Genomic DNA, 54,345 nt, shown 5'->3' on the forward strand with positions numbered 1-54,345 from the left:
GATGTTTGCGCAGGCCAACTCCGAGCACTGCCGCCACAAGATTTTCAACGCCAAATTCATCATCGACGGCGAAGAGCAGGAAAAGTCGCTGTTCCGCATGATCCGGGACACCCACGACGCCAATCCGCAAGGCACGCTGGTGGCGTACAAGGACAACGCCTCGGTGATTGAAGGCGCTTTCATCGAGCGCTTCTACCCGCAGCCGGAAGGCCACGGCTACGCTTACCACAGCGAACCCACCGATATTCTGATGAAGGTGGAGACGCACAACCACCCGACGGCAATTTCGCCGTTCGCCGGCGCCTCCACCGGCAACGGCGGCGAGATCCGCGACGAGGGCGCCACCGGCCGCGGCTCGCGCCCCAAGGCCGGCATGACCGGCTTCACCGTGTCCAACCTGAACATTCCGGGCTTTGTGCAGCCGTGGGAGCGTTACAGCGACACGGCGGCGCAGTACGGCAAGCCGGAGCGCATCGCTTCCGCCTTGCAGATCATGCTGGAAGGCCCGATCGGCGGCGCGGCGTTCAATAATGAATTCGGCCGCCCCAATCTGACCGGCTATTTCCGCACCTTCGAAGAAGCGGTGGAAGGCGAGATGCGCGGCTATCACAAGCCGATCATGATCGCCGGCGGCCTGGGCAATATCCAGCAGCAGCAAATCCACAAGAACGAGATTCCCGAAGGCGCGCTGCTGATTCAGCTGGGCGGCCCCAGCCTGTTGATCGGCTTGGGCGGCGGCGCGGCATCGTCGATGGACACCGGCGCCAACAGCGCGGACCTGGACTTTGACTCCGTGCAGCGCGGCAACCCGGAAATCGAACGCCGCTGTCAGGAAGTGATCGACCGCTGCTGGCAGATGGGCGACGCCAACCCCATCGTGTCGATTCACGATGTGGGCGCCGGCGGCCTGTCCAACGCCTTCCCGGAGCTGGTGAACGACGCCGGCCGCGGCGCCGTCTTCCATTTGCGCAAAGTGCATTTGGAAGAAAAGGGCATGACGCCGATGCAGATCTGGTCCAACGAGTCGCAGGAACGCTATGTGATGGCGGTGCTGCCGCAGGACCTGGAGCGCTTCAGCGCGCTGTGCGAACGCGAGCGTTGCCCGTTCGCGGTGCTGGGCGTGGCCACCGACGACGGCCATCTGCAAGTGCGCGACGATCACTTCGACAACAATCCGGTGGATATGCCGCTGGAGGTGTTGCTGGGCAAGCCGCCGCGGATGACGCGCGACGTGACCACCCGCGAGCGCGAACTGAACATTTTCGACGCTTCGCGTTTTGAACTGAAGGAAACCGCGCTGCGCGTGCTGCGCAACCCGACGGTGGCGGACAAATCCTTCCTGATCACCATCGGCGACCGCACCGTGGGCGGCATGACCGCGCGAGATCAAATGGTGGGCCGCTGGCAGGTGCCGGTGGCGGACGTAGCCGTCACCACCATGGGTTTCAACACTTATCGCGGCGAGGCGATGGCGATGGGCGAACGCACGCCCACCGCGCTATTCGATGCGCCGGCCTCCGGCCGCATGGCGATAGGCGAGGCGTTGACCAATATCGCCGCGTCCTTCGTCGGCCACCTGGGCAACGTCAAACTGTCCGCCAACTGGATGGCCGCCGCCGGCCACCCGGGAGAGGAGGCGCGCCTGTACCGCACAGTGGACGCGGTGTCCAAGCTGAGCCAGGACCTGGGCATCAGCATCCCGGTGGGCAAGGATTCCTTGTCGATGAAGACGGTGTGGGAAGAGGCCGGCGAGAAGAAAGCCGTGACCGCGCCGCTGTCGCTGATCATTTCCGCTTTCTCCCCGGTGGAAGACGTGCGCAAAACCGCCACGCCGGAGCTGAAAGAGGACAAGGACACCGATCTGATCCTGATCGACCTGGGCTACGGCCGCTGCCGTTTGGGCGGCTCCATCTACGGCCAGGTGTGGAAGGCGATGGACGGCAAGGCGCCGGACGTGGAGAGCCCGCATCAGCTGGCGGCCTTCTTCAACACCGTGCAGACGCTGTTGCGCGACGATATCTTGCTGGCCTATCACGACCGCTCCGACGGCGGCCTGTTCGTGACCTTGTCGGAAATGATGTTCGCTGGCCATATCGGCGTCACCATCGATCTGCAGGAACTGGTGATCGAGCGTAAGAACACCCAACGCATCATCGACGATTTCGTCCAGCCCACTCAGGAAGCCGCCACCCATGGCCGCCTGATGCGGGTGCTGTTCAATGAGGAGCTGGGCGCGGTGTTGCAGGTGAAGAAATCCGACACGCCCGAGGTGATCTCGCGCTTCATGAAGGCCGGCATCGGCCGCGAGCTGTTCGTGATCGGCCGCGTCAACAACAAGGACCGCCTGGTGATCAAGCACCGCGGCGTGGAGTTGTTCAACGAGAGTCGTTCCGACCTGCACCGCGAATGGTCCGAGACCAGCGCCCGCATGCAGCGCCTGCGCGACAATCCGGCCTGCGCCGACAGCGAGCACCTGCTGCGCTCCAGTCCGAAAGCGCCGGGCCTGAGCGCCAAGCTGAGCTTCGACGTGCACGCCGATCCGGCGGCGCCTTTCATCGCCAGCGGCGCGCGTCCGCGCCTGGCGGTGCTGCGCGAGCAGGGCGTCAATGGCCAGCTGGAGATGGCGGCGGCTTTCGACCGCGCCGGTTTCGACACCGTGGACGTGCATATGAGCGACGTCATCAGCGGCCGCGTGTCGCTGGCGGACTTCAAGGGCCTGGCCGCCTGCGGCGGCTTCAGCTACGGCGACGTGCTGGGCGCCGGCGAGGGTTGGGCCAAGAGCATTCTGTTCAACCCGCGCGCTCGCGAGCAGTTCGAGGCCTTCTTCGGCCGCGGCGACACTTTCGCGCTGGGCGTGTGCAACGGCTGCCAGATGATGTCCAATCTGTCGTCCATCATTCCGGGCGCGGAGCACTGGCCCAAGTTCCATCGCAACGCTTCCGAGCAGTTCGAGGCGCGCTTCGCCATGGTGGAAGTGACGGCCTCGCCGTCCATCTTCTTGTCCGACATGGTGGGTAGCCAGCTGCCGGTGGTGGTTAGCCACGGCGAAGGCCGCGCGGTGTTCGCGCCGGGCGCGCAGGAGCAGGTGCTGACGGCCTTGCGTTACGTCGATTTTGACGGCCGCGCCACTCAAACCTATCCGCTGAACCCCAACGGTTCGCCGGCCGGCATCACCGGGGTGACCACGGCCGACGGCCGCTTCACCATCATGATGCCGCATCCGGAGCGGGTGTTCCGCACGGTGCAGAACAGCTGGCATCCGGCGGAGTGGGGCGAGAACGGCGGCTGGTATCGGATGTTCGCCTCCGCTCGCCGCTGGGTGGGCTGAGCGGCAAGCTCACGGCGGGCCGCTTGTCCGGCCCCGCCTGGCGTTATATGCGAACGGAAGCTTTGGCTTCCGTTTTTTTATGGCTTCAGCGCGCCTTAAGCCCGTAGCCGGCGTCGCGGGCGGCCGCACGCACCGCCTCCAGCAACAGCCGGGCTTTGCGCGGAATGCGGCGGTTGGCGAAGACGGCGTGCATTTGCGGATTGTCGCCGTGGCTGGAGACGATGCGGTAGTCCGGGCACAGCCGCAGCAGCTGGCCTGAGCGCACCAGCGGCTCGGCCAGCCAGTCTCCCAGGCGGGCGACGCCCAGGCCGGCCAGCACGGCGTGGAGCACGGCGCTGCCGGAGCTGACGCGGTGCCAGGGCGTGAGATTGAGGCTGAGTTGGTGGCCGGCGGAAACGAAGTTCCAGGCTTTCAGCACGCGCGGCGCGGAGTGGATCACCACTCGGTGTTCCGGCAGTTGTTCCGGCGTTTGCGGCGCGCCGTGGCGGGCGACGTAGTCCGGGCTGGCGTAGAGGTGGCGCTGGTAATCCCATAGCGGGTAGCCGATCAGCTCGCTGGAGGCGGGGAAGGCGCCGCGGATGCTGAAGTCCAGCTTTTCGCGTATCGGGTCCAATATGGTGTCGCTGTACAGCACGTCGAAGCGCAGCTCCGGGTTGGCGTCTGCCATGCGCGCCAGCACCGGCGGCAGCAGCGTGTGGCTCATCGTTTCCGGGGCGGAAAAACGCAGCAGGCCGCGCGGCGCCTCGCTCAAGGCGGCCAGCTCGTCTTCGGCTTCTTCCTGCAGGTCCAGCATCTTGCGTGCGGAGACGTAATAGCTTTCGCCGGCCAGGGTCAGGTTGACCTGCTTTTGCGAGCGCGCCAGCAAGCTGCCGCCCAGCGCTTCTTCCAGCGCCTGCACTGCGCGGGTGGCGCTGCTGGGCGAGGTGCCCAGCTGGCGCGCGGCGGCGACAAAGCTTTTTCTTTCCACCACCGCGCAGAACACGCGCAATTCCCACAGCGATTTCATCTCGGCCTCGGTCATCTTGATTGCGATTTTCGCAATACGGTATTGCAAGCATGGGCGGCTGGCAAGGCATAGAATCTTGTCCTAACTGTAAGCGGCGCGAAGCCGGGAGAAATGAATGCTGTTGACCTTGAGTTTTCTGTGCGTGATTTCCTTCGCCGCCGGCTTGGTGGACGCGGCGGTGGGCGGCGGCGGGCTGATTCAGATTCCGGCCTTGTTCAGCGCCTTGCCCAATCTGGCGCCGGCCACGGTGTTCGGCACCAATAAGCTGGCCGCGGCCATGGGCACGCTGTCCGCCGCGCGCTCTTATCTGAAGCGGGTCCGGGTGCCATGGCGCTTGGTGCTGCCGGCGGCGGTGGCGGCTTTCTTCATGTCCATCGCCGGCGCGGCCACGGTCAGCTTGATCGACAAAGCGGTGTTGCGGCCCATGGTGCTGGCGCTCTTGGTGGTGATGGCGGTGTACACCTTGTGGAAGAAGGATTTCGGCTCCCTGCACAAGCCGGTGGCGATAGGCCGGCGCGAGATGGCGATAGGCATGGCCATCGGCGGCGCTATCGGTTTTTACGACGGCCTGTTCGGCCCCGGCACCGGCAGCTTCCTGATGTTCCTGTTTATCCGCTTTTTCGCCTTCGACTTTCTGCACGCTTCGGCATCGGCCAAGGTGGTGAACCTGACCACCAACTGCGCGGCCTTGCTGTTCTTCATTCCCGCCGGCCATGTGCTGTTCCAGTACGCGCTGCCGATGGCGGCCTGCAATATGGCCGGCGCGATGGTGGGCAGCTGGGTGGCGATGAAGAAAGGCACCGGCTTTGTGCGGGTGTTGTTCCTGTTGCTGACCAGTACGCTGATCCTCAAGCTGGGCTGGGACATCTTCCACGGTTGATCCGCTGTGCAAGGCTGGCGGTGCTTCGGCGGTACGGCTAGAGAAGGGCGTTAAACGCCGCTTTCTCGGCCGTCTTGCTCTTGTTCGCGAGGCTTTGAGCGGGCTTCGAGGCCAAGCCGGCTTTTGAACTCTGGCGCGGCGTCCTTTATGATGCGGGATGTCCTGACCCTCGCCGAGAGTTTATGCATCCATCACGTTGTCCGCCCGCCGCGCGGGCGCGGCATTTGCGCGAGCTGCCCAATATCGGCTCCAGCCTGGCCGACGACCTGCGCTTGCTCGGCATTGAGCAGCCGTCGCAGTTGCGCGGCGCCGAGCCTTTGCGGCTTTACCACCGTTTGTGCGAACTGACCGGAACCCGGCAGGACCCGTGCGTGCTGGATACCTTGATGTCGGTGGTGCACTACATGGACACCGGCGAGGCGCGGCTATGGTGGAGCTTTACCGCCGAGCGCAAGGCGAGGGGCGGCTACTGATGTCGCGGCCGGATCCTGATTCCAAACTGACGGCCTGCCACGATTGCGACTTGCTGATGCGGGTGCCCTTGATGGGCGAGGGGCGGGCCTGCTGCCCGCGCTGCGGCGCGCTGGTGCGCCGCTACGGCGCGCAGGGGCAGGACGTCGAACTGGCCTTGCTGCTGACCGGGGTGATCACTTTTCTACTGGCCAACGTCTATCCGGTGGTGACGCTGGAGGCCGCCGGCGCGCGCAGCGCGGCCACCTTGTGGCAGACGGTGGTGGCGCTGGAGCGCCAGGGCATGCTGTCGGTGGCGATGCTGGTGATGTTCACCGGCATCGTGATGCCGTCGCTGGAGCTGGGCAGCATGCTGTATGTGCGGCTGCCGCTGGCCTTCGGCCATGTGCCGCGCGGCTTTCCCTGGCTGATGCGGCTGAAGATATTGACCCGTCCGTGGTGCATGGTGGAGGTGTTTCTGTTGGGCATCCTGGTGTCCTTGGTCAAACTGGTCAGCCTGGCCACCGTGCACGTGGGCGTGGGCCTGATGGCCTTGTTCGCCTTGATCGTGCTGATGGCGGCCACCGCCAGTCGTTTCAATCCGGAAGATTTGTGGGAGCGTTATCAACAATGCCGGGCTACCGTGTGAAAACCGCCGCGCAGTCCGGTCTGTGGCTGTGCCACGGCTGTGGGCTGTTGTGCCGCGCCGGCGAAGGCGCTCAATCCTGCCCGCGCTGCCACGCCGCCTTGCACTCGCGCAAGCCGCACAGCCTGCAGCGCAGCTGGGCTCTGCTATTGGCGGCGATGGTGGCCTATCTGCCCGCCAATCTGCTGCCTATCATGGAAACCTCCACCATTATGGGCATGCAGAACGACACCATCATGAGCGGGGTGGTGTATTTATGGAAATCCGGCTCCTGGCCGCTGGCGCTGGTGGTGTTCACCGCCAGCGTGCTGGTGCCTTTGTTGAAGATTCTGGCCTTGCTCTTATTGCTGGTGACGGTGCAGCTGGGTTCCGGCTGGGCGCCGCGGCAGCGCACGCGGCTGTATCGGGTGGTGGAGGTGATAGGCCCGTGGTCGATGTTGGATATTTACGTGGTGGCTCTGATGGTGGCGCTGGTGCAATGGCAATCGCTGGCGTCGATCAAGGCCGGACCGGGGGCAGTCGCCTTCGGCACGGTGGTGGTGCTGACCATGGTGGCGGCGATGAGTTTCGATCCCAGACTGATCTGGGATCAGGTAAAGGAAGACGATGAGCAGTGATCAACCCGAAAACCCGGCCGCAGCCGGCGAGGACTTGCCGGCGGCGGTGCCGGTGAAGCGGCGGCGCTGGTCGCCGTCGCTGGTGTGGCTGATACCCGTGGTGGCGGCGGTGATTGGCGGCTGGCTGGCGGTGAACGCGGTCTTGTCGCGCGGGCCCACCATCACCATCGCCTTCCAGAATGCGGAAGGCTTGGAGGCGGGCAAAACCCGGATCAAGTACAAGGACGTGGAGATCGGCGAGGTGAAGGCGGTGTCGGTGAGTCCGGATCGTCAATCCATCCTGGTGACCGCGGAGCTGAGCAAGAAGGTGGACGATTACCTGGTGGCGGATAGCCGCTTTTGGGTGGTTCGGCCGCGTATTTCCGGCGGCAGCGTGTCCGGCCTGGGCACGGTGCTGGGCGGCTCCTATATCGGCATGGACGTGGGCAAGAGCAAGGAGCGCCGCACCGAGTTCAAGGGCCTGGAAGTGCCGCCCATCATCAACGCGGACCTGCCGGGCAAGATGTTCGTGTTGCGTTCGGACAATCTGGGTTCGCTCAACGCCGGCTCGCCGGTGTATTTCCGCCGCGTGCCGGTGGGGCAGGTGGTGGGCTATGAACTGGACCCGGCCGGCAGCGCGGTGAAGTTGTCGGTCTTCGTCAACGCGCCCTACGATCACTTCGTTACCGTCAACAGCCGCTTCTGGCACGCCAGCGGCATCGACGTGGCCATCGGCGCCAACGGCCTGAGCGTCAATACCCAGTCATTGGCGGCGATCGCCTTGGGCGGCATCGCCTTCGAAACCCCGCTTAGCGACGGGCCGGACAAGGCGCCGGACGCCAAATACCTATTCCTGCTCAACGAAACCCGAGAGAAGGCGCTGCAAAACCGCGACCGGGAAACCCAGTCCTTCCGCTTGAAGTTCCGCCAGTCGGTGCGGGGCTTGACCGTGGGCGCGCCGGTGGATTTCCGCGGGATCACCTTTGGCGAGGTCACCGCCATCGGCATCGAATACGCGCCGGCGCGCAAGGACTTCGACATGACGGTGGACATCCGCACCTATCCCAGCCGGCTCAACACTCTGTCCGGCGACCACAGCCTGTCGGCCAAGATTTCCGTGGAATCGCTGGTGCGCAACGGCCTGCGCGCCCAACTACGTTCCGGCAGCCTGATCACCGGCCAGCTTTACGTGGCGCTGGACTTCTTCCCCGAGGCCAAGCCGGCCAAGGTGTTGGTGCGCAACGGCATGACCGAGCTGCCGACGCTGCCGGGCGATCTGGAAGAGCTTCAGCGGGTGCTGCAGCGCATTGCGCGCCGTCTGGACAAGGTGCCGTTCGACAGCATAGGCGAGGAGTTGAACCAGTCGTTGAAATCGCTGCACCAGACGCTGGACGGCATGCGCAAGCTGTCCGAGAACATGGACGGCAAGGTGCTGCCGCAGGCGGTGAAAACGCTGGAGGATCTGCAAAAGACGTTGGAAAGCACGCGTCAGGCGATGCAGGCGGATTCGCCGCTGCAGCAGGACGTGCGCGCCGCCGCGCAAGAGGTGTCGGAAACCGCGCGCAGCTTCCGCGCGCTGGCCGATTACCTGGACCGCCATCCGGAAGCGTTGATACGCGGCAAGGGAGAGAAAAAATGAAGTCCATTGCGCTGAGCTTGATCATGCTGGCGCTGTTGAGCGCCTGCGCCTCGCCGCCCACCACCTTCCATCAATTGCGGCCGGCGCTGTCGACGGCGGCCGCGACCCCCGTGCTGGGCGTCAGCGTGATGGTGGGTCCGGCCTCGCTGCCCGCCGGGCTGGAGCGGCCCCAACTGGTGGTGGAAGACGCCGCCGGCAATGTCGAATTGCTGGATCTGCAACGCTGGGCGGGTCCGCTGGACCGCATGCTGACGCAAGCCGTGGCGGCGGATCTGTCCCGCTCTCTGGGTCTGTCCAGTATCTACGCCTATCCGCAACCGGGCATGGGCGGCGGGGACATCCGCTTATTGCTGGACGTGCGTCAGCTGCGCCTGCGTCCGGGGCGCGACGCCTCGCTGGAAGTGGCTTGGCAGGCGCTGCCGACGCAGGGGGACAAACGGCCGCTGGCCAGCGGTTATTTCCTGCAGAGCCAGCCTTTGGCGACGCAGGACGCCGCGGCGGCCGCGGCCGGCCTGCAGACGCTGGTGACCGAGCTGGGCCGCCGGCTGGCCGGCGAGCTGGGGCCCGCCCTGGCTGGGTTCAAGCGCTAGGCGGCGCCGGCGGGCGCCGTTGCGCCCACGGTCTGGCCTGTTCCAACTGGCGGGCCAGCCGCAGCAGGGTCAGGTCGTCGCCGCAGCGCGCGACGAATTGCACGCCTATCGGCAGCCCGGCCTGGCTCCAGTGCAGCGGCACGCTCATTGCTGGCTGTCCGCTCATATTGAAGGGTATGGTCCAGCCCAGGTACTCCATCAGGCGGCGCGAGGTGGCCGGGATCAACTGGCCGAAGCGCAAGGTCCAGTCCCAGCCCAGCTTGCCCAGCATCCAGCGCGAGATCGCGGTTTCGGCCGCGCTGGGCCCCAGGCCGCCGACTAGGGCGGGCGGCTGATTCAGCGCAGGGGTCGCCAGCACGTCGTAGCGTTGATGGAAGGTTTCCATGATCCGGGCTTGCTCCCAGGCGAAACCGCGCGCCCAGGCCAGCTCGCCGGCGCTGAGGCGTTCTCCGTAGCGCGCCAGCGCCCAGCTGGCCGCCTCCAGTTGCTCGTGGCGCGCCGGCTTGCCGGTCTGGCGCTCAATGTCGCGCAGCAGTCCCGCCATCTCTCCGCAGATGATGGCCAGCATCGCGCGGTTGTACTCCTCAGGCGATGCCAGCGGCGGCGACGCTTCCTCCACCTCGTGACCCAGATCGGCCAGCAAGGCCAGCGCGCCGTCCAGCGCGGCGGAGCAGTCCGGGTGCAGCGAGCCGCCCAGAATGGGACGCTTGCTCCAGGCGATGCGCAGCTTGCCGGGCTCGCGTTGGTGCGCGGCGAAGAAGCTTTGCTCCGGCGCAGGCCAGTAATAAGCCTCGCCGCCACGCGGGCCGCCGGCCAGCAGGTCCAGCATCGCCGCGCTGTCTCGCACGCTGCGCGTCAGCGCGTGCTGGCAGACCAGGCCTTGCCAGCCCTCGCTGTAGTCCGGGCCGGCCGGGCCGCGGCCGCGGGTGGGCTTGAGGCCGAACACGCCGCAGTTGGAGGCGGGGATGCGGATGGAGCCGCCGCCGTCGCCGCCGTGGGCGATGGGCACGATGCCGGCTGCCACCGCGGCCGCCGAGCCGCCGCTGGAGCCGCCCGGCGTGCGGGTCAGGTCCCAGGGGTTGCGACTGAGGCCGTAGACTTCGGATTCGGTGTAGGGGCTTAGGCCCAGTTCCGGGGTGGCGGTTTTGCCGATGAAGATCAGGCCGCCCTGGCGGTAACGCTGGATGATGTCGGCGTCGCGCGGAGCGATGTAGCCGTCGAACAGGCGGCTGCCGTTGCGGGTGGGCACGCCGGCGATGTCGGCCAGCAGGTCCTTGACCAATATCGGGCAGCCGGCAAGCGGGCCGGCGCCTTGCGCTTGATTCAACTGCGCTTGGGCTTGCTCAGGCAGCGGCAGGCAGACCGCATTCAGCACCGGATTCCATCGCTCCAGCCGGTCCTGGGCGGCGGCTACGGCTTCGCCGGCGCTGATCTGGCCGCCGGCGATGAGTTGGGTCAAGCCAATGCCGTCGTATTGTTCGTAGTCCTTGAAAATGCTCATGCGTGCCTCGGTGGCGGTCGGGAGTTTCGTCATATGCTAACGGTATCGTTGGCGGGATGCCAGGCGCGCGGCGTTTTTGGAGTGCGTCGCGGGCAAAGGCCGCATCCATGCATGGTCAGTCGAGGCGCTATCCCCTACAATACGGCCAAATGCAACAGCGGACTTGCCGGTGGTTGCGGGTTGCCCGGTTGCCTGTCTTGGATTGAAGAGGCGGGGCGGGCGCCGCAGCGGGCGCAAGCCGCTTTTTTTATTACGGAACGAAATGATGGAACCAGTGCGCCTGTCGAAACGCATGGCCGAGTTGGGTTTGTGCTCGCGCCGCGAGGCCGATAGTTATATCGAACAAGGGTGGGTGAAAGTGGACGGCGAGGTGGCCGTTCTCGGACAGAAAGTGCAGCCGCATAATCTGATCGAAGTGGATAAGAAGGCCCAGGACGCGCAGGCCTCGCGCGTCACCATCCTGTTGAACAAGCCCATGGGCTATGTGTCAGCCCAGGCTGAAGACGGCTACGAGCCGGCGGTGGTGCTGGTCAAGCCGGAGAACCAGTGGTCCGAGGACAAGAGCCGTCGCCGGTTTTCCCCGCAGCATCTGAAAGGGCTGGCGCCGGCCGGCCGCCTGGACATCGACTCGGTGGGGCTGCTGATCCTGACCCAAGACGGCCGAGTGGCGAAGCAGCTCATCGGCGAGAACTCCAGCGTGGATAAGGAGTACTTGGTGCGCGTGGAGGGAGAACTTTCCGACGAAGGTTTGCGTCTGCTCAATCATGGTTTGGAACTGGATGGTAAAAAATTGCTGCCTGCCACGGTGGCCTGGCAGAACGAGGACCAGTTGCGCTTTGTGCTGCGCGAAGGCAAGAAACGCCAGATTCGCCGCATGTGCGAGCTGGTGGGCTTGCGCGTGGTGGGTCTGAAGCGGATTCGCATCGGCAAGGTCAAGCTGGGCAATCTGCCCACTGGCCAATGGCGCTATCTGCGCGACGACGAATCATTTTAATCCGGCTGGACGGATGGCCGGCTGTTAGAACGTGTTGACGATCTCGCGAGCAAGGGCGAGACGGCGTGCTCGCCGCCTCGCGAAGCGGATCGTGAACAGGTTCCTAGAGGGGAACGCATGTTAGGGCGCTTGTTGCAAAGATGGGGGCTGGATGCCGAAAGCCGGCAGCAGCAGCGGGAGTTGACGCAGGCGATAGAGTGCCTGGTCAACGGCACGGACAAGCGCTTGCGCCTGGCTCCCGGCTATCTGGAAGCGCTGGCGCCGGGCATGCGCGTCACCCAGGCTTATTTGTCCGAGTTGCCAAACCGAATGCCGGAGCCGCTGGAACTATCCTTGCGCGGCTTTGCGCGGGACCCGCGGCTGGGTTTGCTGTTTTCCGGGCCGGCCAGCTTGCTGTCCTGTCTGAGGCAGAGCGAGCCCCTGCGCAACTTTTTCTTGTCCGCCAGCCAGGGCGACGAGGCTTGGGCTTTGCTGTCGATGGCGCGCAGCGAAACCGGCCGCCTGGGCGTGGCGATGGAAGGCGGGGAGGTGCGGCGCGAGGTGCCGCAGCAGGTGGTGAGCTTTGACGGCCATCGGCTGGCGATGCCTTGCGCGTCGCGCGAGCTGCTGCGTGAAAGCAGCGCGCGGCGCAGCGAGGAGATGCTGACCACCGTGATTGCGCGGCGCTTGAGCCTGCTGGAGCAGCTGCGCCAGACGCTGGACAACGAGATGTCGCGGCTGCAGTTGCGTATGAGCGTGCTGCGTTGCGAGGCCGGCACCGTGGTGGATGGGTCCTCGGACGGCTCGCCTTTGCCCGACACCTGCGAAGGAGTGCAACGACGCATGGACGAGATCGAGCCGCAGTTGCGCGAGGCGCGCGGCGCGCTGAGTCTTGAGGGCCTGTTGGAAACCGTGCGCCACGTGTTGGAGCATCCTGCCGATTATTTCCGGCTGGAATGGCGGACCTTGTACTTGAATCGCATGGGGGTGAAGCAGGATGCGCCCGGCGAGGACGCCACCGAGCTGGAGTTCGAGGAGCTGGTGTTGGGGCAGGCCCAGCCTTTGCGTCGGGCCTTGATGCCGGTGCGGGTGACGCGTCAGGCCTTGGCGGAACTGGAGCGGGAATTCGGCAGCGACTGAAACGGGTTCCTGCTCCGTGAAAGCGGGCTGTGCAAAGCCGAAACAAGGGCTATGCTGGAACTGTAGAGTCGCTTTCGATCAGCCTTCAGGGCGGCTGATTGAGTCTGCCCCGGCACCAGGCCGGGGTTTTTTTGTGCCGGCCGCATCGCGTTGGGATATTTTGCGGCTGGAGCGCGCGAAACGCCCGTCAGGGCTTGCTTTGTGCTATCCTTGCGCCCCTCTTCAGCAACGACCGTGACCCGTCACTCAAGCCATGAAAGATCCTTGCGATCACTACACCTTCGATCTGATTGGCGGCGTCCGCAAAAAGCCGGGGCGCAAGCCCTTGGGCGAGCGCGCGATGACGGTGGCCGAGCGCAAGCGCCGCAGCCGCGAATTGCGCCGCAGTCGTCTGCAGGAGTTGTCGGTGACGGTGGAACTGAGCCGCGACGCGCAGAAGTCCCTGGACAAGATGATAGAGTGGTGGGGCGTCAGCAAGAAGGAGGCGATCAATCGCGCGCTGATGATAGCCTGTCAATCGCAAACCGGGCGCACCGCGCAACTGTTCGAATTCGAGCTGCCGCCGGAGTCGCGGCGCAGGGGTAAGAAAGCGGCGGGCGGCAAGCCCGAGGCTTGAGACGGAACGGACAGGCGAAAGGCCGGGCAATTTGCCCGGCCTTTTTCTATTGAGGGGTGAGTGTTGGCGTCTGTTTACGATTTTGCCCTTGCGCGCGAGATCGTAAACAGATTCTTAGCCGTAGCGTTTGGCCGCCTCGATCGCCAGGCCGCTGCCGATGCTGCCGAACAGGTCGCCTTCTATGTGACGGGCTTGGGGCAGCAGGTGCTTGATGCTGTCGCGCAGCGCCGGCACGCCGCTGGAGCCGCCGGTGAAGAAGACCGTGTCGATGTCGCCGGCCTGGGTGCAGGCGTCCGCCATTAATTGCCGCACGGTGGCGCCGATCTGGCCCAGCATTGTGTTGATACTGTGGTTGAACTGGTCGCGACTCAACTCGCAGCGCAGACCTGCTTCTATGTGGCCGAGGTCCAACTGGTGCAAGGCCTCGTCCGACAGCGCGATCTTGGCGGTTTCCACCTGCATCGCCAGCCGGTGGCCGGCTCGGTCCTGGATCAGGCGGAACAGTCGGTCCAGAACCTGAGGTTGCGCCGCGTCGCGATGCACGTCTTGCAGGTCCATCCAGGCCTTGCGGGTGTAGGCGAAATTGATGGTGTGCCAGGTGGCCAGGTTGAAATATTGGCTGGACGGCATCTCCGCGTTGTTGCGCAACCGGCTTTTGAAGCCGAACAGGGGCATCACGCCGTGCAGGCTTAATTGTTTGTCGAAGTCCGTGCCGCCGATATGTACGCCGCCGGTGGCGAGGATGTCGTCGCGGCGCTCGTCCAGGCGGTGGCGCTCGGGCGCCAGCCGGATCAGGGTGAAGTCCGAGGTGCCGCCGCCGATGTCGACGATCAGCACCAGCTCTTCGCGGTCCAGCCGGGCTTCGTAGTCGAAGGCGGCTGCGATGGGTTCGAACTGGAAGGACACGTCTTTGAAACCGACCTGGCGCGCAATTTCGCCCAGCGTGGACTCCGCTTCGGCGTCGGCCTTGGGGTTGTCGTCGACAAAGTGCACCGGTCGGCCCAGCACCACTTGTTCGAACGGGCGGTCGGCGGCGCGGTCGGCGCGCAGCTTTAGTTCCTGGATGAACAGGCTGAGCAGGTGGCGGAAGGGTAGGGCCTTGCCTTGCACTTCGGTCTGGCTGTCGATCAGCTTGGAGCCTAGCAGGCTTTTCAGCGAGCGCATCAGCCGGCCTTCGTAGCCTTCCATGTATTCCTGCAGCGCCAGCCGGCCGAACACGGAATGATCCTCCTCGTAGTTGAAGAAAACCACCGAGGGCAAGGTAATCTTGCCGTCCTCCAGCGTCAGTAGAGTGGCTTGGTTCGGGCGCAGCCACCCCACGGTGGAGTTGGATGTGCCAAAGTCAATGCCGCAGGCGCGGGCCGTAGTCTGCGTGTTCATATTCCCTCCCGTAAAGCGAGGCGCGATGGTACGCGGATTGACGCGGCAAGGGAAGGCTTTAGCTGTCGAATCAAGCGTTTTGTCTCGCGGGCGTGGCCAATTGCGCCTGTCTTTTGGCCGGGTGGCGCAGTGGCCGCGACGCAACGGGTATATGCTGAAAGCGGGTCCCGCAGGAGCTGGGGCGGGTAATGGACTGAATGGAAAGGATCCAGGCATGAATAAACTGATCGCGATGTTTGTTGCATTGGCGCTGGGGAGCGGCGGCCTGTCCGGCTGCGCGAACATGTCCGAAACACAGAAAGACACCGGTACGGGCGCGGCGATTGGGGCTGTGGCCGGCGCGGTGCTGGGCGGCCTGACTGCGGGCGGCAATCCGGGCCGCAGCGCGGCCACCGGCGCCGCCTTGGGGGCGGCGCTGGGCGCCGGCGGCGGATATTTGTGGTCCAAGCACATGCAGGATCAGAAGGCCGCGATGGAGCAGGCGACCAAGGGTTCCGGCGTTAGCGTTAGCCAGACCGCAGACAATCAGCTGAAGCTGGACATTCCCAGCGATGTGTCTTTCGACCTGGGCCGTTACGATATCAAGCCCAATTTGCGGCCGATTCTCGATCGTTTCGCGGCCACCTTGAATCAGAATCCGGTGACCACGGTGAAGATTGTTGGCCATACCGACAATACCGGCTCCAACGCGGTCAACGATCCGCTGTCGTTGAACCGCGCCCGCGCAACGCGCGACTATCTGACCGCGCGCGGGGTGGCCGAGGGGCGGATCAGCATCGCCGGCCGCGGGTCGCATGAGCCGGTGGCCAGCAACGCCAGCGCCGCGGGACGAGCGAAGAACCGGCGTGTGGAAATCTTCGTGGGCGAAGCCGCACGCGGCTAAGAACCTGTTTACGATCTCGCGAGCTAAAGCGAGACAAGGCGTTGCGGCTGAGAAAGCGGAGTGTGCACAGGGTGCATGAGTATTTCGAAGCGGTGCTCGCCGTGTCACGTTTCACGATGCGCAGCAGATCGTAAACAGGTTCTAAGGCGGGAGAGTTGGCAGAAGGGGCGGGCGTTGCAGGTGACGCGCCGCCCTTTTCTTTCGCCGGTTCTTGCGGCGCAGGGCGCCTGAGCTAGGTTTGTTAAATTTTAAATGTAATACGTAATATATTTTAAAGCGTCACTTTGATAAAATGTCGGTCACGACAAAATGAGCATTTTCAGGCATGGCGACAGACATTTATTCGCGTATCCGGCAAGCGGCGTTCGAACTGGTGGGCGAAGGCGTATGGCCGACGGTGCTGGAGGTTCGGGCCAGAATCGGCGCGGGCTCCAACACGACGATCAATAACACCTTGAAGGAATGGCGACAGGAATTTTTGTCGCGGGTGGCGATCTCGTCGCGGCGGCCAGATTGGCCGGCCGGCCTGGCCGAAGCTTTCGAGCAAGTATGGCAGCGGGCCTGCGACGAAGCGGACGGGCGGCTGGAGTCTTTGCGTCAGGACGCGGAAACCGCGGTGGCGCAGGCCGCGGCGGAGACTCGAGACCTAAAGGACAGCTTGGCTGCGCGTCAGGCCGAACTGCAGTCCGCCTTGCGCGAGCTAGAGTTGCGCGCCGCGCGGCTGGCGGATTTGGATGGGCGCTTGCAGGGGGAGGAAACCCGGCGTCAGATGTTGGAGCGGGCGGGGCTGGAGCAGGAGGCGAGGCTGGAGCAGCTCCGGAAGGAAATGGCGGAGGTCCGGCGTCAGGCTGAGCAGCGCCAGCAGGAGCTGGAGGAGCGCGCGGAGCTGAAGGTGCAGGAAGCGCGCGAAGAAGCCGCCAGGCGCGAGTCCCTGGCTTATGAGCGTCTGGAAGGCTTGCGGCTGCGGCTTTATGAGCAAATGGAAGAAGAACGCCGGGCCATGCAGCAGGCGCAAGCGCGCCAGGAGGAGGCTTTGCAACAAAGCCGACGCGAGCGGACGCGGCTGGAGGGAGAGTGGCGCGACCGCCTGGCTGAGCGTGAACGAGACCACGGCAGGCTGGAGGCGAGACTGGAGTGGTTGGAAGGGCGCAACGCGGCTTTGGAGCAGGACGCGTTGCGGCAGGCAGTGCAATTGGAGCAGACTTCGGCGCGCCTGCTGGACATGGCCAGCGAGAACAGCCGGCTGGCCGGAGAGATGAATCTGGGCGCCGAGCGGCAACTGGCGCGACTGGTGGAGCTTCTGGCCGTCTCGCGTCAGGAGCTGTTGACGCTGGACGAAGCCGGCTTGCGCGAGTGGCTGGGGCGGCAACTGCAACTGCCCTTATTGGGCTAAGCGCGCTCCGGGCGCGTGTTTCTACTAAGTGCTTGCCACGATGTCGCTTGCCGCGAGCTTTGTTAGTTTGTCGAGATAGGATTGTCTTTATTGGAGGCAATATGACTTTCGGCGAATACTACCGCGCCCCGGCGCTGATCTCCTTGCTGGCCTTGTTCGTGTGGTGTGGTTTGTGCTGGGCGGACGGCGGTTCTTTCTGGCAGGGCTTGCTGGTCATGGTTGCGGGCAAGAATCTGTCCATTCTGTCCGGCCTGGCCGTGTTCTGGATTTTGGAGCTGGCGGGGCGAGTTTGGTCGCGCTCTCGAGAGGGGCGCGATTCAATGCGTTTGCAGCTGTAGCCGGCTGAGCCGGCCTGGTCATGAAAACAGCGCGCCGGTAGGCGCGCTTTTTCATGGTCGCGAAGAGTTTCAGCGCCGTAACGCTGAAGCGCGGCAGGTATTGAACAGGCGCTTAAAACAGATGGACGAGCCCCTCCGCAACGCGTTCCAGGTATTCGGCGTCCACCGCGTCGAAGCTGGCTAGTTCGCTGGAGTCCACGTCCAGCACCGCGACCACCTCGCCGTCGGCGTTGCGGACCGGCACTACGATTTCCGAGCGCGCGCTGGACGAGCAGGCGATATGGCCGGGGAAGGCGTCGACATCTTCCACCACCAGTGTTTTGCCGGCCTGCCAGGCGCTGCCGCACACGCCTTTGCCGAAGGGGATGCGGGTGCAGGCGATTGGTCCCTGAAAGGGGCCTAGCACCAATTGCTTGTCCTTGACCAGATAAAAGCCGGTCCACAGCCAATCAAAGCTGCTGTGCAAGGCGGCGCAGAGATTGGCCAGCGCGGCGATTTGGTCCGTCTCGGATTCAATCAGCGCCAGCGCCTGCGGCAATAGGGTTTGGTAGCGCTCTTGTTTGTCGGCGCCGTGGATGATCAGATGTTCTGCCATGGGGTATGGTCGGGGTGTGGCTTGGGAAGGCGATAGCATACACAGCGGACGGACAAAAAGAAAACGCCGCCCTGCGGGGTGGCGTCGCGTAGCGGGCAGAGGCCCGGTTACATCATGTGCTGACCGCCGTTCATCGCCACGTTGGCGCCGGTGATGAAGCCCGCCTGCTCAGAGGCGAGGTAGGTCACCAAGGCGGCGATTTCCTCGGGCTTGCCCAGGCGGCCCACCGGAATCTGGGCGATGATCTTGTTGCGGACGTCTTCCGCCACCGCCATCACCATGTCGGTGGCGATGTAGCCGGGAGAAATGGTGTTGACGGTCACGCCCTTGCGCGCCACTTCCTGCGCCAGGGCCATGGTGAAGCCGTGCATGCCGGCTTTGGCCGCGGAGTAGTTGGTCTGGCCGAACTGCCCCTTCTGGCCGTTGATCGACGAAATGTTGATGATGCGGCCGAAGCCGCGGTCGCCCATGCCGTCCACCACCGGCTTGGTCATATTGAACAGCGAATCCAGATTGGTGCGCAGCACCGCGTCCCAGTCTTCCTTGGTCTGCTTCTTGAAGCTGCAGTCGCGGGTGATGCCGGCGTTGTTGACCAGCACGTCGATCGGCCCCAGGTCTTTGGTCACCTTTTCGGCCAGTTCCTTGCAGGCTGCGGTGTCGGTGACATCGCACTGATAGGCGTGGATATCCTTTAGTCCCAGACCCTTCATGTCGGCGAGCCAGGCTTGCTCGCGGCCGGGCTTGCTGTAGGTGGTGACTACGATGTGACCGCTTTCAACCAGGGCTTTGCAGATGGCAGTGCCAATACCGCCCATGCCGCCGGTTACGAGTGCGATTCGCTTAGTCATAGTGCTGGCTCCTTATTAGCTGTCTGTCTGGATATGCTTATGCGATACGACTTTCAGTTTTTTAGGATAAGTGAATTACCCGTGTATGTGAATGGAAAGTACGCACTCCTTTCGTTACGGCCTGGACGGTGAAAGTTCATCCGTTAGACGTTGCAGCAAACCTAGCCGAAACTTAGTGATGGCGCCGGATTCACATGCGGTCATGATGGCACAGTTCGGTTCCACGCGGTGCGAACAATTGTGGAAGCGGCATTGGCCAATCAGCGGGCGCATTTCCGGGAAGTAACGGGTCAGTTCCGCAGCCTTCAAATGCTTGAGGCCAAACTCTTGCAAGCCGGGGGAGTCGATCAGGTGGCTGTCCGGGTTCAGGTGGTAGAGCGTGGCGTGGGTGGTGGTGTGGCGGCCAGAGTCCAAGGCGGTGGAGATGTCGCCGATGCGGGCGTTGGCGTCCGGCAGCAGTGCATTGGTCAGCGTGGATTTGCCCATGCCGGACTGGCCGACGAAGACGCTGGTCTGGCCTTGCAGCAGCGGCAGCAATGGCGCGACGTCCTGCTTGGCGGACAGGGTGATCACCTGGTAGCCCAGGCGCCGGTACAAGTCCAGTTTGAGCAGCAAGCCCGCGGTTTCCGGCAAGTCCGCCTTGTTGACCACGATGACGGGGTCGATGTCGCCTGCTTCCGCCGCGATCAGGCAGCGGCCCAGCAATTCCTCGTTGGGGCTGGGCACGGCGGCGATTACGAACAGAATGCGGGTCACATTGGCGGCAATGACCTTGGTTTTCCAGTCGTCCTGGCGGTAGAGCAGGCTGCGGCGCTCCTGCGTGCGCTCGATGACGGCCTGTTCCTTGTTTTGCACCAGGATGTCCACCCAGTCGCCGCAGGCGAAGTCGACGCGCTTGCCGCGGGTGGTGCAATCGTAAACCTGGCCGTCGGATTCGACGATGAAGCGGCGGCCGTGACTGCGGATGATTTGTCCGGTCTGACCTGTCATGGGCGAGCCAGCAGCGCTTCGGTCTTGGCCGCGCAGATGAAGTCGTTCAGCGTCAGGCCGCCGGCGTCGTGGGTGCTGAAGTTGACGACGGCGCGGTTGTAATGCACGGACAGGTCCGGGTGGTGGTCTTCGCGGTGGGCGATCCAGGCCAGCGCGTTGACGAAGGCCATGGTGTCGTGGAAGTCGGCGAAGGGGAAGGTCTTGGTCAGTTCGATGCCGCGGATGCTCCAGCCGGGCAGCGAGCCCATCAATTGATTGACGGTGCTGGCGGCCAGCGGGCTGGCGCCGTGTTGGGCTTCGCAAGACAGTTCGAGCAGGTTCATGTCAGCGGTTTCCTTGTAGATGGTTGATGCGCAGCGCCGCGGGCGGGTGCGAGTCGTAAAAAGCGGAGTGAAGCGGATCCGGCGTCAGCGTGGACGCGTTGTCGCGATAGAGCTTGACTAGGGCCGACACCAGTTTGCCGGCGTCGGTCTCGCTGGCGGCGAACTCGTCGGCCTCATATTCATGGCGGCGCGACAGGCTGCTGGACAGTGGCGTGAACGGGAAGGTGAAGGCCGGCACCGCGGTGAAGAACAGGATTAGCGCCATCGCGGTGCTGGGCGTGTCAACGCCCAGGCCGGCGTAGAACCACGGCGCATCCAGCAACTGGCCCAAGAGGAACAGGAAGCCCAAAGACAGCGCGAAGGCCAGCGCGATGCGTTTGGCGATGTGGCGGCGTTTGAAGTGGCCTAGCTCATGCGCCAGCACCGCCTCGATCTCGGCGTGGTCCAGCTGTCCCAGCAGGGTGTCGAAAAACACGATGCGTTTGCCAGCGCCAAAGCCGGTGAAATAGGCGTTGCCGTGGCTGGAACGGCGGGAGCCGTCCATCACGAACACGCCCTGGCTTTTGAAGCCGGCGCGTTGCAGCAGCGCTTCGATGCGGGCCTTGAGATCCAAGTCTTCCAGCGCGACGAATTTATTGAACAGCGGGGCGATCAGCGTTGGGTAGAGCGCCACCATCAGTAGTTGGAAGCCGGTCCAGACCAGCCACACCCACAGCCACCACAGCGGACCGGAGATGTCCATCAACCACAGAACCAGCGCCACCAGCGGCAAGCCGATGACGGCGCCTAGCAGCAGACCCTTGATCTGGTCGATGATGAACAGCCTGGGCGTGGTTTTGTTGAAGCCGAAGCGGGCCTCGATGCCGAAAGTGGAGTACAGGCTGAGCGGAAAGCTGACGCAGCCGGTTAGCGCCGCCACGCCCACGATCAGCAGCAGGCCGGACAGCAGCGGCGAGGCGCTGGCGCCGGCGGCGATGCCGGCCAGCCATTGCAGCGCGCCGCCAAAGGTCAGCGCCAGGATCACCAGGCTGTCCAATAAGGCGGAAAACAGACCGAAGCGAGTTTTGGCGATGCAATAATCGGCGGCCAACTGATGTTGTTGCACGGTGATGGCGTCGCGGAAAGCCGCGGGCACTTCCGCGCGGTGGCGGGCGATGTGGCGGGCATGACGCCAGCCTAGCCAGAGTTTTAGCGCGAGGGTGGCCGCCAGCGCGGCCAGGAAGAGAGAGCTGAATGCCTCGGTCATCGGAGTCCGTTATCTGCTGTCAGGTTTGCCGCCAGCGCGGCAATGAAGGAAAATGGCAGGGTTTTGCAAAGATTGGCAAGTATGACACAAGATCAAATGAACCTCATCTGGCTCGACATGGAAATGACGGGCCTGAATCCTGAGACCGACCGCATCATCGAAGTGGCGATGATCGTTACCGACAGCCAACTGAACGTGGTGGCGGAATCCCCTGTGCTGGTGATCCACCAGCCCGACGAGGTGTTGGACGGCATGGACGACTGGAACAAGAACACCCACGGCAAAAGCGGCCTGATCGAGAAGGTCAAGGCCTCCACCTTGGGCGAAGCCGAGGCCGAGCAGATGCTGCTGGACTTCATGGCTCAGTACGTGCCGCCGCGGATTACGCCGATGTGCGGCAACACCATTCATCAGGACCGGCGCTTCATGGTGCGCTGGATGCCCAAGCTGGAGGAGTATTTCCACTATCGCAACCTGGACGTGTCTACGCTGAAAGAGTTGTGCAAGCGCTGGAAGCCGGAAGTGGCGCGCGGCGTGGTCAAACGCGGCAAACACGAGGCGCTGGCGGACATCCTGGAGTCCATCGAGGAGTTGCGTTACTACCGCGAGCATTTCCTCAAGCTGTAAGAACTTGTTTACGATCTGCTGCGCGTCGTGGAGCGTTACACGGTGAGTACGCCTTCGAAATGCTCATGTACCACGTGTACATTTCGCTTTCTCAGCCGCAACGCCTTGTCTCGCCTTGGCTCGCGAGATCGTAAACAGGCTCTAAGAGTAAGTAGCGGCTCAAGCGGTAATCGGGGGGCGGCTCCATGACGGGGCTTGCTCCTTTACTTTTAGCGAACTTTATTCCAGTGGCAATCCATATGGCTTCGCAACGCACTTCCGACATCAATTCCACCCGGGTCTGGGCCCGTTTGCATCAGCACCAGCGCGCCACCCGGCACATGCATATGCGCGAGTTGTTCGACGCCGATCCGCAGCGCTTTCAGCGTTTTTCGCTGGAGCTGGACGGCCTGTTGCTGGATTACTCCAAGAACCGCATCACCGAACGCACGCTTGAGTTGCTGTTCGAGCTGGCGCGGGAGGCCGATTTGGCCGGTTGGATGGAGAAAATGCGGAGCGGCGAGCGCATCAATGTCAGCGAAGAGCGCGCGGTGCTGCACACGGCTTTGCGCCTGCCTGCCGGCGAGACGCTGGTGCTGGACGGTTGCGAGCTAGTGGCCGAGGTGCACGCGGTGCTCGCGCGGATGCGCGCGTTCAGTGAGCAGGTACGCGGCGGCGAGTGGAAAGGCTTCAGCGGCCGGCGCATTCGTCACGTGGTCAACCTGGGCATAGGCGGGTCCGATCTGGGGCCGCTGATGGTGAAGGAAGCGCTGGCCGCGTACGCGACGCCGGAGCTGGACGTGCATTTCGTCTCCAATGTGGACGGCGCGCACGTCGCGCGCACGCTGGAACGGCTGGACCCCGCTGAAACCTTGTTCATCATCGCCTCCAAGTCCTTCACCACGCCGGAGACCTTGCTGAACGCGCAGGCGGCGCGACAATGGTTTTTACAAGCCGGAAGCGAGGCCGACATCGCGCGCCATTTCGTCGCGGTGTCCACCAATCAACCGGCGGTGGAGGCTTTCGGCATCGATCCCGCTCACATGTTCGGTTTTTGGGATTGGGTGGGCGGCCGCTATTCCACCTGGTCTGCGATCGGCTTGCCGGTGATGCTGGCGATAGGCTTCGATCATTTTCAGAACTTCCTGGCCGGCGGCCACGCGATGGACCGTCATTTCTTTTCCGCGCCGTTCGCCGCCAATATGCCGGTGCTGCTGGCCTTGATAGGCGTTTGGTACAACACCTTTTACCGCGCTCATACCCATGCCGTCATGCCTTACGACCACGGCTTGCGGCGCTTGCCGGCCCATGTCCAGCAATTGGACATGGAGTCCAACGGCAAGCGCGTCGGCCGTTACGGCGAGGCGCTGGATTTCGACACCGGTCCGGTGATCTGGGGCGAGGAGGGCGCCAATAGCCAGCACGCCTTTTTCCAGTTGTTGCATCAGGGAACGCGGCTGGTGCCCTGCGACTTCATCATCCCGATGCGCAGCCATTACCCTGTGGCCGATCAGCACCAAGTGCTGGTGGCCAACTGCCTGGCCCAGACCGAGGCGCTGATGCGCGGCAAGGGCGAGGCCGAGGCGATGCGCGAGCTGGCGCATTTGCCGGGCGAGCAATTGGACATGCTGCTGCCGCAGAAGCTGTTCCCGGGCAACCAGCCGTCGAACACCCTGGCGCTGGACGAGGTGAGTCCGTACAGCGTGGGCATGCTGCTGGCCCTGTATGAGCACAAGGTGTTCGTGCAGGGGGTGATCTGGGGGATCAACTCCTTCGATCAATGGGGGGTGGAGTATGGTAAGCAGCTGGCGCGCCGCATTCTGCCCGAGTTGACGGCCAGTGACGACGCGCTGGCGCACGATAGCTCCACCAACGGCTTGATTCGCCATTTCAAATCGCGGCAATCTTAAGAGAAAGCACCATGCAAGAAAGCCTGGAGTTGGCCCGCCGTTTAGGCGAGCGTTTGCTGGCGGCGGGCGAGAGCGTCGCCGCCGCCGAGTCTTGCACCGGCGGCATGATTGCCGCGGCGCTGACCGACATCGCCGGTAGCTCGGCCTGGTTCGGTTACGGCGTGGTCACTTACAGCAATGAGGCCAAGCAACGTCTGCTGAAGGTGGAAGACGGCGCTTTGCGCGAGCATGGCGCGGTCAGCGAGGCGGTGGTGCGTCAGATGGCTGCCGGTGCGCAGAGCCTGTCCGGCGCGGACTGGAGCGTGGCGGTGTCCGGCGTGGCCGGCCCCGGCGGCGGGACTGCAGCCAAGCCGGTGGGGCTGGTCTGGTTCGGCATTGCCGGTCCCGATGGCTGGGGAGAGGCGTTCAGTTGCCGCTTTGACGGCGATCGCGCGCAGGTGCGCGCGCAAACCGTGATCCGCGCCTTGCAGCGTCTGGACGAGCTGTTGGCCGCGCGCAGCCGCGCCGCTTAGAGTCCCCCCGCTGAAGCGCGGCGGGCTTTGAGCAGGCTCTTAGTCTTTGTTGTCCGGTTTTTTGCGCGCACGCGGATGCGCGCCGTCGTAGACCTTGGCCAGGTGCTGGAAGTCCAGCGCGGTGTAGATCTGGGTGCTGGACAGATTGGCGTGCCCCAAAAGCTCCTGCACTGCGCGCAAGTCGCCGGATGATTGCAGCAGGTGTGAGGCGAAGGAGTGACGCAGCATGTGCGGGTGCACGTGTTGCTGCGCGCCGGTCTTGATCGCCCAGTCGCGCAAGCGTTTTTCCACCTGGCGGCCGCCCAGTCGCCCGCCGTGACGGGCGATGAAAACCGCGCGCTCGTCCGGCGCGGCCTGGCGCTGCGCCAGCCAGCGTTGCAGGCAGACGCGCGCCTCGGCGCCCAGCGGCGCGATGCGCTCCTTGCCGCCTTTGCCGCGGATGCGCAGCAGGTCGTCGGAAAAGTCCAGGTCTTCCAGGTTCATCCCCACCGCTTCGGATAATCGCAGCCCGCAGGAGTAAATCAGCTCGAACAAGGCGCGGTCGCGTATGGAGAGCGCGTCGTCGTCGTCGATGCGGTCCAGCAGGGCCGCGGTGCTGTCCACCGGCAAAGCCTTGGGCAGCGGCTTGTCCTGTTTGGGCGCGCGCAGGCCCTGGCTGGGATCGTCCGCGCGCTGTCCGCTGTCCAGCAGCCATTGGTAGAAACGGCGCCAGGCGGAGAGCTTGCGCGCCAGACTGCGGCTATGCAGGCCCTGAGCGTGCAATTTGGCCAGGGTTTTGCGCAGCTGGGCGTGCTCGGCTCGCTCCAGAGGGGCGGGGTGAAGCAGGGTCGCCAGCTGTTCCAGGTCGCGCAAGTAGGCGGCGGAAGTGTGGCTGCTGCGGCCGGCCAGCGCCAGCGAGGCGGCAAAGCGCTCCAGGGATTCCATCTTAGCGGCGCAGTTTGGCCATCTGCATCAGGCGATCGAACAATTGCAGGTCCTGCTCGCTTTTCAACAGCGCGCCAGCCAGCGGCGGCGGGGCGCTGTCCTGATGGCGCTGCTTCAGCGCCGAGGCGTCCATGCCTTCCGCCGACAACAATTTCAACCAGTCCAGCAGTTCCGAGGTGCTGGGTTTTTTCTTCAAGCCCGGCAGCTCGCGGATGGAGAAAAACACCTCCAGCGCTTCGCTGACCAGTTGTTGACGCAGCGAGGGGAAGTGAGCGTCGATAATCGCCTGCATGGTGTCCCGGTCCGGGAAGCGGATGTAATGAAAGAAGCAGCGGCGCAGGAAGGCGTCCGGCAGTTCTTTTTCATTATTGGAGGTAATGATAATGATGGGGCGCTGTCGCGCGCGCACGAACTCTTGGGTTTCGTGCACGAAAAACTCCATCTGGTCCAATTCCCGCAGCAGATCGTTGGGGAATTCGATATCGGCCTTGTCGATCTCGTCAATCAGCAGCACCGGCGCGGAGGCGGCGTCGAAAGCCTGCCACAGCTTGCCCTTGACGATGTAGTTGCGGATGTCGTGCACGCGGGCGTCGCCCAGCTGCGAGTCGCGCAGCCGCGACACCGCATCGTATTCGTACAGGCCGTGCTGGGCCTTGGTGGTGGATTTTATCGGCCAGACAATCAGTTCTCGGCCCAGGCTGCGGGCCACTTCCTCGGCCAGCATGGTTTTGCCGGTGCCGGGCTCGCCCTTGATCAGGAGCGGGCGTTCCAGCGTGATGGCGGCGTTCACCGCCATCATCAGGTCTTCTGTGGCGATGTAGTTGTCGGTGCCGGAAAATCGGGTATTGCTCGTCATGGGTGGGGATGGCTTCGAAATGGCCAAAGCAGCCGCGCGAACGGCTGCTTTGGCGGGGAAAGAGGTCAACGGGCGAATTCGCGTTCCAGGTCGTCCAGCGAAATGCCCCAGCTTTTCATCATATGGCTTAGCAGCGCCATTTCCGGCTCGCTGATGGTGCCGTCGGACTTGCTGATGTCCATGGCCAGCACGCAGGCCAGAATGCGTTTTCGGTGGTCGCTCACCTCGGCCAGCAGGCCGTTGATGCGTTCCGCGTCCAGCAAGTGGATGGTGCCGTCGTCGTTGGCTTCGTCGGAGACGTCGTCGCAGTAATCCACCAACACCTTGGTGAACTGCTTGCGCGGCAGGCCGATCAAGTCGTAGACGTGGAGTCTCTCCAGCAGCTCCAGCTCGCGCGGGTCCATATTGCCATCCGTGATCATAAACATGGCCAGCAGGCGCGCCAGTGCTTCCGGGCTATTGAGTGCGTATTTTCTCATGACGCCTTTCCTTTATTCTGATGTGACGCCTAGCCGCTCCAGAAACGCTGGGGGCATGGCGGCAGGCTTGCGGCTGGCGTAGTCGAAAAAGACTAGGCCTGTCTTCAATCTTGCCACTTCTTTCCCGGTTTTGTCATTGCTTGCCTGATAGAGCAGATCGAAACCGCGCGCGCCGACGTCGTCCACGGCCAGCGCGAAGCGCAGCACCTCGCCGTGAAAGGCCTCCGCGCGATAGAGGATGGCGGTGTCCGCCACCACGACGCCCAGACCCTCGATGCTGAGTTCGTGCGGATAGCCTAGACTTTGTAAAAAGCGCAGCCGCGCTTCCTGAGCCAGTCTTAGCACGGCGTCGTTGCCTAGGTGGCCGGCATAGTTGATGTCTCCGATGCGGATATCGACGCGGGTTTCGAATGCGAAGCGCTCAGGCAGGACAATCTGGATTCTGGGCATGATGTGGGCTTTGGGCGAGTGGTTTGGCTGAGTTGTTTGTCTTAACCTGAGTCAACAGGGCAGCGGCTTGGTTTGATAGACTGCAAGTGTAAGGCAAATACAACAAGGAGCAGAGTCATGTATCAGCGCATATTCGTACCCGTGGATGATAGCGAGACCTCCAATCTGGCGTTGCACGAAGCTTGCCACCTGGCCAAGGAGGTGGGCGCCAGTCTGAAGTTGGTGCATGTGGTGGATTTGGCCCAGTTCGGCTGGGGTGGGACTGAGTTTCTGGACGCGACCGAACTGCAAAAGTCGATCAAGCAGGCGGGAGAGCAGGTGCTGGGGCAGGCCGGGGCCAAGGCCAAGGAGTTGGGCGTGACGGCGGATTGCAAAATCCTGGAAAGCTGGGGAGATAAAATCGCCGCGGTGTTGGTGGACGACGCCAGCGCCTGGGGGGCAGATTTGATAGTGATGGGTACCCATGGTTGGAGCGGTTTGATGCATCTGCTGATGGGTAGCGTGGCGGAAGGCGTGCTTAAACTGGCGGACGTGCCGGTGTTGCTGGTGCGCAACCCCGGAGACTAGGCTGATGGCATGGCGGGCGCGCAGCTAGGGCGGGGTGCGGCGCGTCGTTGCTTGTCGGACAATCTTGAGGGTAAAAATAAAGCCAGCCGGCATTGCTGCGGGCTGGCTTTCCTCGCGGAAGAGGATCAAGCGGCGGTGATTTCCACGCTGCCGTCTTGGGCTTCCAGCTTGGTGCGAACCGCTTTGCGCAGGCTCTTGTACAGGTCCGGGTGGGTTTCCTTCAGGTACTCGACGATTTCGAAGTCTTCGCGGCGAACCTTGGACAGGTCGATCTGCTCTACGTGAACCAGGCGCAACAGTTCGCGCACCGGCTTGGGCATGTTGCGGCCACTTTCGTAACGGGAGCCGCCGGACTGGGTCACGCCGATGCGGCTCCAGAACTCTTGTTGGTTCAGGCCGAGCTTGCGGCGGATTTCACGCGGGTTGGGGATCTTTTCAAACAGTTTCATGAGTGTTCCTCTCAGTATCAAAGAATATTGGTTCTAATATTTTTTAGGTTTCGTGCCCTGCACCCTAAAAATAGCAAAAAAAATCCATCAGGAATAATTCTGATGCAAAAAAGTTAATGAAGTTCCGTTAAGTACCAACTTCGTTTTTTGCAATGTTAGTGGATTCTTATTGTCAAGGACAATGGGATTTGCAGGTCGAGACGCAAAAAGATACTGTGTGGTCGCTTTTTTGTAAAGCGTTTTGGCATTTGAGACTGAAAAAAAAGGGGAGGGGCGGCGAGCCTGACCCCCGGCACTTGCGCTAAATAACTGTGGCTGCTTCCTTCCGGACCTGACCAGGTTCGCTATCGCGCAATGCGGGGAGACCCGCCTCAAGAGAAGACGCATTCTAACGACAAGCGGCCGTTTTGCCAAGCATGGCGTGCGTTTTTGTCGCGGGGATAGGGGCGGCGTCGGTTGCCGAAGCGTGACCGCGCAGGCAGACTGGGCGGCATCTATCTCAAAATACCGCGGCAAGCGTGGGAGTGTGTGATGACTCAATCAGCGCAAGAACTGTTGGCGGAACTGGTCCGCTTCGACACCACCAGCCGGCATTCCAATTTGCAGCTGATCGAATGGGTGCGAGCTTATCTGCTGAAACTGGGCGTGGAGTCGACCTTGACCTTTGACGACGATGGCGGCAAGGCCAATCTGTTCGCCCGCATCGGCGCGCCCGAATTGCCGTTGGTGGCCTTGTCTGGCCATAGCGACGTGGTGCCGGTGGACGGCCAGGTCTGGAGCAGCGATCCCTTCATCCTGACCGACAAGGGCGATGGGCGCTTGTATGGCCGCGGCTCCGCCGATATGAAGGGCTTCATCGCTTGCGTGCTATCGCTGGCGCCCTGGTTCGCGGAGTTGGCCGCGCGCGGAGAATTAAGGCAGGGCATAGGCATCGCCCTGTCTTACGACGAGGAAGTCGGCTGCCTGGGCGTGGGGCGTCTGATAGACCGATTGGCGGCGGACGGGGTGAAGGTGTCCGGCTGCATCGTCGGCGAGCCCACTAGCATGCAGCCGGTGATCGCGCACAAGGGCATCGCCCATTTCCTGTGCAAGGTCCGCGGCCGCGCGGCGCATTCCTCGCTGACCCCACAGGGCGTCAACGCTATCGAGTTCGCAGCGCGACTGATTACTCATATTCGCAAGCTGGCCGACGCGGAGGCTTCGTTCGGTCATCGCCAGGCCTTATATGATGTGCCGTTCACCACCTTGCAGACCGGCACCATCCATGGCGGCACCGCTTGCAATATCGTGCCCAAGGATTGCGAGTTCATGTTCGAGTGCCGCTGGCTGCCGGGCGACGGACCTGAGCGTTTTGTCCGCTCCGTCCGTGACTACGCGGCCACCTTGCTGTTGGAGATGAGGGAGGTGGCACCGGAAGCGGAGGTCGAGATTGAGCGGGTGGTGTACAGCCCGGCCTTCGAATCGTCGGAGAACAGCGAGGTGCGCCGCACCGTGGCGCGTTTGTGCGGCTGCGAGGGCGGCAAGGGCGTCGCCTACGCCACCGAGGCTGGCCTGTTCAGCGAGGCCGGCATCGCCTGCGTGGTGTTGGGGCCGGGCAACATCGAACAGGCTCACCGGCCTGATGAATACATCGAGATTGAACAACTGGAGCGGTGCGTGGCCTGGTTGCGGCGTTTAGGAGATGAGCTGGCGCAAAAGCCGTGAAGATTTTTTTGCGCTGATGGCCGAATAGCAGCAAAATCGCTGCCGGCGACAAGCCGAACACTCAAGTTGCCCGCCAGGGGGATCCCCTAGGCGGGCTTGTTTTATGGTGGCGTTAGAAGCTGCTCAACGTCCGGCCCAAAGGGGCGGCGAGCGTTGGCGCGGCGGTTGTCAGAAAGAAAAATAAATGAGTCAGAACGTGGGATCTGTGCGGCAGGGAGGCGCGGCCAAGTCGCGAGACGGCTTCACCTCCAGCTTTGGCGTATTGGCTGCGACTCTCGGTTCCGCCGTGGGTCTCGGCAATATCTGGAAGTTTCCTTATCTGACCGGCACCAATGGCGGCGCCGGTTTTTTGGTGGTGTACGTGTTGGCCACATTGCTGGTGGGCCTGCCGGTGATGATCGCCGAGATCATGCTGGGTCGCAAAGCCAAGACCGACGCGGTGACGGCGCTGAAGACGCTGGCGCCCGCCGGCCAGCCGTGGTGGTTGATCAGCGCCTTCGGCGTGCTGGCCGCTTTCCTGATTATGGCTTTCTATTCGGAAGTGGCGGCCTGGGTATTCGCCTACGTGTTCAAATCCTTGGGCGGCGGCCTGTTGTCCAGCGACCCCAAGGCCACCTCGCAGGCGTTCAGCGCGCTGATTTCCGATCCGGTGCAGTCTTTGCTGTGGCAATGGCTGGTCTTGCTGTTGATCGGCGGTATTTTGCTGATGGGCGTGTCCAAGGGCATTGAGGCGGTGACCAAGAAGCTGATGCCCTTGTTGTTTCTGCTGCTGCTGGTGATCGGCGCGCGCAGCCTGATGCTGCCCGGCGCGGCCAAAGGGTTGAACTTTCTGTTCACCCCCGATTTTTCCAAGATCAGCGGCGCGGTGGTGCTGACCGCGGTGGGTTTGGCCTTCTTCAAGCTGTCCATCGGCATGGGCACCATGATCACCTACGGCAGCTATTTCCGCGATGATCAAAACATCCCCGTCACCACATTCCGGGTGATGTGCGCGGACTTATTCGTTTCCATTCTGGCCGGCATCGCCATTTTCCCCGCCGTGTTCGCTTTCGGCTTCGAACCGGCGGCGGGGCCGTCGCTGTTATTCATCACCATTCCGGCGGTGTTCGCCAGCATGCCGCTGGGCAATGTGTTCATGGTGGCCTTCTTCGTGCTGGCCGCAATCGCGGCCACCGGCGCGATGTTGTCCATCCTGGAGGTGCCGGTGTCGGTGTTCAGCGAGCGCTTCGGCATCAGCCGCGTCAAGGCCACCGTGATCAATTTGCTGTTGCTGGCCTTGGTGGGCGCGGGCTGCGCCTTGTCCAACAGCACGCTGTCCGGCTTCAAGCCTTTCGGCATGACTTTGTTTGATCTGTTCGACTTTGTAACCTCTAACCTGCTGATGCCTTTGGGCGGCATCTTCCTTTGCCTGTTCGTTGGCTGGGTGTGGGGCTTTGAACGGCTGAAGCAGGCGTTGAGCAATGAGGGCAAGCTGAAGAACGAGGGCTTGTTGAAGGCGCTGTTCTTCGTGCTGCGCTATGTGTCGCCGCTGTTGATTCTGGTGGTGATGCTCAAGGGCCTGGGCGTGATCTGAGCCGCGGCTCACGCTGAGGTCTTTGGATGCCAAGCGGAATGCACATGAGAAGGAGCCGGTAGGCTCCTTTTTCATTTTGCACAAGCGATCAGGGTTGGGCGACGTCGTCTTCCGGTATCACCACCGGCGGAGGCGTGAAGCCATTTATTTCTCGGGCGTTTTTTTCCAATAGCAGCACGATGCTGGTGTTGAGCGCGCCGAAAGCCCAGCTAACCAGGAAAAACACCGAATAGGCCGAAAGTTTGTCGTTGAACAGGATTTTGCCGTGCAGACTGAGCTCGGCCGGGTCGAAAATGGAAAAGAATACCCCAGTCGCCAAGATGGCGATGATGAAGGAGGGCCAGAACAGCAAGATGCCTTTTTTCATGAGTCATGCTCCTGTGGCTGCCGCAACGGAATGCTTGGGTGGCTGGTGTCAGGGTAATGGCCGGGCGTCGCGCTGTCAAAGCGCTGCGGCGACGGATGGCGGCCCGGAGAAGGGCTCTCCATGTTAGACTGTGGCTATCCGGTTTTTCTTGTCCAGCCGGCCAGGGCGCGCGCTTTTGGCCGGTTGTTGCGTAAAGTAATGGAGCCTTGCATGACCTCTTCGATCTTCTCCGCCGTAGAACTGGCGCCGCGCGACCCTATCCTGGGCCTGAACGAAGCATTCAACGCCGATACCCGCACCACTAAGGTGAATCTGGGCGTCGGCGTTTATTCCGACGACAACGGCAAGATCCCGCTGCTGGCGGCGGTGAAGGCCGCGGAGAAGGCTCGTCTCGAAACCATGCCGCCTCGCGGCTACCAGCCGATCGAAGGCGCTCAGGCTTACGACAGCGCGGTGCAGAACCTGTTGTTCGGCGCGGACAGCGAGTTGATCAAGGCGGGGCAGGTAGTGACCGCTCAGGCCTTGGGCGGCACCGGCGCCTTGAAAATCGGCGCGGACTTTCTGAAGCGTCTGAATCGGGAGGCTAAGGTCTACATCAGCAACCCTAGCTGGGAAAACCACCGCGCGCTGTTTGAGTCCGCTGGTTTCGAAGTGGAAAACTACCCGTATTACGACGCGGCCACCCGCGGCGTCGATTTCGACGGCATGCGCGCTTTTCTGGCGCAACTGCCGGCAGGTTCCGTGATCGTACTGCACGCCTGCTGCCACAATCCCACCGGCGCCGACCTGTCCGACGCGCAATGGGCCGAGGTGGTGCAAGTTTGCCGCGAACGCGGCCTGGTGCCCTTCCTGGACATGGCTTACCAAGGCTTTGCCGACGGCATCGACGCCGACGCCGTCGCCGTGCGCCTGTTCTCGGCCTCCGGCCTGCAGTTCTTCGTGTCCAGCTCCTTCTCCAAGAGCTTCTCGCTGTACGGCGAGCGCGTGGGCGCTTTGTCCATCGTCACCGCCGGCAAGGAAGAGTCCGCGCGCGTGCTGTCCCAGCTGAAGCGCGTGATCCGCACCAACTATTCCAACCCGCCGATTCATGGCGGCGCGGTGGTGGCCGCGGTGCTGTCCAATCCGGAACTGCGCCAGCTGTGGGAAGACGAGCTGGCCGGCATGCGCGATCGCATTCGCGCGATGCGCGTGGGCTTGGTCGAGGCGATCAAGGCCGAAGGCGTGGCTCAGGACTTTTCCTTTGTCGCCCAGCAGCGCGGCATGTTCTCTTATACCGGCCTGAGCGCGGCCCAGGTGGAGCGCCTGCGCGCCGACTTCGGCATCTACGCCGTGTCCACCGGCCGCATCTGTCTGGCGGCGTTGAACAACAAGAACCTGGCCTATGTGGCTTCCGCCATCGCTCAGGTGGTGAAGGCGGGCTAAGCCTGGCCGGTTTTGATGTCAAGCATCGCCAAAGCCCCGCAAGTCGGGGCTTTTTTTCAATCGGCCGATCGCCGGCCGTAGTCAAGGAGCAGATTCATGCAATTGCACAGCCGCAGCTTTCAAGACGGGGAACGCATTCCGGGCCGCCTGGCCTTCTGCGTGCCGGACGCGGGCAGCCATGTCGCGCTGTCCGACAACCTCAACCCGCATCTGACCTGGAGCGGAGCGCCGGCGGGGACGCGCTCGTTCGCGCTGATTTGCCATGATCCGGACGTGCCGTCGCGCGGAGACGACGTCAACCAAGAGGAGAGGGAAGTGCCTGCGGATCTGCCGCGAGTGGAGTTCTATCACTGGCTGCTGTTGGACATCCCCGCTGGACAGGACGAAATCGCCGAGGGCGGCCACAGCGCGGGCGTGAGCGCGCGCGGCAAGAGCGGCCCAGGGGCCCCGGGCGGTTTGCGTCACGGCGTCAACGACTACACCGGCTGGTTCGCCGGCGACGCGGCGATGGCTGGGGACTATTACGGCTACGACGGCCCATGCCCGCCGTGGAACGACAGCTTGGAGCACCGCTATGTCTTCACCGTGTACGCTTTGGATGTGGCCAGCCTGCCGGTGGTCGGGGCGTTGACGCCGGCCAACATCATGGCGGCTATCGACGGCCATGTGCTGGCGTCGGCAAGCCTGACCGGGCGCTATACGCTGAATCCGCGTTTGCTGTAACCGTCTCGCAATGTAAAGAAGTGGCAAAAAGGACAGTTTGTCTCTCTCCCAAGGCAGAGGCCTCTGGCAAGGGATTGCAGTGGGCTAATGAAATGCAGCATGATGTTGCGGCGTTTACCATCTCCGCGGCTGATTTGGTTAGGCGGCCGCTCTCACGCGGCGCTTTGAACCGCGGCCCGCCAAAAGCGGCAAACGATAACAACATCAAAGGGGATTAACTGTCATGGTTGCAAACACTGTTAAAGACAAGCTGCCGGCCGCCGTGTTGGCGACGGGGGCTTTTGACGCGGACGATGCCGATGTGCGCAACAATCTGGGGCTAATGGGTTTGTTGGATGTGAATTCCGGCGATGGCCGCTATCGCCTGACCGCAACGCTGGAGCCGGAGGTCGAAGGCGTGGACAATGTTCAGGCCTGGGTCTTGGAAATGGAGCTTGTGACTTTGGCCACTGGGCAGGTTCTGCGTTGCAAACAGGCCGGCGTCGCCTACGCCGGACCGACGCCGGGCAGCCATCTGCGCCGCCTATTGGCCAACGGTCAACTGCAGGGGTATTTGCAACTGGCCGCCTAACCCGGTTTCGCCGTCAGCAGGAAATAAGCCGCCGCGTCACGCCGCGGCTTAATTTTTTTCTCCGCCGGGTATTCATCGTCTACGAGCGCCTGCCGCGAACACTATAAAAAACGGTACAATCGCCGCAGTCGAGCCGACATCGGGTTCGGGCTTGGCCGTTAATTTTCGACATCGTCAGAGGTTGTGAACTGTGTGGTTTGTGCTGTGTGTGCTGCTGTTGATGCTGGGTGCGTTGGCTTGGCTGGTGTATACCGGCCGTGTCGTCTTGTCCGAATGGACCCAAAAGCTGGATCGCTTGTTGGGCATGTCGCCGCCGGAGCGCCATGGGCCGGACTACTTCGCTGAGGAGGTCGACGCCGGGCTGAGCGCAGCGGAGCCCGTGGCCGGGCAGCGAACCGAACCGACGGCGTCCCGCGACGCGGCTTCCGCCGCCGAACCGGGGCCGACAAGCCCCGCCGCGCCGCAGCCTGCCCCTGAGCGTGAAGCGCCGCTGGCCCCGCCCGAGCGTGAAACCATCGTGCTGCCGAAACGACAGGCTGCGCCACCTCAAGCCAAGTCCGAGCTGCCTACGCTGGAACTGTCCCGCGAATACCGCAAGCGTGTGCGCCAGCCGTCTGCCGAGCAAGAACAGGCCAAGGATCTGCCGGTGATTGGCTTGCATGAGCTGCAGCATAATTTGCAGTCGGACTATCGCCGTCGTCAGGCCTCCCGGGTGCTGACGCAGAACATCAAGGAGCAGGGTGCGTCCGCCTTGCCGATGATCGAGCCCAGCGAAGTGCGCGAGCAGTTGCGCCACATTCATTCCAAGCGCGGCAAAACCATGGCTGCGCCCCTTCCTGCCGCCATGCGTCCGCTGACCGTCAAGCCGCAGGAGGAGATGGAGCCGCAAATCGTGCCGCCTCCCGTGGTGCGGCATGAGTTGCCAGCCAGCGCGCGGCCGGCTCAACACGGCTGGCTGGCGCCGGCGCGGCCGTCGGCGCCGCCGGCTGAGCCGGAGGTCGTCGCCTTTGTCCAGGCTCCCGATGGTCTTGCCGCGCCGGCTGAGCCGGAAATCGTCGCCGCTGTCGACGCGTCCGATAGGCTTGCGGAGATGCCGGTGGAACTTGAGGCGGCTGCGGGCGCGCCGGATGCGATGTTCTCGGAACCAGAGGTCTTTGCCGACTCCGTGTTCGAGGCGTCGTCGGAGCCTGAAGTCGCCGCTGCTGTCGATTTGCCCGCGCCAACGCCTGCGGCGCCCGACATTGCCGTTTTAGCCGCGTCGCAAGCGCGTCTGTCCGAGCCGTCGCCGGCTTTCATGGCGACAAGAGCGCCGGACCCCGTCTCCTCTGAGGCGGATGCGCCGCACATCGCGGAGCCGGCGCCGTGGCGCTGGCCACAGACCCGTTCGGTGTTGGTGCAGGAGGAGGAAATGCCGGCCGTGGTGCAGCGCGAAAGCGTGCCGGCGGAGCCGCCGTCGGTGGCCGCCGCGGCGCAGCAGCTTGCCGCCAAGCCGCTGCCTTGGGTTTTGATCGATGCTCCCGTCGCCGCGACGGACGAAGCGTCGGCGGAGAAGGGGCTGCCTTGGGACGCCGCGTCTGAGCCCGACAGCTGGGCGCAACAGGCGCAGCAGCAGGTGGAGCGGGCCGCCGAGTCGGCGCCGCCCAAGCCGCGGCCGGTATACGACGATTACGGCTTGCCGGGACTGGATTTGCTGCGCCCGGCGGACGAGGCGACGGTAACTTGTTCGGAAGAGGAGTTGCTGGAGCGGGGCATCGTCATCGAGGAAAAACTGGCCGAGTTCAAGGTCAAGGTCAGCGTGGTGGACGCCTACGCCGGCCCGGTGATCACCCGCTACGAAGTGGAGCCGGCGGTGGGCGTGCGCGGCAATCAGGTGGTCAATCTGATGAAGGATTTGTCGCGCGCGCTGGGCCTGGCGGCGATCCGGGTGGTGGAAACCATACCGGGCAAAACTTGCATGGGTTTGGAGCTGCCCAATCCCAAGCGTCAGATGATCCGCTTGTCCGAAATATTCTCCTCCGAGGTATTCCAGCAACCGCGATCGCGTCTGACCCTGGCGCTGGGCAAGGACATCACCGGCCAGCCGGTGGCGATGGACTTGGCCAAGGCGCCGCACCTGCTGGTGGCCGGCACCACCGGCTCCGGCAAATCGGTGGGCGTCAACGCGATGATTCTGTCCATGCTCTACAAGGCGCGGCCGGATGAAGTGCGCTTCATCATGATCGATCCCAAGATGCTGGAGCTGTCTGTGTACAACGACATCCCGCACTTGCTGGCGCCAGTGGTCACAGATATGAAGCTGGCCGCCAACGCGCTGAATTGGTGCGTGGGCGAGATGGAGCGTCGTTACCGGCTGATGAGCGCGCTGGGCGTGCGCAATCTGGCCGGCTACAACGACAAGGTGAGCGAGGCCGAGGCCATGGGCCAGCGCATCGGCAATCCGTTCAGCCTGACGCCGGAAACGCCGGAGCCCTTGGAGGCGCTGCCCTTCATCGTAGTGGTGGTGGACGAGTTCGCCGATTTGATGATGGTGGCTGGCAAGAAGATCGAGGAATTGATCGCGCGCTTGGCGCAGAAGGCGCGCGCCGCCGGCATCCACTTGATCCTGGCCACCCAGCGGCCGTCGGTGGACGTGATCACTGGCCTGATCAAGGCCAATATCCCGACGCGGATCGCCTTCCAGGTATCCAGCAAGGTGGATAGCCGCACCATTCTAGATCAGATGGGCGCGGAAAGTCTGCTGGGCCAGGGCGATATGCTATTCCTGCCGCCGGGCACCGGCTATCCGCAGCGTGTGCACGGCGCCTTCGTCACCGACGACGAGGTGCATGCCATCGTCGAGCATCTGAAGCAGTTTGGCGAGCCGGATTATGTGGAGGGGTTGCTGACTGGCGAGAGCGAGGCGGAGGAGGAGTCCGCCGCGGCTACGGCCAAGGCGCAGGCGGCCAGCGAGAGTGATCCGTTGTACGACGAGGCGGTGGAAATCGTGATGCGCACTCGCAAGCCGTCGATTTCCTCTGTGCAGCGCCATCTGCGCATAGGCTATAACCGCGCCGCGCGCCTGATTGAAGAAATGGAAGCCGCAGGCATCATCAGCCCGATGGAAAGCAACGGCAACCGGACGGTGCTGGTGCCACAGCGCGAGCTGTGAAAATCGCTTTACGATCTCCTGCGCTTCGTGATGCTCATTACCTTATGAGCATTTCGCTTTCAAGGTAAGCACGTTCTGAGTGGTTTGCCGTCATAATGAAAAAGCGCGCCGCTTGCGGCGCGCTTTTTCATTTCTTCTGGTTTGGGCGGGGGTCAGCGACGGCGCTGGTCCTGATCGTTGCGAATACGGATCGGAGCCAGTTGGTCCTGGTCTTCCACCGGGCCGCTCAACATCTTGGCAACGACGACCACAGCGGCGATGAGGGCGAATAAAAGCAAAATTTCCATGGCATGGCTCCCCGAGGCTTGACTACAAAATATTGATGATGACGATTGCCGGCGAACAGGCCTGGAAGCAAAGTCGTCTATGGCGGCCCCCTGTGATTTCATTCTGGAACACAAGCCGCCGCAAGCTCAAGTAATAATTTGTGTCGGAAAGTTAAATTTCAAGACGCGCTGCGCTTTAGCGCGCGCATCGCCTGATCGATGCCCTGCAGCGTCAACCCGTACATGCGTCCGGACATCAGCTGGCGCAGCATGTGCAGCGACTGGGTGTAGTCCCAGTGTGCCTCCGGCACCGGGTTGAGCCAGGCGGCGTGCTTGAAGTGGCCAAGCAGGCGGCGCAGCCAGATTTCGCCGGCTTCCTGGTTCATGTGTTCGACGCTGCCGCCGGGGTAACTGATTTCATAGGGGCTCATGGTGGCGTCGCCGACGATGATTAGCTTGTAATCGGCGCCGAAAGTGTGAATCAGATCCCAGGTGGGAAAGGTCTGGGTGTGACGGCGGGCGTTGTCCTTCCACACGGACTCGTAGACGCAGTTGTGGAAGTAGAAATACTCCAGATGCTTGAACTCGGACTTCACTGCCGAGAACAATTCCTCGCAGGCCTTGACGTGATCATCCATCGAGCCGCCGATGTCGAACAGCACCAGCACCTTGACTGCGTTGCGCAGTTCGCGCTGCATGCGCAGGTCCAACATGCCGGCCTTGCTCGCGGTGGCGGCGATGGTGGCGTCCAAATCCAGCACTTCTTCTGCGCCGTCGCGGGCGAACTCGCGCAGCCGGCGCAGCGCGATCTTGAGATTGCGAGTGCCCAGTTCGACCGAGTCGTCGAAATTGCGGAATTCGCGTTGATCCCATACCTTCACCGCGCGACGGTGGCGCGATTCATGTTGACCGATGCGGATGCCGGCCGGATTGTAGCCGAAGGCGCCGAAAGGGCTGGTGCCGCCGGTGCCTATCCATTTATTGCCGCCCTGGTGCCGCTCCTGCTGCTCTTGCAGCCGCTGGCGCAGGGTGTTCATCAATTGCTCCCAGCCCTGCGCTTCCAGCCGGCGCTTGTCCTCTTCGGACAAGTGCTTCTCCACCTGTTTGCGCAGCCAGTCCTCCGGGATGCCGGTTTTCAGCTCGTCCAGCGTATGCGACAGGCCTTTGAAGTGCTTGCCGAACACCTGATCGAAGCGGTCGAAGTGTTTTTCATCCTTGATTAGCGCGGTGCGCGCCAGGTAGTAGAACGCGTCCACATCGCCGAAGGCGACGCGTTTTTGCAGCGCTTCCAGCAAGGTGAGGAATTCTTTCAGCGTGACCGGCAGGCCGGCGTCGCGCAGGGCGTAAAAAAAATCAATCAACATGGCGCGGCTAGAGGGTGACAGCGTGGGTGGGCGATGATATTCTTGTTTTAGAGCTGTGGCTCTAAACAATCGTTCGGATACTGCTATCCTAAGGATAATACAATGAATGCCGCCGCCATGCCCATTTGCCGGGATGATCTTCTGCAAGCGGAGTTTTCCCGCTTGCACCGCCTTAGCCGGGCCTCAGCGTTTCCGCCGCTGGGGCTGCGCCAGGATTGGCTTAAACGCCTGGAGAGCATGTTGCAGGACAATCGTCAGGCTTTCGTCGACGCGATCAGTCAAGACTTCGGCCATCGCAGCGCGGTGGAAACCCGGTTGGCCGAGTTGTTCCCCTCGCTGGAGGCCATACGTTACGCGCGCCGGCGGCTGCGTCGCTGGATGCGGCCGGAGCGGCGCGGAGTGTCGCTGTGGTTCCAACCGGCCGGCAATTGCGTGATGCCGCAGCCCTTGGGCGTTATCGGCGTGGTGGTGCCGTGGAACTATCCCTTGTTCCTGGCGCTGGGGCCGGTGGTGTCCGCGCTGGCGGCGGGCAACCGGGTCATGGTGAAGATGTCGGAATACACGCCGGCTACCGGCGCGCTGCTGCAGCGTCTGACCGAGCGCTACCTGGGGCCCGACGTGATGGCCGTGGTCAACGGAGACGCCGAACTGGCGCAGGATTTCACCAGGCTGCCTTTCGACCATTTGTTCTTCACCGGTTCGACTTCGGTGGGCCGTCATGTGATGCGCGCGGCGGCGGAGAACCTGACGCCGGTGACGCTGGAGTTGGGCGGAAAATCGCCGGTAATCGTCGCTCGGGGCGTTGATTTGCGCCATGCGGCGGAGGCCATCGTCGCCGGCAAGATGTTGAACGCCGGCCAAACCTGTGTGGCGCCGGACTATGTGCTGGTCAACGACAAGGACCGAGAGGCCTTGCTGGAAGAGTTGCGGCGCGCGGCGCGCCGGGCGTATCCAAGTTTGGCGGACAATCCCGATTACAGCGCCATCATCAACGAGCGCCATTGCCAGCGTCTGCTGCAATGGCTGGAAGAGGCGCGCGCGGCCGGCGCCGAGGTGGAACAGATCAACCCGGCGGCGGAGGACTGGCGGCCCAGCCGTAAATTTCCGCTAACCCTGGTGCAGGGCTGCCCGGAGGACGCGACTTTGTTGCGGGAGGAGATTTTCGGGCCGATTCTGCCGGTGCTGAGCTACGACAAATTCGACGAGGCGCTGGCCTACGTCAACGCGCGGCCGCGGCCACTGGCCTTGTATCTGTTCGACAGGGATACGCTGCGCATCGAGAAAACCTTGCGCGAAACCGTGTCGGGCGGGGTGGCGATCAACGACATCGCCCTGCAGGTGGTGCAGGAGGACTTGCCTTTCGGCGGCGTGGGTCCGTCCGGCATGGGGCATTGCCACGCCAAGGAGGGTTTCATGGCGTTTTCCAAGCTCAAGCCGGTGTTCCGGCAAAGCCGCTGGGCCGGCACCGCCTTGACGCGCGCGCCTTACGGGGCCGGCGTGGAGAGGTTGTTGAAATGGATGTTGCGCTGAGATGCTGAGCCGTCGTCAGTTGCTCAAAACCGGCCTGGGCGGCGCCGCGGCCTTGGCGCTGGCCACCTTGTTGGCCTCGCCGCAGCCGGAGGGTCCGGCGGAGGACTGGGCCGCGCCTTTGAAATTACGCGCCTTGACGCCGCGGGACGCCCAGTTGTTGGCGGCGATTGCCCCGGCCGTCTTGGGCCCGGGCATCGCGCCGCCAGAGGACGTGGTGCGTGGCGTGGATCGTGCGGTAGCCGGCTTGCCGCCTGCCATGCGGGCCGAGCTGCGTCAGTTGCTGGATCTGCTCGGCAACCCTTGGGGGCGACGCTGGATCGCCGGCGTGGCTACGCCGTGGAGGCTAGCGTCGGCCGAGGACGTCGCCGCCTTTCTGCAGCGCTGGCGAGGCAGCGCGTTTCCCCTGTTGCGCAGTGGCTACCAGGCCTTGCACCAATTGTTGAACGCGGCCTGGTACGGCAATCCGGCTAGCTGGCCGGCGCTGGGCTATCGTCAGCCGGCGGCGGTGATGGAGATGCTGCCGTGAGCCGCGCGACGATACCCGATCCGGTGGCGGCCGGCGTCGCCGCGGGCTGGAAGACGCTGGACGGCGCGACCTTGCCCGATCTGGAGTTGCGGGCGGACGTGGTGATTGTCGGCAGCGGGGCCGGCGGGGGCATGGCGGCGGAGCAATTGGCCGCGGCTGGGCTGGATGTATTGCTGCTGGAAGAAGGCGGTTTATACAGCTCGCGAGATTTCCGCTTGTTGGAAGCCAAGGCCTATCCTGAGCTGTATCAGGAGTCCGCCTGTCGCAAAACGGCGGACAAGGGGATTTCCATCTTGCAGGGGAAGGCCGTTGGGGGGAGTACCGTGGTGAACTGGACCAGCTCCTTCCGCACGCCGCCGGACACCTTGAGCTGGTGGCGGGAGCGGCACCGCTTGGGCGGCGTCAGCGAGGAGGCGATGCGGCCGTGGTTCGAGCAGGCCGAGGCGAGGCTGGGCGTTGCCGACTGGCTGCCGGATCCGAATCCCAACAACGCGGCGCTTGCCCGTGGTTGCGAGGCCTTGGGCATTGCCCATAAGCGCATCCGCCGCAATGTTCGCGGTTGCTGGAATCTGGGCTATTGCGGCATGGGCTGCCCCACCAACGCCAAGCAGTCGATGCTAGTGACGACGATCCCGGCGGCTTTGGAGCACGGGGCCAGGCTGATCAGCCGCGCTCGGGTTGACCGCTTGCGCGCCAATGCAGGCAGGACTCGGCTGGAGGGGCTGGAAGGGCGCTTTCTGGCGGCGGACGGGGTGGGCGAAACCGGACGTCGTTTCAAGGTGACGGCGGCTCAGGTGGTGCTGGCCGCCGGCGCCATCGGTTCGCCGGCCATCCTGCTGCGCAGCGGCCTGATCGATCCGGGAGGGCATACCGGGGCGCGGACCTTTCTACACCCGGTGCTGCTGTCCGCGGCGCTTATGCCTGAGCCGGTAGAGCCGTTCAACGGGGCGCCGCAGACGGTGTACAGCGACTACTTCATGCATGAGCATGCTTTGGACGGCCCCTTGGGCTACAAGCTGGAAGTGCCGCCCATCCACCCCTTGCTGGCCAGCATCACTTTTCCCGGTTTCGGCGCGGCGCAATCGGCTTTGCTGCGTCGCTTGCCGCATTTGCACGCGACGCTGGCCTTGTTGCGGGACGGCTTCCACACGGAAAGCCGCGGCGGCCAGGTGCGCTTGCGAGGCGACGGCTCGCCGGAGCTGGACTATCCCTTGAACGAGGTGGTATGGGAGGGCGCGCGCCGCGCCTGGTTGAGCATGGCCGAGATCCAGTTCGCGGCCGGCGCGCGACAGGTGCTGACGGTGCACGAGCAGGCCGGCCTGGCCCGCAGTTGGAGCGAGGCTCGGACAATGATAGCGGGGCTGGCGCTCAAGCCCTTGCTGGCCAAGGTGGTCAGCGCTCATGTGATGGGCGGGCTGGCGATGTCGGGAGACGCCGAGTCCGGGGTAGTGGACGAGTGGGGGAGGCATTGGCAGCTGGGCAATCTGACCGTGGTGGACGGCTCGGTGTTTCCCAGCAGCGTCGGCGCTAATCCGCAGCTGTCCGTCTACGCTTTCGCGCTGCGTTCAGTGGCGGCGCTATTGCAACGCATGCGGGGGGCGGGGGGCTGAGAAGCGGAGAGGCAAGAAAAAAGGGACCGCGAGGTCCCTTTTTGCACGACGCTGCCAGGCAGCGGCGAATCAGGCGAAGTTCTTGGCGACGAAGTCCCAGTTCACCAGCTTCCAGAAGCTGTCCATATAGTTCGGGCGGCTGTTGCGGTAATCGATATAATACGCGTGCTCCCACACATCACAGGTCAGCAGCGGCTTTTTGTCGGTGGTCAGCGGGGTGGCGGCGTTGCTGGTGGATACCAGGTCCAGCGAGCCGTCGGTGTTCTTCACCAGCCAGGCCCAGCCGGAGCCGAAGGTGCCGATGGCGGTTTGGGTGAAGGCTTTCTTGAAGTCGTCGTAGGAACCCCATTTGGCGTTGATGGCGTCGGCCAGCGCGCCTGCGGGCTTGCGCTCTTCGCCGGCGTTGGGGGCGAAGCCCAGCCAGTAGAAGGTGTGGTTCCATACTTGGGCCGCGTTGTTGAAAATGCCGCCGGAGGATTTCTTCACGATCTCTTCCAGGGAGGCGTTTTCAAACTCGGTGCCCTTGATCAGGTTGTTCAGGTTGGTGATGTAGGTCTGATGATGCTTGCCGTAGTGGAATTCCAGGGTTTCCTTGGAAATGTGCGGGGCAAGCGCGTCCAGCGCGTACGGCAGTTCCGGCAGTTTGTGTTCCATTATGCTCTCCTTGTTGAGAAAGTAAGCCGCATAAGCGGATGCTTTAGCCGCAAGTTTACTGGATTAAGCCGTTGGTCGCCAATAGTTGACTAAAAAAGTACAGTTTGGCAACTGGCCGGAGAATCTCGATTTCTTTTCCATTTATGCCGCTGCTATATCTGGGCCTGGAGCATCGGAGTGCCATAAGAGCCCTTGTTCTTCCCCCTATGTTTGCCCGAATGTGGTGCGTTTCCAAAACCTTCATCTCCTGATAGCCGCTATCAAAACCTGCCACTTCCACAGTGGGGATCGTGGGGTTGTGGACGGCATCCGTCAGATGGTAGCGTGAAGCTAGTGATCACCCCTCCGGGGTACGGGCGGTGTGCCGCTACCTATCCTGCTCAGAACCTGTTTACGATCTGCAACGCGTCGTGGAGCCTTACACGGTGAGTACGTCTTCAAAATGCTCATGTACCGTATGTACACTCCGCTTTTTCAGCCGCAACGCCTTGTCGCGCCCTTGCTCGCGAGATCGTAAACAGCTTCTCATAACCAGCGAGGGTAAGAATGGATATCAGGAAATTACGCCATGCTCTGGGGCTGGTGGAGCACCTTTCATTCAGTCGCGCCAGCATTGAGGTCAATCTGAGCCAGCCCGCCTTGTCGCGTAGCATTCAGGCATTGGAAGCAGAGCTGGGCGTACCGTTGTTTGATCGAGTTTCCACGGGGGTCGAGTTGACTCCTTATGGCGAGGTGTTTGCTGAGCGGGCGCGGAGAATTCTTGCTGAAACCAATGAATTACACCGAGATATTGAGTTGGTGCGTCGTGGGGAGTCTGGTGAGATCTCGCTGGGTTTCGGGCCAACGGCGGCGGCGTTGCTGAAAGGGCCGTTATTAGCGCATTTTGCCTCGACAAGGCCGCAGCTGCGTTTGACGCTTAAGGGAGGCACTTATGAGGAGCTATTAAGGCTATTGCTGGATGAGCGCATTGATGTTTTTTTCGGTGATGCGGCGCTCCTGTCGTATCGCCATGATTTGCTGGTGGACTCCCTGCCTAGCTGGCCCAGCGCCTTTTTCTGTGCCAGCACTCATCCACTGGCGGCCAAGTCCTCGGTTCAGGCCAATGAAATGCTCGAATATCCATTAGGGTGCATCAAACTATCCGCCTGGGCTATGGCGGATTTGGAGGCCTATTTTGAACGCTCGATTGAGATGGCGATTTGTTTCCAGACCGACAATGCTCATGACCTTGAAACCATGGCCTTGAGAGGGCAGCAGGTCGTCTTTGGCAGCCGTCCTCTCTTTTGGCAATCACTCCAAGCTGGCCAATTGCGGGAAATCATCTTGAGCCCGCCCCTGCATCGCAGGGCGCGTTTCGGTTCGGTGAGTCTGGCCGGGAGGACGTTGGCGCCATCGGTGCAAAGCGCCAAAGTACTGGCTCATGATGTGTTTTCCGGTTATGCCGAGCAGTTGGCCGCCATGGAGCCGGACACCGCTAGGTGACCGACTTTAGGCGCAGAGGCTTTGGTTCAACGCTGGCCTGAACGCTGGAGGTCCAGCAGCAACGGGTCAATGCTGCGGTTGGCGCGCCAGGTATAGAAACCAGTTATGGCGACGCAGAACCAATACAGGCCGACTCCAGCAACGAGCCCGGTAGTCAGAGGGGAGGAGGCAAACAGTGGCAGGGTCAGCCAGTGTGGGGAAAATGCGATTGAGAGAATAAAAGCAAAGTAGACACCCAAAGTCAGTAAGGTCATACCCAGGCTTAGCCTGAGTCTTGTTTTCTTCAGGACCATCAACTGGGCGTGACTGATGGACATGGTTGAGGCGGGCATGAGTTTCTCCTGTTTTAATGAGCGCTGGGGTGGTGAATGCCGATGCCGGTGAGGGAACGGTAGTACTGGGCATCGAATCCGGCTCGTTCATCCTGGGCAGATGGGCTTCGGTCTGTGACGGAAGCGAGCCAGGCGGCGGCAAAGGCCATGGTCATGGAGAACAGTGCTGGGTTCGAGTAGGGAAAGATCGCGCTGTCATGCCCCAGTATCTCAACCCAGACAGTTGGGCCAAGGATTAACAGACCCACAGAGCTGATGAGTCCACTCAGGCAGGCGGCGATGACGCCGCGGGTCGTCAACCCTCTCCAGAAGATGGAGAGGAACAGCATGGGAAAATTGGTGCTGGCAGCAATAGCGAATACCAGTCCCGCCATGAAGCTGATGTTCAGATGCTGTACCAGTTGTGAGAGCAGCACGGAGAGCGCGATCAGAGTGATGCTGGCGATGCGGGAGATCCGGAGCTCGGTTGCCGAATCACGCTTTGGCTGCTGGAAAAGATGTGTATAGATATCATGGCCAACCGCCGAGGCGCCGGAGATTGTCAGGCCTGCAACCACGGCCAGAATAGTGGCAAAGGCTACGGCGGACATGATGCCGAGAAACCACTCGCCGCCAAAAAATGAGCCCAGATGCATGGCCGCCATATTGTTGCCGCCGATAAGAAGCTGGGTATCGGGCCGGATGAACTTGGGGTTCTGCATCACGAATATTGTTGCGCCGGCTCCAATTACGACCACCAGGGTATAAAAATAGGCGATGATGCAGGTGGCGTAGAAGGCTGATTTACGAGCGGCGGCGCCATTCTTTACGGTGAAGAATCGGATCAGAATATGGGGCAAACCCACCATGCCAAAGATGAGAGAGATGCCAAGGGAGATGGTATTGATCGGATCGGCAATCTGATTGCTGGGGGCGAGTACGGCCATGCCTTGTGGATGGGCCTGAATGACTCTGGCGAGTAAGCGATCAGCACTGAAACCAACGGTTCTTAGTACCATAAAACAGAGAAAGCTGCCGATTACCAGCAGCAGGGCCGCCTTGATGATTTGTACCCAGGTGGTGGCCAGCATACCGCCAAACAAGACATACAGCAGAACTAGGATTCCTACCGTGCTGACGGAGAGAAGGTAGGAGGTGCCAAACAGGAGTTCGATTAATTTTCCTGCCCCTACCATCTGAATCACCAGGTAGAACAGGACGATAAGCAGTGAGTTGACGGCAGTCAGTAAATGAATCGGGCGTTTTTTCAGGCGAAAAGCGACCACATCGGACAGCGTGAAGTGGCCGAGATTGCGCAGGGGTTCGGCAATCAGAAACAGGAGTATCGGCCAGCCGATTAAGGTTCCCACCCCGTAGATCAGGCTGTCATATCCATAGATCGCCTGCATGGCAACGGCTCCCAAAAAGGATGAAGCCGACATATAGTCTCCAGCCAGCGCAAAGCCGTTTTGCCAGGACGAGATACCGCCACCGGCGGTATAGAAGTCGGCGGCAGAACCATTGCTCTTGCTGGCCCAGCGGGTGACGCCGAGGGTGAGAGCCAGCAATAGAACAAAGGGGAGCAGTGTGTTCCATTGGATGGGCTCATTGCCGCCGGATGCCGCATTGGCGGTATTGGTCAGCAGCAGGCCGGTGCAGCAAAAGAGCAGCGGAAGGCGGGACATACTTACCTCCTGGCGATGGAGTGCTTGTGCTATAAGGTGTGGCTCTGTTCTTGCCGGATTCCGCAAGAGTAGGTAAGCCGCGACAGCAGCCGGTTCTTAGTAGCCGGTTTACGATCTGCTACGCCTTCTGAGACGTGGCTCGATGAGTGCACTTTCGAAATGCCCATGTACCTCTGGACATTTCGTTTTCTCAGCTGTTTTCGCCTTGTCTCGCTCGGACTTGCGAGATTGTGAACACGCCTCTTAGGCGCCGAGCCGGCGCTGCACGATTTGATCAAACATGGCCACCCCGATGGGAGCAACGTCGTCGTTGAAGTCATACTGTGGGTGGTGGCACATATGTCCCCCTTGTCCAAGCAGGAAATGGCAGCCAGGGCGTAGTTGAAGAAACTCAGCCACATCATCGCCCGCCATGATCGGGGTGATATCCTCAAGCAAATGCGCGGCGCCGACGACTGTCTGGGCTGCGGCTATGACATGCCGGGTAAGCTCCGGATCGTTGATGACCGGAGGGGTGCTGCCTGACAGGGCCAGTTCAATTTGACAGCGGTGGGTTAGCGCCACGCCGTCACAAATCTGCCGCATGCGCTGCAGGGCCTGTTGTTGAACCGGGCGGGACAGAGTGCGCAGCGTTCCTTCCAGCAGGGCGTGTTCAGGGATGACATTGGCGGTTGCGCCTGCCTGGAATCGACAAATACTGATAGCGGCGCTTTCCAAGGGGTCAACAGAGCGGCTGATGATAGTTTGGAGGGCGGAAACGAGAGTCGCGCCGACGACTATGGGATCAATGCTCAGATGCGGCGTGCCGCCGTGACTGCCCACACCGGTAATATGAATAGAGAAGAAATCAACTGAAGCAAGCTGGGCACCGGTTCGGACGCCGATACTGCCTGCCGGTATTGGGGGGTGGTTGTGCAGAACATAGATCTCATCGAAGGGAAAGCGTTGCAGCAGGCCATCTTTCAGCATGGATTGACTACCTTGCAGTATCTCCTCTGCGGGCTGGAAGATCAGGACGATCCGACCACGAAACCTGCGTTCCTGAGCCAGCAGACAGGCGGTGCCCAATAGAATGGCCGTATGGCCATCATGCCCGCAGCCATGAAAGACGCCAGGCAGACAGGAGCGGTGGGCCGTTTCCCCTGCTTCGGCGATGGGGAGGGCATCTATGTCGGCACGCAGGGCAATGGACGGCCCAGAACCCAGCGAGCCATGAATAATGCCGACGACCCCGGTCCGACCAATGCCCGTATGCGTCTCAATATCCCAGCCGCGTAGTTTGCGGGCGACAAATTCCGAGGTGTTGTGTTCCTGAAAAGCAATTTCTGGCTGGCGATGGAGCTGATGCCGCCAAGCTTGCATATCCGGGATCAGGGTTTGGATAGCTGGACGTATCGGCATGTCAATGAGTCCTTGTTAATGAGTGGCGAAGGGATCATTTACCTCTCTGGGCACTATACGGGATGGAAAATGCTTGAGGCCAATGCAAAGTTTGAGTTGAATCATGCGTGCTTTGCATTGTGCAGATGAATTAAACGCCATAATTTCATTATTTTTTATCGATAATAATGTGGAGAGATAAGGTTTGTTATTTTGTGCTTGGGAAAATATGCGCGGAATTATTTATACAGTAATGCGGAAATGGGAAAGGGTGGGCTTCATTGCAATATGATGTTATCGTCATCGGCGCCGGCGCCGCCGGCCTGATGTGCGCGGCCACGGCCGGCCAGCGCGGCCGCCGCGTATTATTGCTGGACCATGCGCGCAAGCTGGCGGAGAAGATTCGCATTTCAGGCGGCGGCCGCTGCAATTTCACTAATCTCCACGCCCGTTTCGACTGTTATCTGTCGGCCAATCCCCATTTTTGTCGCTCGGCGCTGGCGCAGTACACACCTCAGGATTTCATCGCCATGGTGGAGCGCCACGGCATTGGCTATCACGAGAAGAAGCTGGGCCAGTTGTTTTGCGACGACGGCAGCGAGCGCATCATCGCGATGCTGGACGAGGAGTGCCGGCTGGGCGGGGTGGATAGGCGGATGGAGACGCAGATTCTGAAAGTGAGCCGAGAAGCGGACGGTTTCGCGCTGGACACCGGCGCCGGCAGTTTCCGCGCGACCTCGCTGGTGGTGGCGACCGGCGGTTTGTCGATTCCGCAGATCGGCGCGACGCCATTCGGCTACCAGTTGGCCGAGCAGTTCGGCCTGGAACTGACGCCTCTGACGCCGGCCCTGGTGCCGCTGACCTTCCACGTGGAGGACGCGGAAGCGTTTGCGCCGCTAGCCGGCGTGTCCTTGGAGGTGGAGGCGAGCGCCGGCAAGGGCCGTTTCCGCGAGAACGTGTTGTTCACCCACAAGGGCGTGTCCGGCCCGGCCATCCTGCAAGCGTCGTCTTATTGGCAGCCCGGCATGACCCTGGAGCTGGATTTGCTACCGGACGCGGACGCGGCGGCTTGGCTGGAGCAAAAGGCCGGCAGCGAGCAGCTTATCGCCAACGCGCTGGCCGAGTTCGGCTGGCCCAAGCGCTTCGCCGAGGCCTGGCTGGAGCGCGAGGGCTGCAATAAGCGACTGAAGGATTTGTCGCCCAAGCAGCGTCAGCAGCTGGCCGAACGGCTGCACGGCTGGCGGGTCAAACCCAACGGCACTCAGGGCTATAAAAAGGCCGAGGTGACGCTGGGCGGGGTGTCGACCAAGGCCTTGTCGTCCAAGACCATGATGGCCAACGCCGTGCCCGGCCTGTTCTTCATCGGCGAAGTTGTGGACGTCACCGGCTGGCTGGGCGGCTACAATTTCCAGTGGGCCTGGTCGTCAGGCTATGTGGCCGGGATGCATTGCTGATCTTGGAGCCTGTTTATGATCTCGCGAGCAAGGGCGAGACAAGGCGAAAACGGCTGAAAAAGCGGAGTGTGCATACGGTACATGAGCATTTTGAAGATGTTTTCAACGCCGTATCGCCGACGCGTAGCAGATCGTAAACAGGTTCTTAGTCCGCCGCCAGGAACCACACGTTCTGGATCTTGCCGTCGATGATTTCATAGACGGCCGCCACTTCGAAGGGCTGCTCGGCCACGCCGCTGACGCGTTCGTGGTCGATTACCTTGTTGCCGAACTCGATGCGTTTGACCAGTTCGGCGTGCAGGTCCGGCAAGTTGAAGCGCTGGCCGGCGTAGAAATCTCTCAGGGCGGCTTTGCCGCGCAGGCTGGGCTCCGCGCCGGGCAGCCGGTACACCGTCACGTCGTCGGCGTAGACGGCGAGGAAGGGCTCCAGCTGGCGTTGGTTGTAAGCGTCGAGTTGTCTTTGGACGAGGGCGGCGGGCGTCATGGCGGCTCCTGTGGAATGAGCTTTCGATGCTGGGGCCGCGCGGGGCGCGTGTCAACGCATGCTCAGCGAGTGGCGGTTTCGGGTTAAAATCTGGTTTTGCCTGATCCAGGCTTGCTTTATTCGCGCGGCCAGGCCGCGCCATCACTCCGAGTCTACATGACTGAATCGTACGAAAATTTTGACAGCGAGATGGCGGCGATTCGCACGCCGCCTCATTCGATTGAAGCCGAACAATCGGTGCTGGGCGGCTTGTTGCTGGACAACAGCGCCTGGGACAAGATCGCCGACGTGGTGTCCGAGGCGGACTTTTACCGCCATGACCACCGACTGATCTACAAGCATGTGGCCAGGCTGGTGGAGCTGGCGCGACCCGCCGACGTGGTTACCGTTTCCGAGAGCCTGGACAAGAACGGCGAGCTGGGTAATGTCGGCGGCTTGTCCTACCTGGCCACGCTGGCGCAGAACACGCCGTCCGCCGCCAATATCCGCCGCTACGCGGAGATCGTGCGCGAGCGCTCCATCATGCGCCAGCTGGCGCTGGTGGGCACCGAGATTGTCGAAGCCGCTTATGCGCCGATGGGGCGCGACGCCTCGCAACTGCTGGACGAGGCCGAGGGCAAAGTGTTCCAGATCGCCGAATCCACCGCCAAATCCAAGCAGGGCTTCCTGGAAATGCCGGGCCTGCTGAAGGAGGTGGTGGAGCGCATCGACATGCTCTACAGCCGAGAGAACCCGGACGAGGTCACTGGCGTGCCCACCGGCTTCATCGATCTGGACGCCAAGACCTCGGGCCTGCAAGCGGGCGATCTGATCATCGTCGCCGGCCGGCCGTCCATGGGCAAGACCGCGTTCTCGATGAATATCGCCGAGCACGTGGCGGTGGAGCAGCATCTGCCGGTGGCGGTGTTTTCCATGGAGATGGGCGGCACGCAGCTGGTGATGCGTATGCTGGGTTCGGTGGGGCGGCTGGATCAGCACACGCTGCGCACCGGCAAGCTGGGCGACGACGACTGGCAGAAGCTGACCTATGCGATAGGCAAGCTGTCCGAGGCGCCGATGTACATCGACGAAACCGCGGCGCTGACCGCGCTGGAAGTGCGCGCCCGCGCGCGCCGGCTGGCGCGCCAGCACGGCGGCAAGCTGGGTCTGATCGTGATCGATTACTTGCAGCTGATGTCGGGTTCGGGCCGCGGCGACAACCGCACCGCCGAGCTGGGCGAGATTTCGCGCGGCCTGAAAGGGCTGGCCAAGGAGTTGCAGGTGCCGGTGATCGCGCTGTCCCAGCTGTCGCGGGCGGTGGAGCAGCGTCCCAACAAGCGGCCGATGATGTCGGACTTGCGGGAATCCGGCGCCATCGAGCAGGATGCCGACTTGATCGTCTTCATGTACCGGGAAGAGTATTACAACCCGGAGAACCAGGAAGTGAAGGGCTTGGCGGAGGCCATCATCGGCAAGCACCGTAACGGTCCCACCGGCGCGGTTCGGCTGGCCTTCGTCGGCAAGTACGCCAAGTTCGACAACGCCGCCACGCTGGGCGTCAGCGGTTGGGCGGACAGCGACTCCTAAGAACCTGTTTACGATCTGCTGCGCGTCGGCGATACGGCGTTGAAAATGGTTTCGAAATGCTCATGTACCGTCTGTACACTCTGCTTTCTCAACCGTTTTCGCCTTGTCTCGCCCTAGCTCGCGAGATCGTAAACACGTTCTAAGATGGTTCTGTGAGCATACGAGGCATTCCATGAGCTTTTTCGACAAGCATGTATTCATCTGCTGTAATCAGCGCGCCGGCTGCGAGGATTGCTGCAACAATCACGGTTCCAGCGAGCTGCTGGGCTATATGAAGGACAAGGTCAAGGCGCTGGGCCTGGCCGGCGAGGGCAAGATCCGCGTCAACAAGGCGGGCTGTCTTGGGCGCTGCGACGACGGTCCGGTGATGGTGGTGTACCCGGAGGAGACCTGGTACACCTTCGTGGATAAGGAAGATATCGACGAAATCGTCGCCGAGCACATGGTGGGCGGGCGCGTGGTGGAAAGGTTGAAGATCTGATGTTGAAGGCAATGAACAAGCAAGTGGTGGCCGGTCCGGCCGGCGGCTTGGAAACCATCGTTGTGTCGGCGCAGGGCGAGGCGCGCGGCATCGCGGTGATCTGCCATCCCAACCCGCTGCAGGGCGGCAGCAATACCAACAAGGTGGTGCAGACCGCGGCCAAGGCCTTGTCGCAGCTGGGCTATGTCTGCTACTGCCCGAATCTGCGCGGCGTGGGCGACAGCGAGGGACAGCACGATTACGGCATCGGCGAGGTGGAGGACGTGATCGCCGTGGTGGAACACGCGCGCCGCGAGCAGGGCGATCTGCCGCTGGCGTTGGCCGGTTTTTCCTTTGGCGGCTTCGTCGCCGCGCGCACCCGCGCGCGCATAGCGTCGGATAAATTGCTGCTGATGGGCGTGGCGGTGGGCAAGTACGAGACCCCTACGCCGGAAGTGCCGGCCAACACGCTGCTGATTCACGGCGAGGAGGATGAGGTGATTCCGCTGTCCGCGGTGATGGATTGGGCCCGACCGCAAGGCTTGCCGGTAGTGGTGTTTCCCGGCGCAGGCCATTTCTTCCATGGCCGGCTGGTGCAGCTGGCGCAGACGATTCAACGCTGCTGGTAAGGCGTCTTCAGGCTCCGGCGCAAAAAAACCGGTCATCCATGCGATGGCCGGTTTTTTTTATCAGCGGTGCAGTTCGCCCGCGGCTTCTGGCTGGAACGTGATCTCCAGCACCTTCAGGCGGATGCTGCCGGCCGGGGTTGGCCAGTCAATGCTTTGGCCGACGGACAGGCCCAGCAAGGCGGCGCCGATGGGCGCCAGCACCGAGATCTTGCCCTGTTCGCTGTCCGCTTCGCGGGGGTAGACCAGGGTCAGGGTTTTTTCCTGGGCGTTGTCGAGCTGGACCCGCGCGCAGCTGTTCATGGTGATGATGCCGGCGGGCATGGCGGAGGGCTCCACCACATCGGCGCGCTCCAGCTCGGCTTCCAGCGCGGCCGCGGTGGGGTGGCCGCTCTCGCAATCCTCCAGCAGCGCGGCGAGGCGCTCATAGTCCAAAGAGGACACCGTGATGGCCGGGCTTGTCGACATATGCAACTCCTTCAGATAGACAAAGGGCACCGCAGGGTGCCCGATGATTTATTGCGCGAAAAGCGTGTGTGCCAATGATATCGCTTGTAACCGCGTGTAACAAGGCTTGGCGGCTCAATCGCCAGGAATACTGGGCTTTGGGCCGGGCTTGTAGTATGGCCTGGCGTTCAGCCTAGCAGCGACAGCGCCGCGCGGGGGCCGACATTGGCCTGAGCCTGGGCGGCGAGGCCGGTTTGCCCCAGGATCTGTTTGGCCGCCAGCTGCGCCGTCGCGGCGGCGAAGTCGGTGTCGCTGATGCGGCTATTGGCGGCGGCGGTGTTGAGCGAGGCGGTTTGCAGGTTGTTGATGCTGGCTTCGAAGCGGTTGCTGATCGAGCCCAGGGTGCTGCGAGTGTTGGCCAGGGTGTTCAGATCGGTGTTGGTGCTTTGCTGCGCGGCCAGCGCGCCGGCCTGGGTGCTGATGTCTATGGTGCCGGTGGCGTTCAGATTGGCGTTGTAGCTGTTCAAGCCGCCGCTGGTCGGCGCGGCGGCCAAATTGACGCCGGATATGTTCACTTGGTTGTCCGCGCTGCCGTTGGGGCCCACCTGAAAGGTGGTGGTGGCGTTGCTGTTCAGCAAGGGGGTGCCGTTGAATTCGGTGCTTTGCACAATGGCGGAATTGGCCTGGGTCAACTGGTCCACTTGCTGCTGCAGCGCCTGACGGTTGCTGGCGCTGAGCGCGCCGTTGCCGGCTTGAATCGCCAGTTCCTGGATTTGTTGGGTGTTGCTTTGTAGCTGGTTGAGGGCGCCGTCGGCGGTCTGGGCCAGCGAGATGCCGTCGTTGGCGTTGTTGATCGCCTGATTGTTGCCGTTGATCTG

At 62.5% G+C, this 54,345-nt stretch carries 54 protein-coding genes and 1 other RNA gene (2 of these 55 running past the window's edge); 31 read left to right on the forward strand and 24 right to left on the reverse strand.

From position 1 onward, the window contains the following. Positions 1-3,328, forward strand: partial view of a phosphoribosylformylglycinamidine synthase gene (purL, locus tag HA052_RS09155; RefSeq protein WP_166451696.1) — the 3' portion only. 632 nt of this gene lie to the left of the window's left edge; 3,328 of the gene's 3,960 nt are visible here — the last part of the coding sequence; the start codon falls outside the window, past its left edge; the stop codon is at positions 3,326-3,328. Positions 3,329-3,413: 85 nt separating this feature from the next. Here the strand turns inward: purL and HA052_RS09160 are convergent, their stop codons facing one another. Then, complete coding sequence (locus tag HA052_RS09160; protein ID WP_166451697.1) at positions 3,414-4,334, reverse strand: LysR family transcriptional regulator; 921 nt, start codon at positions 4,332-4,334, stop codon at positions 3,414-3,416. A gap of 115 nt (positions 4,335-4,449) precedes the next feature. Here HA052_RS09160 and HA052_RS09165 point away from each other — a divergent pair, with 115 nt between their 5' ends. The 6 genes from HA052_RS09165 to HA052_RS09190 all read left to right on the forward strand — a co-directional run bounded on the left by HA052_RS09165 (position 4,450) and on the right by HA052_RS09190 (position 9,135). After that, on the forward strand, positions 4,450-5,214 hold the full coding sequence (locus tag HA052_RS09165; RefSeq protein WP_206118846.1) for a sulfite exporter TauE/SafE family protein: 765 nt from the start codon (positions 4,450-4,452) through the stop codon (positions 5,212-5,214). A gap of 182 nt (positions 5,215-5,396) precedes the next feature. Further along, complete coding sequence (locus tag HA052_RS09170; RefSeq protein WP_081550598.1) at positions 5,397-5,687, forward strand: helix-hairpin-helix domain-containing protein; 291 nt, start codon at positions 5,397-5,399, stop codon at positions 5,685-5,687. Next, positions 5,642-6,313, forward strand: coding sequence for a paraquat-inducible protein A (locus HA052_RS09175; protein ID WP_166451698.1), 672 nt, complete (start codon positions 5,642-5,644; stop codon positions 6,311-6,313). Before HA052_RS09170 ends, HA052_RS09175 begins: the two co-directional genes overlap by 46 nt. After that, the gene (locus tag HA052_RS09180) at positions 6,295-6,927 is read left to right on the forward strand and encodes a paraquat-inducible protein A (RefSeq protein ID WP_081550594.1); all 633 of its coding nucleotides are present in this window, start codon (positions 6,295-6,297) and stop codon (positions 6,925-6,927) included. The genes HA052_RS09175 and HA052_RS09180 overlap by 19 nt, the downstream gene beginning before the upstream one ends. After that, positions 6,917-8,545, forward strand: coding sequence for a PqiB family protein (locus HA052_RS09185; protein ID WP_081550592.1), 1,629 nt, complete (start codon positions 6,917-6,919; stop codon positions 8,543-8,545). The genes HA052_RS09180 and HA052_RS09185 overlap by 11 nt, the downstream gene beginning before the upstream one ends. Beyond that, on the forward strand, positions 8,542-9,135 hold the full coding sequence (locus HA052_RS09190; RefSeq protein WP_166451699.1) for a PqiC family protein: 594 nt from the start codon (positions 8,542-8,544) through the stop codon (positions 9,133-9,135). The genes HA052_RS09185 and HA052_RS09190 overlap by 4 nt, the downstream gene beginning before the upstream one ends. On the opposite strand, the gene HA052_RS09195 is transcribed toward HA052_RS09190, so the two are convergent. Further along, positions 9,125-10,636 (reverse strand): amidase, encoded by a 1,512-nt coding sequence (locus tag HA052_RS09195; protein ID WP_166451700.1) that lies wholly within the window; start codon positions 10,634-10,636, stop codon positions 9,125-9,127. The genes HA052_RS09190 and HA052_RS09195 overlap by 11 nt on opposite strands. 265 nt (positions 10,637-10,901) lie before the next feature. On the opposite strand from HA052_RS09195, the gene HA052_RS09200 reads away from it, so the two are divergent. The 3 genes from HA052_RS09200 to HA052_RS09210 all read left to right on the forward strand — a co-directional run bounded on the left by HA052_RS09200 (position 10,902) and on the right by HA052_RS09210 (position 13,365). Next, complete coding sequence (locus HA052_RS09200; protein ID WP_081550586.1) at positions 10,902-11,630, forward strand: pseudouridine synthase; 729 nt, start codon at positions 10,902-10,904, stop codon at positions 11,628-11,630. Between the two features lie 117 nt (positions 11,631-11,747). After that, the gene (locus HA052_RS09205) at positions 11,748-12,749 is read left to right on the forward strand and encodes a hypothetical protein (RefSeq protein ID WP_166451701.1); all 1,002 of its coding nucleotides are present in this window, start codon (positions 11,748-11,750) and stop codon (positions 12,747-12,749) included. 253 nt (positions 12,750-13,002) lie between these two features. Continuing rightward, positions 13,003-13,365, forward strand: coding sequence for a hypothetical protein (locus HA052_RS09210; RefSeq protein ID WP_081550582.1), 363 nt, complete (start codon positions 13,003-13,005; stop codon positions 13,363-13,365). A gap of 114 nt (positions 13,366-13,479) precedes the next feature. Here the strand turns inward: HA052_RS09210 and HA052_RS09215 are convergent, their stop codons facing one another. Next, positions 13,480-14,745, reverse strand: coding sequence for an Hsp70 family protein (locus HA052_RS09215; protein WP_081550580.1), 1,266 nt, complete (start codon positions 14,743-14,745; stop codon positions 13,480-13,482). A 214-nt stretch (positions 14,746-14,959) separates the two neighbouring features. Between HA052_RS09215 and HA052_RS27935 the strand changes: the two genes are divergently transcribed. The 3 genes from HA052_RS27935 to HA052_RS09230 all read left to right on the forward strand — a co-directional run bounded on the left by HA052_RS27935 (position 14,960) and on the right by HA052_RS09230 (position 17,359). Beyond that, positions 14,960-15,628 carry a YiaD family glycine zipper/OmpA-like lipoprotein gene (locus tag HA052_RS27935; protein ID WP_166451702.1) on the forward strand — a complete coding sequence of 223 codons (669 nt, stop codon included), beginning with the start codon at positions 14,960-14,962 and terminating at the stop codon, positions 15,626-15,628. 325 nt (positions 15,629-15,953) lie between these two features. After that, on the forward strand, positions 15,954-17,021 hold the full coding sequence (locus HA052_RS09225) for a DNA-binding protein (RefSeq protein ID WP_081550576.1): 1,068 nt from the start codon (positions 15,954-15,956) through the stop codon (positions 17,019-17,021). A gap of 101 nt (positions 17,022-17,122) precedes the next feature. Further along, positions 17,123-17,359, forward strand: a complete 237-nt coding sequence (locus HA052_RS09230) for a hypothetical protein (RefSeq protein WP_081550574.1) — start codon at positions 17,123-17,125, stop codon at positions 17,357-17,359. Between the two features lie 112 nt (positions 17,360-17,471). Here the strand turns inward: HA052_RS09230 and msrC are convergent, their stop codons facing one another. The 5 genes from msrC to HA052_RS09255 all read right to left on the reverse strand — a co-directional run bounded on the left by msrC (position 17,472) and on the right by HA052_RS09255 (position 21,361). Beyond that, positions 17,472-17,954 carry a free L-methionine (R)-S-oxide reductase MsrC gene (msrC, locus tag HA052_RS09235; protein WP_081550572.1) on the reverse strand — a complete coding sequence of 161 codons (483 nt, stop codon included), beginning with the start codon at positions 17,952-17,954 and terminating at the stop codon, positions 17,472-17,474. A gap of 107 nt (positions 17,955-18,061) precedes the next feature. After that, the gene (gene phbB, locus HA052_RS09240; RefSeq protein WP_166451703.1) at positions 18,062-18,802 is read right to left on the reverse strand and encodes an acetoacetyl-CoA reductase; all 741 of its coding nucleotides are present in this window, start codon (positions 18,800-18,802) and stop codon (positions 18,062-18,064) included. Between the two features lie 114 nt (positions 18,803-18,916). Further along, complete coding sequence (gene rsgA, locus HA052_RS09245; RefSeq protein WP_166451704.1) at positions 18,917-19,792, reverse strand: ribosome small subunit-dependent GTPase A; 876 nt, start codon at positions 19,790-19,792, stop codon at positions 18,917-18,919. Further along, positions 19,789-20,115: a 4a-hydroxytetrahydrobiopterin dehydratase gene (locus HA052_RS09250; RefSeq protein ID WP_166451705.1), complete on the reverse strand. Its 327-nt coding sequence runs from the start codon at positions 20,113-20,115 to the stop codon at positions 19,789-19,791. Before HA052_RS09250 ends, rsgA begins: the two co-directional genes overlap by 4 nt. Position 20,116: 1 nt before the next feature. Beyond that, positions 20,117-21,361, reverse strand: coding sequence for a M48 family metallopeptidase (locus tag HA052_RS09255; protein ID WP_166451706.1), 1,245 nt, complete (start codon positions 21,359-21,361; stop codon positions 20,117-20,119). 81 nt (positions 21,362-21,442) lie between these two features. Here HA052_RS09255 and orn point away from each other — a divergent pair, with 81 nt between their 5' ends. From orn to HA052_RS09270, 3 genes are all read left to right on the forward strand, one after another. Continuing rightward, positions 21,443-21,988 (forward strand): oligoribonuclease, encoded by a 546-nt coding sequence (gene orn / locus HA052_RS09260; RefSeq protein ID WP_019100145.1) that lies wholly within the window; start codon positions 21,443-21,445, stop codon positions 21,986-21,988. A gap of 239 nt (positions 21,989-22,227) precedes the next feature. Further along, entirely contained in the window at positions 22,228-23,877 is a 1,650-nt protein-coding gene (pgi, locus tag HA052_RS09265) for a glucose-6-phosphate isomerase (protein ID WP_166451707.1), read from the forward strand. Positions 23,878-23,900: 23 nt separating this feature from the next. Continuing rightward, positions 23,901-24,389 carry a CinA family protein gene (locus HA052_RS09270; protein ID WP_439823236.1) on the forward strand — a complete coding sequence of 163 codons (489 nt, stop codon included), beginning with the start codon at positions 23,901-23,903 and terminating at the stop codon, positions 24,387-24,389. Between the two features lie 39 nt (positions 24,390-24,428). Here the strand turns inward: HA052_RS09270 and xerC are convergent, their stop codons facing one another. From xerC to HA052_RS09290, 4 genes are all read right to left on the reverse strand, one after another. Continuing rightward, positions 24,429-25,313, reverse strand: coding sequence for a tyrosine recombinase XerC (gene xerC / locus HA052_RS09275; protein ID WP_166451709.1), 885 nt, complete (start codon positions 25,311-25,313; stop codon positions 24,429-24,431). A 1-nt stretch (position 25,314) separates the two neighbouring features. After that, positions 25,315-26,169 carry an AAA family ATPase gene (locus tag HA052_RS09280; protein ID WP_081547033.1) on the reverse strand — a complete coding sequence of 285 codons (855 nt, stop codon included), beginning with the start codon at positions 26,167-26,169 and terminating at the stop codon, positions 25,315-25,317. A gap of 65 nt (positions 26,170-26,234) precedes the next feature. Next, on the reverse strand, positions 26,235-26,648 hold the full coding sequence (locus HA052_RS09285; RefSeq protein ID WP_081547035.1) for a tellurite resistance TerB family protein: 414 nt from the start codon (positions 26,646-26,648) through the stop codon (positions 26,235-26,237). A 12-nt stretch (positions 26,649-26,660) separates the two neighbouring features. After that, positions 26,661-27,098 carry an acyl-CoA thioesterase gene (locus HA052_RS09290; RefSeq protein WP_081547037.1) on the reverse strand — a complete coding sequence of 146 codons (438 nt, stop codon included), beginning with the start codon at positions 27,096-27,098 and terminating at the stop codon, positions 26,661-26,663. Between the two features lie 117 nt (positions 27,099-27,215). Between HA052_RS09290 and HA052_RS09295 the strand changes: the two genes are divergently transcribed. After that, positions 27,216-27,665 (forward strand): universal stress protein, encoded by a 450-nt coding sequence (locus tag HA052_RS09295; protein WP_166451710.1) that lies wholly within the window; start codon positions 27,216-27,218, stop codon positions 27,663-27,665. A 125-nt stretch (positions 27,666-27,790) separates the two neighbouring features. Here the strand turns inward: HA052_RS09295 and HA052_RS09300 are convergent, their stop codons facing one another. Together HA052_RS09300 and ffs are read right to left on the reverse strand one after the other, a co-directional pair. Continuing rightward, positions 27,791-28,114: a helix-turn-helix domain-containing protein gene (locus HA052_RS09300; protein ID WP_081547041.1), complete on the reverse strand. Its 324-nt coding sequence runs from the start codon at positions 28,112-28,114 to the stop codon at positions 27,791-27,793. Positions 28,115-28,386: 272 nt separating this feature from the next. After that, an RNA gene (gene ffs / locus HA052_RS09305) (signal recognition particle sRNA small type) lies at positions 28,387-28,485 on the reverse strand. A gap of 160 nt (positions 28,486-28,645) precedes the next feature. On the opposite strand from ffs, the gene argE reads away from it, so the two are divergent. Together argE and HA052_RS09315 are read left to right on the forward strand one after the other, a co-directional pair. Then, entirely contained in the window at positions 28,646-29,818 is a 1,173-nt protein-coding gene (gene argE, locus HA052_RS09310) for an acetylornithine deacetylase (protein ID WP_166451711.1), read from the forward strand. A gap of 184 nt (positions 29,819-30,002) precedes the next feature. Then, positions 30,003-31,391, forward strand: a complete 1,389-nt coding sequence (locus HA052_RS09315; protein ID WP_081547045.1) for a sodium-dependent transporter — start codon at positions 30,003-30,005, stop codon at positions 31,389-31,391. An 88-nt stretch (positions 31,392-31,479) separates the two neighbouring features. On the opposite strand, the gene HA052_RS09320 is transcribed toward HA052_RS09315, so the two are convergent. Next, positions 31,480-31,758: a hypothetical protein gene (locus tag HA052_RS09320; RefSeq protein ID WP_081547047.1), complete on the reverse strand. Its 279-nt coding sequence runs from the start codon at positions 31,756-31,758 to the stop codon at positions 31,480-31,482. A 222-nt stretch (positions 31,759-31,980) separates the two neighbouring features. Here HA052_RS09320 and HA052_RS09325 point away from each other — a divergent pair, with 222 nt between their 5' ends. The 4 genes from HA052_RS09325 (at position 31,981) to HA052_RS09340 (ending at position 37,622) form a co-directional block, all read left to right on the forward strand. Continuing rightward, complete coding sequence (locus HA052_RS09325; RefSeq protein ID WP_303245582.1) at positions 31,981-33,180, forward strand: amino acid aminotransferase; 1,200 nt, start codon at positions 31,981-31,983, stop codon at positions 33,178-33,180. A 96-nt stretch (positions 33,181-33,276) separates the two neighbouring features. Beyond that, a complete protein-coding gene (locus tag HA052_RS09330) occupies positions 33,277-33,903 on the forward strand; it encodes a YbhB/YbcL family Raf kinase inhibitor-like protein (RefSeq protein ID WP_166451712.1) in 627 nt (208 codons plus the stop codon). Positions 33,904-34,126: 223 nt separating this feature from the next. Beyond that, entirely contained in the window at positions 34,127-34,474 is a 348-nt protein-coding gene (locus tag HA052_RS09335; protein WP_081547053.1) for a hypothetical protein, read from the forward strand. Between the two features lie 190 nt (positions 34,475-34,664). Then, entirely contained in the window at positions 34,665-37,622 is a 2,958-nt protein-coding gene (locus HA052_RS09340) for a DNA translocase FtsK (RefSeq protein WP_346774550.1), read from the forward strand. 152 nt (positions 37,623-37,774) lie between these two features. On the opposite strand, the gene HA052_RS27940 is transcribed toward HA052_RS09340, so the two are convergent. Then, the gene (locus HA052_RS27940; protein ID WP_019100128.1) at positions 37,775-37,909 is read right to left on the reverse strand and encodes a hypothetical protein; all 135 of its coding nucleotides are present in this window, start codon (positions 37,907-37,909) and stop codon (positions 37,775-37,777) included. 158 nt (positions 37,910-38,067) lie between these two features. Further along, entirely contained in the window at positions 38,068-39,252 is a 1,185-nt protein-coding gene (locus HA052_RS09345) for a vWA domain-containing protein (protein WP_166451713.1), read from the reverse strand. A 102-nt stretch (positions 39,253-39,354) separates the two neighbouring features. Between HA052_RS09345 and HA052_RS09350 the strand changes: the two genes are divergently transcribed. The 3 genes from HA052_RS09350 to HA052_RS09360 are packed head-to-tail and all read left to right on the forward strand — an operon-like array spanning position 39,355 to position 42,918. Beyond that, positions 39,355-40,782, forward strand: coding sequence for a coniferyl aldehyde dehydrogenase (locus HA052_RS09350; protein WP_166451714.1), 1,428 nt, complete (start codon positions 39,355-39,357; stop codon positions 40,780-40,782). A 1-nt stretch (position 40,783) separates the two neighbouring features. After that, positions 40,784-41,308: a twin-arginine translocation signal domain-containing protein gene (locus HA052_RS09355; protein ID WP_166451715.1), complete on the forward strand. Its 525-nt coding sequence runs from the start codon at positions 40,784-40,786 to the stop codon at positions 41,306-41,308. After that, the gene (locus HA052_RS09360; protein ID WP_166451716.1) at positions 41,305-42,918 is read left to right on the forward strand and encodes a GMC family oxidoreductase N-terminal domain-containing protein; all 1,614 of its coding nucleotides are present in this window, start codon (positions 41,305-41,307) and stop codon (positions 42,916-42,918) included. The genes HA052_RS09355 and HA052_RS09360 overlap by 4 nt, the downstream gene beginning before the upstream one ends. A 69-nt stretch (positions 42,919-42,987) precedes the next feature. Here the strand turns inward: HA052_RS09360 and HA052_RS09365 are convergent, their stop codons facing one another. Beyond that, on the reverse strand, positions 42,988-43,572 hold the full coding sequence (locus HA052_RS09365) for a superoxide dismutase (protein ID WP_166451717.1): 585 nt from the start codon (positions 43,570-43,572) through the stop codon (positions 42,988-42,990). Positions 43,573-44,118: 546 nt separating this feature from the next. On the opposite strand from HA052_RS09365, the gene HA052_RS09370 reads away from it, so the two are divergent. After that, on the forward strand, positions 44,119-45,054 hold the full coding sequence (locus HA052_RS09370) for a LysR family transcriptional regulator (protein ID WP_166451718.1): 936 nt from the start codon (positions 44,119-44,121) through the stop codon (positions 45,052-45,054). 26 nt (positions 45,055-45,080) lie between these two features. Here HA052_RS09370 and HA052_RS09375 read toward each other — a convergent pair whose 3' ends face one another. From HA052_RS09375 to HA052_RS09385, 3 genes are all read right to left on the reverse strand, one after another. After that, positions 45,081-45,386, reverse strand: coding sequence for a DUF485 domain-containing protein (locus tag HA052_RS09375; RefSeq protein ID WP_166451719.1), 306 nt, complete (start codon positions 45,384-45,386; stop codon positions 45,081-45,083). Between the two features lie 14 nt (positions 45,387-45,400). Next, positions 45,401-47,050: a sodium:solute symporter family transporter gene (locus tag HA052_RS09380; protein ID WP_166451720.1), complete on the reverse strand. Its 1,650-nt coding sequence runs from the start codon at positions 47,048-47,050 to the stop codon at positions 45,401-45,403. 243 nt (positions 47,051-47,293) lie between these two features. After that, entirely contained in the window at positions 47,294-48,451 is a 1,158-nt protein-coding gene (locus tag HA052_RS09385; protein WP_166451721.1) for an amidohydrolase, read from the reverse strand. A 260-nt stretch (positions 48,452-48,711) separates the two neighbouring features. Here HA052_RS09385 and HA052_RS09390 point away from each other — a divergent pair, with 260 nt between their 5' ends. Continuing rightward, positions 48,712-49,884, forward strand: coding sequence for a BaiN/RdsA family NAD(P)/FAD-dependent oxidoreductase (locus HA052_RS09390; protein WP_166451722.1), 1,173 nt, complete (start codon positions 48,712-48,714; stop codon positions 49,882-49,884). Positions 49,885-50,029: 145 nt separating this feature from the next. Here the strand turns inward: HA052_RS09390 and HA052_RS09395 are convergent, their stop codons facing one another. Next, the gene (locus HA052_RS09395) at positions 50,030-50,368 is read right to left on the reverse strand and encodes a nuclear transport factor 2 family protein (RefSeq protein WP_166451723.1); all 339 of its coding nucleotides are present in this window, start codon (positions 50,366-50,368) and stop codon (positions 50,030-50,032) included. A 156-nt stretch (positions 50,369-50,524) separates the two neighbouring features. On the opposite strand from HA052_RS09395, the gene dnaB reads away from it, so the two are divergent. The 3 genes from dnaB (at position 50,525) to HA052_RS09410 (ending at position 53,023) form a co-directional block, all read left to right on the forward strand. Beyond that, a complete protein-coding gene (dnaB, locus tag HA052_RS09400; RefSeq protein WP_081547067.1) occupies positions 50,525-51,934 on the forward strand; it encodes a replicative DNA helicase in 1,410 nt (469 codons plus the stop codon). A gap of 172 nt (positions 51,935-52,106) precedes the next feature. After that, the gene (locus HA052_RS09405) at positions 52,107-52,415 is read left to right on the forward strand and encodes a (2Fe-2S) ferredoxin domain-containing protein (protein ID WP_043590538.1); all 309 of its coding nucleotides are present in this window, start codon (positions 52,107-52,109) and stop codon (positions 52,413-52,415) included. Further along, positions 52,415-53,023: an alpha/beta hydrolase gene (locus HA052_RS09410; protein WP_166451724.1), complete on the forward strand. Its 609-nt coding sequence runs from the start codon at positions 52,415-52,417 to the stop codon at positions 53,021-53,023. Before HA052_RS09405 ends, HA052_RS09410 begins: the two co-directional genes overlap by 1 nt. A 60-nt stretch (positions 53,024-53,083) precedes the next feature. Here HA052_RS09410 and rnk read toward each other — a convergent pair whose 3' ends face one another. After that, positions 53,084-53,488, reverse strand: a complete 405-nt coding sequence (rnk, locus tag HA052_RS09415; protein WP_166451725.1) for a nucleoside diphosphate kinase regulator — start codon at positions 53,486-53,488, stop codon at positions 53,084-53,086. A gap of 167 nt (positions 53,489-53,655) precedes the next feature. Then, on the reverse strand, positions 53,656-54,345 hold the 3' portion of the coding sequence (locus HA052_RS09420) for a flagellin N-terminal helical domain-containing protein (RefSeq protein WP_166451726.1). 168 nt of this gene lie beyond the right edge of the window; the window shows 690 of its 858 coding nt (coding positions 169-858); its start codon lies off the right edge, out of view; the stop codon is at positions 53,656-53,658.

The organism is Chromobacterium fluminis, assembly GCF_011602385.1.
Taxonomy (GTDB): domain Bacteria; phylum Pseudomonadota; class Gammaproteobacteria; order Burkholderiales; family Chromobacteriaceae; genus Chromobacterium; species Chromobacterium fluminis.

What these genes read in the sequence shown, in the direction of transcription:
- HA052_RS09225 (WP_081550576.1), top strand. Translation starts at nt 15,954, where the DNA reads ATGGCGACAGACATTTATTCGCGTATCCGGCAAGCGGCGTTCGAACTG.
- xerC (WP_166451709.1), bottom strand. Translation starts at nt 25,313, where the DNA reads ATGGAATCCCTGGAGCGCTTTGCCGCCTCGCTGGCGCTGGCCGGCCGC.
- HA052_RS09370 (WP_166451718.1), top strand. Translation starts at nt 44,119, where the DNA reads ATGGATATCAGGAAATTACGCCATGCTCTGGGGCTGGTGGAGCACCTT.
- phbB (WP_166451703.1), bottom strand. Translation starts at nt 18,802, where the DNA reads ATGACTAAGCGAATCGCACTCGTAACCGGCGGCATGGGCGGTATTGGC.
- argE (WP_166451711.1), top strand. Translation starts at nt 28,646, where the DNA reads ATGACTCAATCAGCGCAAGAACTGTTGGCGGAACTGGTCCGCTTCGAC.
- HA052_RS09160 (WP_166451697.1), bottom strand. Translation starts at nt 4,334, where the DNA reads ATGAAATCGCTGTGGGAATTGCGCGTGTTCTGCGCGGTGGTGGAAAGA.
- HA052_RS09215 (WP_081550580.1), bottom strand. Translation starts at nt 14,745, where the DNA reads ATGAACACGCAGACTACGGCCCGCGCCTGCGGCATTGACTTTGGCACA.
- HA052_RS09255 (WP_166451706.1), bottom strand. Translation starts at nt 21,361, where the DNA reads ATGACCGAGGCATTCAGCTCTCTCTTCCTGGCCGCGCTGGCGGCCACC.
- HA052_RS09405 (WP_043590538.1), top strand. Translation starts at nt 52,107, where the DNA reads ATGAGCTTTTTCGACAAGCATGTATTCATCTGCTGTAATCAGCGCGCC.
- HA052_RS09280 (WP_081547033.1), bottom strand. Translation starts at nt 26,169, where the DNA reads ATGACGAGCAATACCCGATTTTCCGGCACCGACAACTACATCGCCACA.
- dnaB (WP_081547067.1), top strand. Translation starts at nt 50,525, where the DNA reads ATGACTGAATCGTACGAAAATTTTGACAGCGAGATGGCGGCGATTCGC.
- HA052_RS09195 (WP_166451700.1), bottom strand. Translation starts at nt 10,636, where the DNA reads ATGAGCATTTTCAAGGACTACGAACAATACGACGGCATTGGCTTGACC.
- HA052_RS09365 (WP_166451717.1), bottom strand. Translation starts at nt 43,572, where the DNA reads ATGGAACACAAACTGCCGGAACTGCCGTACGCGCTGGACGCGCTTGCC.
- HA052_RS09380 (WP_166451720.1), bottom strand. Translation starts at nt 47,050, where the DNA reads ATGTCCCGCCTTCCGCTGCTCTTTTGCTGCACCGGCCTGCTGCTGACC.
- HA052_RS09355 (WP_166451715.1), top strand. Translation starts at nt 40,784, where the DNA reads ATGCTGAGCCGTCGTCAGTTGCTCAAAACCGGCCTGGGCGGCGCCGCG.
- HA052_RS09190 (WP_166451699.1), top strand. Translation starts at nt 8,542, where the DNA reads ATGAAGTCCATTGCGCTGAGCTTGATCATGCTGGCGCTGTTGAGCGCC.
- HA052_RS09330 (WP_166451712.1), top strand. Translation starts at nt 33,277, where the DNA reads ATGCAATTGCACAGCCGCAGCTTTCAAGACGGGGAACGCATTCCGGGC.
- HA052_RS09185 (WP_081550592.1), top strand. Translation starts at nt 6,917, where the DNA reads ATGAGCAGTGATCAACCCGAAAACCCGGCCGCAGCCGGCGAGGACTTG.
- HA052_RS09230 (WP_081550574.1), top strand. Translation starts at nt 17,123, where the DNA reads ATGACTTTCGGCGAATACTACCGCGCCCCGGCGCTGATCTCCTTGCTG.
- rsgA (WP_166451704.1), bottom strand. Translation starts at nt 19,792, where the DNA reads ATGACAGGTCAGACCGGACAAATCATCCGCAGTCACGGCCGCCGCTTC.
- pgi (WP_166451707.1), top strand. Translation starts at nt 22,228, where the DNA reads ATGGCTTCGCAACGCACTTCCGACATCAATTCCACCCGGGTCTGGGCC.
- HA052_RS09175 (WP_166451698.1), top strand. Translation starts at nt 5,642, where the DNA reads ATGGTGGAGCTTTACCGCCGAGCGCAAGGCGAGGGGCGGCTACTGATG.
- HA052_RS09205 (WP_166451701.1), top strand. Translation starts at nt 11,748, where the DNA reads ATGTTAGGGCGCTTGTTGCAAAGATGGGGGCTGGATGCCGAAAGCCGG.
- HA052_RS09375 (WP_166451719.1), bottom strand. Translation starts at nt 45,386, where the DNA reads ATGCCCGCCTCAACCATGTCCATCAGTCACGCCCAGTTGATGGTCCTG.
- HA052_RS09385 (WP_166451721.1), bottom strand. Translation starts at nt 48,451, where the DNA reads ATGCCGATACGTCCAGCTATCCAAACCCTGATCCCGGATATGCAAGCT.
- HA052_RS27935 (WP_166451702.1), top strand. Translation starts at nt 14,960, where the DNA reads ATGAATAAACTGATCGCGATGTTTGTTGCATTGGCGCTGGGGAGCGGC.
- HA052_RS09395 (WP_166451723.1), bottom strand. Translation starts at nt 50,368, where the DNA reads ATGACGCCCGCCGCCCTCGTCCAAAGACAACTCGACGCTTACAACCAA.
- orn (WP_019100145.1), top strand. Translation starts at nt 21,443, where the DNA reads ATGACACAAGATCAAATGAACCTCATCTGGCTCGACATGGAAATGACG.
- HA052_RS09170 (WP_081550598.1), top strand. Translation starts at nt 5,397, where the DNA reads ATGCATCCATCACGTTGTCCGCCCGCCGCGCGGGCGCGGCATTTGCGC.
- HA052_RS09210 (WP_081550582.1), top strand. Translation starts at nt 13,003, where the DNA reads ATGAAAGATCCTTGCGATCACTACACCTTCGATCTGATTGGCGGCGTC.
- HA052_RS09285 (WP_081547035.1), bottom strand. Translation starts at nt 26,648, where the DNA reads ATGAGAAAATACGCACTCAATAGCCCGGAAGCACTGGCGCGCCTGCTG.
- HA052_RS09200 (WP_081550586.1), top strand. Translation starts at nt 10,902, where the DNA reads ATGGAACCAGTGCGCCTGTCGAAACGCATGGCCGAGTTGGGTTTGTGC.
- HA052_RS09335 (WP_081547053.1), top strand. Translation starts at nt 34,127, where the DNA reads ATGGTTGCAAACACTGTTAAAGACAAGCTGCCGGCCGCCGTGTTGGCG.
- HA052_RS09165 (WP_206118846.1), top strand. Translation starts at nt 4,450, where the DNA reads ATGCTGTTGACCTTGAGTTTTCTGTGCGTGATTTCCTTCGCCGCCGGC.
- HA052_RS09410 (WP_166451724.1), top strand. Translation starts at nt 52,415, where the DNA reads ATGTTGAAGGCAATGAACAAGCAAGTGGTGGCCGGTCCGGCCGGCGGC.
- HA052_RS09295 (WP_166451710.1), top strand. Translation starts at nt 27,216, where the DNA reads ATGTATCAGCGCATATTCGTACCCGTGGATGATAGCGAGACCTCCAAT.
- HA052_RS09180 (WP_081550594.1), top strand. Translation starts at nt 6,295, where the DNA reads ATGCCGGGCTACCGTGTGAAAACCGCCGCGCAGTCCGGTCTGTGGCTG.
- HA052_RS27940 (WP_019100128.1), bottom strand. Translation starts at nt 37,909, where the DNA reads ATGGAAATTTTGCTTTTATTCGCCCTCATCGCCGCTGTGGTCGTCGTT.
- HA052_RS09320 (WP_081547047.1), bottom strand. Translation starts at nt 31,758, where the DNA reads ATGAAAAAAGGCATCTTGCTGTTCTGGCCCTCCTTCATCATCGCCATC.
- HA052_RS09315 (WP_081547045.1), top strand. Translation starts at nt 30,003, where the DNA reads ATGAGTCAGAACGTGGGATCTGTGCGGCAGGGAGGCGCGGCCAAGTCG.
- HA052_RS09300 (WP_081547041.1), bottom strand. Translation starts at nt 28,114, where the DNA reads ATGAAACTGTTTGAAAAGATCCCCAACCCGCGTGAAATCCGCCGCAAG.
- HA052_RS09345 (WP_166451713.1), bottom strand. Translation starts at nt 39,252, where the DNA reads ATGTTGATTGATTTTTTTTACGCCCTGCGCGACGCCGGCCTGCCGGTC.
- HA052_RS09290 (WP_081547037.1), bottom strand. Translation starts at nt 27,098, where the DNA reads ATGCCCAGAATCCAGATTGTCCTGCCTGAGCGCTTCGCATTCGAAACC.
- HA052_RS09250 (WP_166451705.1), bottom strand. Translation starts at nt 20,115, where the DNA reads ATGAACCTGCTCGAACTGTCTTGCGAAGCCCAACACGGCGCCAGCCCG.
- msrC (WP_081550572.1), bottom strand. Translation starts at nt 17,954, where the DNA reads ATGGCAGAACATCTGATCATCCACGGCGCCGACAAACAAGAGCGCTAC.
- HA052_RS09350 (WP_166451714.1), top strand. Translation starts at nt 39,355, where the DNA reads ATGAATGCCGCCGCCATGCCCATTTGCCGGGATGATCTTCTGCAAGCG.
- rnk (WP_166451725.1), bottom strand. Translation starts at nt 53,488, where the DNA reads ATGTCGACAAGCCCGGCCATCACGGTGTCCTCTTTGGACTATGAGCGC.